This window comes from Ensifer sp. 1H6 (assembly GCF_001976035.1).
Lineage (GTDB): Bacteria > Pseudomonadota > Alphaproteobacteria > Rhizobiales > Rhizobiaceae > Ensifer > Ensifer canadensis.
Genome location: NZ_MOAI01000028.1, coordinates 1 through 57,671 on the forward strand (window position 1 = coordinate 1; position 57,671 = coordinate 57,671).

The window sequence follows — 57,671 nt, forward strand, 5'->3', positions numbered from 1 at the left end:
CCTGCCGCTTACCGTTGCCCCCGTCACCACAGCCGCGACTGTTGCCGGCATCGAGTCCGTCCTCCAGTCGCAATTGCAGATGCTGCAGACGATCGTTACGCAGCAGTTGCAGGTGCTCCAGGCGACAGGTTCCGTCGCAGCCCCTTCCGCACAGTCGACCATTGTTGCGGCGGCGATCGCCCCTCCGATCGCGACGATTGAGCCGCAGCTGGTATCGAAGATTGAGGTCGATCGCACCGCCGATGGCGAAATCGGAGCGGAGCGCATCAAGCTCTACCGTCCCGGCGCCAAGAGCCTTTCGACCGAGATGACCCCACAGAAGCAGGCGTTCGTCGCCGACTTGATCGCCGCCTACGAGGCACGGAACGGGAAATCGAAGAGCTTCACCGGCCAGAACCGGAAGTGGCTCGCCGATCCGCGCACCGCTGCCGGTTTCCGCCAGGACTGGAAGGAGATGGTCTTCCCCGTCGTTTCCGATCGTTCGAAGGGATCGCGCATCTGGGACGTCGACGGCAATGAATATATCGATCTGGTCAACGGCATGGGTCAGACGGCCTTCGGCCATGCGCCGGATTTCGTCGTCGAGGCGGTGAAGGCGCAGGCCGACGCCGGATTTGCCATCGGCCCGCAGACGCCGCTTGCCGGCGAAGTCGCGGAACTGATCGCAGAGATGACCGGGCACGAACGCGTGACCTTCTGCAACACCGGCTCGGAGGCCGTCATGGCGGCCATGCGGGTGGCGCGCACGGTGACCGGCCGGGATCGGATCGTGATTTTCGGCAACGACTATCACGGCAGTTCGACGAGGTGCTGGTCAAGGGCCGGAACCGGGCTGGTGCGCCGGTCGCGATACCGGTCGCCGCCGGCATCCCTGCCGCCTCCGTCGCCAACATGACGGTTCTTCGCTACGGCGATCCGGAAAGTCTTGACTGGATCAAGGCCAATGCCGGCGATATCGCCGCGGTGATCATCGAGCCGGTCCAGAGCCGTCATCCGGAATTACGGCCGGTCGAGTTTGTGCGCGAGCTGCGTGCTATTGCCACGAAATCCGAATTCGCGCTGGTTTTCGACGAGGTCGTCACCGGCTTCCGCGTCGATCCCGGTGGCATGCAGGCCGTCTGGGGCATCAAGGGCGACATGGCGACCTATGGCAAGGTCATCGGCGGCGGCATGCCGATCGGCGTGCTGGTGGGCGACAGCCGCTTCATGGATGCACTCGACGGCGGATGCTGGAATTATGGCGACGATAGCGTTCCGATGACCGCGCCGACCTTCTTTGCCGGGACCTTCGTGCGCCATCCGCTCGTGCTTGCGGCGGCGCGGGCCGTTCTTCAGCACATCAGGGGCGAGGGCGCCGCACTCTATGGCGCCGTCGCCGATCGCACGCAGGCTCTGGTCGCCGAGATCAATGCGGATCTCGCCCGGCGCGGTATCGCCAAGACCATCAACAGCTACAAGAGCTGGTTCTTTGCCGACTTCGGCAGCGACGATCCGCTGGGCTCGCTCCTCTATGCCAAGATGCGCATGCAGGGTATTCATATCCAGGACGGCTATCCCTGCTTCCTGACGACCGCCCACAGCGAGGCGGATTTCCAGGCGATCGCTGCCGCCTTCCGCACCAGTCTTGATGCGTTCCAATCGGTCGGCATCCTCGGCACGCAACGCCAGGCAGAGGATATCGCGCCGGAGCCTGCTGATGTGGCAACTGCCCGACCGTCAACGGCGCCGCTGACGGAAGCGCAAAAGGAAATCTGGTTGGCCGCCCAGGTCGGCGATGAAGCCTCCTGCTCCTTCAACGAGTCCTTCACGATGGTTCTGGACGGGCCGCTGGATCGCGAACGCTTGGGCCGGGCGCTTGATGCCGTAGTCGCACGCCATGATGCGCTGCAGATCCGGTTCGGCCGGGCGGGGGATCATTTCGAGTTCATTCCCGATTTCGTGCTCGATGTCGCCGATATCGACCTTGCCGGCGAGAACGATGCCGAGGCGCTGTTGCAGCAATTGATCGACGAAGATGCGCGCACTCCCTTCGATCTTGCCGATGGGCCACTCGTTCGGGCTTCCATCGTCAGGATGACTCCCGACAGTCACCGCCTGGTCTTCACCGCACACCACATCATCTGCGATGGCTGGTCGATCAATGTGCTGATCGAAGAGCTTGCCGCGACCTATTCCGCCTTGATGCGCAACGCCGAGGCCGGGCTCACGACGCCGCTCTCCTTTGCCACCTACGCGACCGATCTTGCTCCCAATGCGGATATATCGAACGCGACCGAACAATTCTGGCTCGACCAATACAAGGACGTCCCCGATCTGCCGGAAATGCCGCTGGACCGGCCGCGGTCGGATCGCCGCAGCTTTGCCGGCGGCACCGTCACCGGAAGCATCGAGGCGGAAACCTACAAAGCCCTGAAGAAGGCAGGTGCAAAGTCCGGCGCGACCTTGTTTTCGACGTTGCTGGCGGCGCTGCAAATCATGATCTCCCGCCTCTCCGGACAGGACGACATCGTCGTCGCCGTGCCTTCGGCCGGGCAGAGCCTGCTCGACGGCCAGACGCTCGTCGGCCATTGCGTCAACCTCCTGCCGCTTCGCCAGACGGTCTCGTCGGACAAGCGCTTCGACGAGCATCTCAAGGCGACGCAGCAGCTTGTGCTCGGTGCGTTCGAGCACCAGGATTACACCTACGGCACGCTCGTCCGTAAGCTCGGCGTCAAGCGTGACACGCACCGCTTGCCGCTGACCGAGATCCAGTTCAACCTCGAGCGGGTTCCTGACAATCTGGAGTTCGGCGGGCTGCAGACGAAGATCGCGTCGAACGCCAAGGCCTTCTCCAACTTCGATATGTTCTTCAACCTGACCGAAAGCCCCAACGGCGTTCGCATCGATGTCGACTACAATGCCGAGGTCTTCGAGCGCAGCACGATCGAGCGCTGGATCGGCCATTTCGCGACACTGGTTGCGGCGCTGGCAGCCGACATCACCCGGCCGATCCACGATCTGCCGCTCCTGTCTGCGGCCGAACAGGCCTGGCTTGCCGAGGGCCTCAACGACATGGCCGCCGACTACGATCGCGACGCATTCGTCTTCTCGCTGTTTGCCCAAAAGGCGGCCGAGCAGCCTTCCGCGATTGCCGTCGAACTCGACGGCAAGACGATGACCTATGGCGAGCTTGAAGGGCGATCCAACCAGTTGGCTTGCCAAATCCAGAAGACCGTCCCGGAGCCGGGCCAGCGCATCGCCCTTCTCGCCGAACGGTCGCTTGAAATGGTGATCGCCCTGCTGGCGATCATGAAATCGGGACATGCCTATGTGCCGCTCGACCCTGCCCATCCTGAGACCCGCCTGTCGCAAACCCTTGAGGTTGCGCGCGTTGCCGGCATGATCTGCGATAGCGACCGGGCAGAGGGACTGGCCGGCAAGGACGTCGCGATCATCCGCATCGATAGCGACGTCGACACAACCGGCGCGGCAACTGCACTGCCGAAGGTCCCCACGGACGCGGCGACGCCGGCCTACATCATCTTCACGTCGGGATCGACCGGCGCACCGAAGGGGGTCGAAGTCTCCCATCGCGCCCTGGTCAACTTCCTCACGTCGATGGCGCGGGAGCCGGGGCTTGACGATCGCGATACGATCGTCGCGGTGACGACGATCTCCTTCGACATAGCCGGCCTTGAACTCTACCTGCCGCTGATCACAGGTGCGAAGGTGGTGCTTGCCGGCCGGCACACGGTGCGCGACGGTTTTGCTCTGGTGCGGCTCGTCGAAAGCTGCGGTGCGACCGTGCTCCAGGCGACGCCGACACTCTGGCAGATGCTGGTCGAAGCCGGCCTCAGCCGCTCGAACCTCAAGATGCTGTGCGGCGGCGAGCCGCTTCCCAAGGCGCTCGCTTCTTCATTGCTCGGCCTCGGAAGCGAGCTGTGGAACATGTACGGCCCGACCGAGACGACGATCTGGTCGTCGGTGCAACGGATCGAGGATGGCGAAAAGCCGATCACCATCGGCCATCCCATCGCCAACACGCAGCTCCTCATCCTCGACAAGGCCAACCGCGTTGCCGCCATCGGCGTCACGGGTGAACTGCATATCGGCGGCGAGGGCCTTGCCAACGGCTACTTCGCCCGCCCTGATCTGACCGAGAAGGCCTTCGCCGATATCGACATCGGCACGGGAACGGTTCAGCGTCTTTACAAGACCGGCGACGTCGGTCGGCGGCTCGCGGATGGTTCGCTACAATTGCTCGGCCGGCGCGACCAGCAGATCAAGCTGCGCGGTTTCCGCATCGAGCTTGGCGATATCGAGGCTGCCATCTCCAGCGCCGCCGGCGTTCGCCAATGCGCCGTCGTCGCCGCCCCGAACAGCAATGGCGACAAGCAGCTGGTGTGCTATGTCATCCCGGAAGACCTGAGCAGCAAACCCTCGGCATCCGCGCTTGCCGCCCATGCGGAGGCCAACCTGCCGGCGCATATGGTCCCCGGTTTCTGGGTGCTTGAGGAGGCTCTCCCCCAGACGGCCAACGGCAAGCTCGACCGCAAGACGCTTGAACAGCGTGGTTTGCCGCAACGCGAGACCACGGCCATCAGGGTGCCGCCGCGCACCGCCATGGAAACGCAGCTTTGCGAGATCTGGCGCGAGGTTCTGAACGCGCAGGAGATCGGCGTCGAGGACAACCTCTACGCGCTCGGCGCGGATTCGCTGATCATCTTCCGCATCGCCGCCCGCATGCTCGACAGCGGTCTGCGCCTGGAGGCCAAACATCTGATGATGCATCCCTCCATCGCAGAACTCGCCACCTTTGCCGAGACACGCGACGACATCGATCCGAACGGCACCCAGCCGCAGGTCCCTTCGCTGAGAGATTTCCGCAATGGCGCGCGGCGCCGGTTTGAGCAGGTATCAAGAGTATGAAAGAGACAAGCAACACTGCACCTGTCGCCGAACCCACCGTGATTGCGGAGTTCCCCTGTTCCCAGACCCAGTTGCGCTGCTGGATCCTCGACCAGCTGAAGCCAGGCAATCCGGCGCTCAACGTCGCAGTCCGATGGGAGATCCGAGGCGCATTCCGATCCTCGACGTTGGAGGCCGCCTTTCGTACAGTCATCCAGCGTCATGAGGCCCTTCGCACCCGGTTCGTCGAAGTCGGCGGTAGGCCCTGCCAGCAGGTGGTCGACCAAGTCGACTTCAGGATGTCGGTCATCGACCTGCGAAACGTACCTGCCGATCAGCGCGATCAGCGTATCCTCTCGATCGGTGAGGAGACCGCGCGCGCGCCGTTCGACCTCAGCAGTCCCTACCTCTTCCGCGTTTCGCTGCTGATGGTAGAGAACGAGCGGGGCTTTCTACTGATCACCGCCCACCAGAGCTGCTTTGATGGCTGGTCGATCCGCGTGCTTGGCCGCGAGGTCGGCGAGATCGCGGCGGCGCTTGATGCCGGCCGGCAGCCGGCTGTTCCGGACCTGCCGTTGCAATACGGCGATTTCTCGCTGTGGCAGCAGGAGTATCTGAACAGCTACGGTTTCGAGACCGAGAAGTCATTCTGGCGCGAACAGCTGACCGGAGCGCCCTATTTCGAAGTTATTCCCGACACGCCGCGCGGACCGGTCAAGACCAGCCGCGGCAATATCCTGTCCGTCAACAACCCGAGCGAGTTCAGCGAGCGGATCGACGCCGCCGCCCGCGCGCATAGGGTCTCGCTCTACAGTTTCGGGGCTGCCGTCGTCAGCGCGTTGCTGCACCGCTATACCGGACATGACACCGTCATGTTCGGCTCACAGGTCGCCGGGCGCGACGAGACGGATCTGGAGAACCTTATCGGGGTCTTCATCAACAATGTTGTTCTGCGGTTCGACATGGCCGGTGACATTTCCTTTGCCGAGCATGTGCGTTTAGCAACCGCAACGGTGACGGCTGCCCTCAACCATCACAGAATGCCGTTCAACAAACTGGTCGAACTGGTCAATCCGGTGCGCGATCCCTCGCGCAACCCGCTGATCTCGGTCAACTTCAACCTGCAGAAGGCGTTCCTGGAAGACCATCAGTATGGAGGTTTCGAGCTGCTCAGCGCGCCGTCGCAATCGCCGGGTGTCATCTACGATCTGAGCTTCATCATGATCGGCAGGCCGAGCGGATGGCGCATGTCGATCGAATACAATGCCGACCTGTTTGAAAAGTCGACGATCGAATCTCTTCTGCGGCTTTGGCAGGAGGCCTATGAAGCGGCGCTGGAACGGCCCTCGGCGCCCCTTTCCTCACTGGTCATCCCTCCGAGGGAGATCAAGGCGCTGCGAGTGGAGACGGGGCCGGCAACGGCGATCGAACTGATGCTTGCGGCCCATCCATCCGTCGGTTCGGCCGTGGTGCTGGTCGAAGGCGATGGCAAGCGCGTGCATGCTTTCGTCACGCCGGCGCCGACGATCACCGAACCGCTCGATCGCCTGCCTGATGGCCTGATGGAGTATCTGAGCCGGCAGCTTTCGCAATCCGCGATGCCGGGTGGTGTCAGCGTGCTTCTCAATTTTCCGCGCGATGCCAGCGGCACCATCGATCGAACCGCGTTGCGGATACCGGCGCCGCCGACCATCCTCGCCAAGGCTGTGGCCGATCGCGTTGAGCCAACAGATGTCTCGGCACCAGTACCGGCGGCGCGAACCGACCAGACCAAGGCTCTTGCTGCGATATGGGCAGAGGTGCTCGGCGTTCCGACGGTCGCGCCCGGCGACAACTTCTTCGCGCTCGGCGGTCACTCGCTGCTGGCTTTGCGCATGCTCTCCGGCGCCAGATCGAAGCTTGGGGCAAAGGCCGACCTGGAGCTGCTCTTCAAGCAGCCGACATTCGGGGGCTTTTCCACTGCGCTGTTTGGCGAAGCGCAGCCGACCGGTACCGATCTGGAATCCGCAAGCGCCAATCCCTGGAGCGTGGGGGCCTGCGGGCGCACCGATGCGCCCTATACGCTCTACACGCTCAATCATCCGTTCCTCTACTACCGGCTTGCGACCGATCTTGGCGATACCGTCTCGGTCTATAACGCCAACATGTTCCATGCGGACCTCACCGGCGATCTCGCCTCCATGTCGCTTGAAGAGATCGCCGGGCATGCCGTCGACAGTATGGGCGCAGATATTCTGAAAGGCCCGGTCGGCGTGATGGGGCTCTGCGTCAATGGCGTGCTGGCGGTCGAAATTGCCCGCCAGCTGCGCGAGCGCGGCGCCGATCTTCGCTTCACGGCCGTCATCGATGCCTGGGCACCGGGCTATGTCAAGTCGCAGCCCCGGCTTCGGCGCCTTCGCTGGAACAGCGAGCGCCGGGTGAAGCGCGTCGGCTACTTCACGCGCAAGCTCTTTTCCGGCCGCATCAGCTTCGTCGACTATCTCAGGGAGTTCAACTTCACGCTTGCCCTGCTCAAACATCTGGGCCTGCGGGCGGGGACCTATTCCCAGGAAGAAGCAGTCAATGCCGACGTTACCGACCTGCTGGTCAATGCGGCCCGTCGCTATCGTCCGCCACCGACGAATGAAAAGTCGGTGCTTTTGTTCCGCAGTGAAGCCACCCATCGCCGTGCGCGCAAGCTGCTCTTCGGCTGGGGTGGTGCAATCACCCCGGACAGCGAGGTTTTCGACCTCGAGGGTTGGCACGAGGATAGCCTCAACAGCAACAGCATTCAGGCCCTGGCGACCATCGTCATCAACAGGTTCCGCTCCGACGAGCGCTGAACACGACGTGCGAAGGCAACATCCATGCGTGTCACAAGCCTACCATTGCGCATCGCCGTCCTGGTCGAACAGAACGAGCACTTCGAGAATTGGCAACTGATGGTCTTCGATCGGATCGTGGCCGATCCGCGATACGCGCTGACCGCCTTGCTCGTTCATCCGGCACCCTATGGGGTCGGCAGGAGCTCCATCTTCTTCAAGCTCGCCCATCGGCTCGAGCAGGCGGCGTTCGGCCGCCAGGCGGTATATAACCCCTGCAACTTCGATGCGCGCAAGCAGCGTATCGTGCCTTTGGCATCGGCGCAGCCTGGGGCCGTCCAGGCGCAGGTGGCAGAGCTCGGTCTCGATCTGGTGGTCCGCATGACGCCGAACGGTCTGCCCGACGACGCCGTGCGCGAGCTGCCCTATGGCGAATGGGCGCTCTCCTTTTCCGACCAGAAGTCGGGAGCGGGCGAATGGTTCAGCTATCTCGAAGTGGCCAGCGGTGCGCCGGCCGTGGACCTTTCGCTCTACGTTCGGCTCGGGGCTTCAGCCTCGTCCGTTGCCATCGCCTTGTCCTCCTTCAACATCAAGTTCAGCGCGGTCAGGAACATCAACTTCGTCAAGGAGCGCGCCGCCACCCTGCTGCTGCGCGAACTCTCGCGACTGGCCGATACCGGGGAGCTTATCACCACGCCTCTGCCGGCGCGCCGGCAAGCCGCGCCGCCGTCGATTGACGAGTTGGGCCGGTATCTCGGCATCCTCAGCGGCCAGCTCGTCGCGCGCGCGAAGAAGGCTTTGCAGCACAAGGCCGGCACGGGGTCGGCCGTCTGGACGCTCTTTACCGGCAGCGGCCGCATCGACGATTTCGAGCCCGGCGTTTCCGTCGAAATCCCGCCGACGTCAACGGACATCAAGGCGGATCCGTTTCTGCTTCAGCATGAAGGCGAGTGCTACCTGTTCTACGAGGCCTATGCCGATGGCGACCGCAAGGCGCATATCGCAGTCGGCCGCTTTGACGGCGATCGACTTGAGCCGGTGGGTGTCGCGCTGAACTGCGACTACCACCTGTCCTACCCGTTCGTCTTCCGCGACGGCGACGACATCTTCATGATGCCCGAGACGCATCAGTCCAGGCGCATCGAGATTTGGCGCTGCGTCGAGTTTCCGCTGAAGTGGGAGCTGCATGCGACCGCGCTCAATGGCATGTCTGCCGCAGACAGCGTGCTGACGCGCCATGACGGGCGGTGGTGGCTGTTTACGAACCTCTCCGAGTTTCACGCCTATGAGGATCACTGCAGCGAGCTTCATATCTTTGAAGTCGATGGGCCGGGGCTTGCGCGCATCACGCCGCACAAACGCAATCCGGTGGTGCTCGGCAGCACGTTTGCCCGCAATGCCGGCCGGATCTTTGCGCGCGAGGGCCGTGTCTTCCGCCCATCGCAGCACAATGCGCACGGCATCTACGGCTACGGGCTGAATATCATGGAAATCGAGCAATTGGACCTGGAGAACTACCGGGAGCGGTGCATCAGAACGATCAAGCCCGATTTCAAACCGGGATTGCTCGGCTGCCACCATTTTGACGCTGCCGGGGATCGGTATGTGCTGGATGCGCGACTGACGCTTTGAGCGCCAGGACATCGTGATCGCTATAGCGAAGATGGACGGCATTGCCGAGGGTGAGCGCTGCCAGGGTGCCAGCGAAACCAGGCGGGCTCGCGAGGTCGAAGAGGCTCCAGTTCAGCGGCGCATCTCTGTCACCATCAAGGGATTCGAGCCTTGGACGGGAGGCTGCGTCGACGGTGACGTCGAATGAGTCCAGCGGCAGCGATAGCCCGGCGCCATGAGCCTTCACGAAAGCCTCCTTGCGCGTCCAGCAGCGATAGAACGCGTTAAGATAGTCGTCGCCGGCAAAGGCCGCGAGAGCCGCGCACTCGCGCTTCGAAAAGAAATGTCCGGCAATATCCTCTTTCAGCGGCTTGATTGCTTCGACGTCGATGCCAACGGGGTAATGGTCGGAGACCGCCAGCATCGCCACATCGGCGCTGTGGCTGAGATTGAAATGCAGCAACTCCGATGCGCCGGCGATGCGCGGCTTGCCGAAGACGTTGTAGGTCAGCCCGATGCGGTGCGGCGGCAGGTGGAGGTAGTGGCCGAGCACGAGGCGCAAGCCGGCACGGCCGGCTATGAAGTGTTGGCGATGTTCCGGATAGACGAAACGGGAGGCTCGCGCCTTCTCCTCACCGCTCAGCATTGGGAACAAGCGGTCAATTTCACACGGGGCCGGATCAAGGCTCCAGCGCCAGATGTCGATGAAGTTGGGACCGATCCGATCCAAGCTAGGTCGCATAGACGAGGCTCCCCTTCGAAGCGGGTCGCTGGCGCACCATGCGTCGGGCGAAATAGGTCATGAGCGGCAAGGGATAGTTCTCGCCGAGCCCGATACGGCAGGTCCTCTTCAGGATATCGAGCGACCGCGGGCACATATCCGGCGAGTACTCGATCTTGCGGGACGCCCAGGCATAGGGGTTCATCTTCGGATTTGCCGTGCGTTGGTCCAGCACCGGCAACCAGTTGCTGTAGACGTGCCGGCTGGAATCGTAGGGCCGATACACGCCGCGCTTGTTTTCGGCAGCAAAGGCCCGCGCCTCCTCGGCGGTATCGAAGATCACGTGCAGGCCGGCAGCATGGTCCCGGTCGTTGTGCGGGCCGATGCGCATCGCATTGCTGGCCGACAGGATCTCGGCAATCGCATCGTAGCGGCGGCGCATGCGGCGGATCATCGGATCCAGCTTCTTCAACTGGACGTTCAGCATGGCACCCTGGATCTGGCTGGCCTTGAGATTGATGCCGAGCATGGGCGGCTCGTTGGCATTGTCGAGGTGGCCGCGAAACAGCGCGCCGATATCGTGATACATGCGCGCCCTGGCGAAGAGCCGGTCGTCGTCGGTGACGACGGCCCCGCCTTCGCCGATGTTCATGTTCTTGAACTGGTTGAAGCTGAAGGCCCCGGCATCACCGATCGTGCCCACCCGCACACCCTTGTAGGTCAGCCCGACCGCCTGGCAGGCATCCTCGATGACAACGAGCCCGTGCTGGCGGGCAATCTGCATGATGCTGTCCATGTCGCACACCATGTTGGCCATGTGCACGGGGACGATGGCGCGCGTGTGGGGCGTGATCTTTCGCAGGATATCTGCCGGGTCCATTGTCAATGTCTCGTCGATCTCGACGATAATGGGGACGGCGCCGACGGCCAGTGCGGCGCGGCCGTGGCAATCCAGGTATAGGCGGGCACCAGCACCTCGTCGCCCGGGCCGATGCCGGCAGCAGCCAGAGCGGCGATCAACGCGCCCGTGCCGCTGCTGACGGTCAGCACATGGCCTGTGCCGAACTTGGCCGAGAAATCCGCCTCGAAGCGCGTGAGCGGCCCGTTGCCGTCGCCGCCGAAGCGGGCAAGCTCCCCTGACGCAAAGACCGGAGCGAGAGCCAGCCATTCCCTGATACCTACACGCGCCATACCGCACCCTCCGATCCTCGCCGGCTCCGTGTGCGCCGACCATCGGCGTCCAGGGATGAAGACAAATCGCCTGCGGGGTACCGGCCCCAATGATCAAGCCTAGTCGTGTCGCGATATCGTTTCAAAATGGACTTCCGGCCAGAGCCTGAGCAAAGTGTGCAGGCTCCAACTAGCCGAAATCAGTAGTTACCCTACTCCCCTATGCATATTGGGAGATTTCGGCGCGATAGCGCTGGTGCTACGACCTGTATGTAGCACGTGGGAGTTCTTTTCATGCCGATCCGCGATCTCCGATCAGCGCCCTCAGGCACCGAGTTTCGTCCGGATGTGGCAATCATCGGCGGTGGTCCCGTCGGGCTGACGATCGCTCGGGAATTCGCCAACAGCCGCTGCCGGGTACTGATCATCGAAAGCGGTGGCGCCGACTTCGAGGCCGCCCAGCAGACGTTGAATGCCGTCGTCAATGTCGGCGAACCCGTCGTCCGAGACGGCGTCGAAAGTCCCGGCCGCGGCTATAACGGCAGCCTCGAATGGCTGAATGACATCCCCCCTTTCGAGCTGCGCAACCGGGTGCTCGGCGGCAGCACGCATACCTGGATCGGCAAATGCGCGAGCTTCGACGAAATCGACCTGGAGCGCCGGCCCTGGCTGCCGGTCTCCGGTTGGCCGATGACGCGCGAAAGCCTGGCGCCGGGGCTTGATCGCGCGGCGCGCCTGCTCAATCTCGGACCCAATCTCTATGACGAGAGGCTCTTTGGCCGGCTGCACTCGCCGCCGGACGAACTCGGTTTCGACCGCGATCTCCTTCGCCCGTTCTTCTGGCAGTTCAGCCATGAGCGTGATCGGCACGGCGAGCCCATGCGATTTGCCAATGTGGCTGCCGAGCTGGTGGCGGCGAACATCGAGATCCTGACGCATGCCACGGTCACGGCGATCCATCTTGACGAGAGTGGCCGTCGCGTCGCATCGCTCGATCTGCGGAGCCTTGACGGAGCTTCCGCAAGTGTACGGCCCGAGACCGTCGTTCTGTGTGCCGGCGGCATCGAGAACGCCCGCCTGCTTTTGGCTTCGACATCGGTGATGTCGAGCGGTGTCGGCAATGGCAGAGGTGTCGTCGGGCGCTACCTCGCCGACCACCCCCGCTCGACGCTTCTGCAGTTCGAACGGCGGGATATCAACGCCGTGGCCCGGCACTTCAATTTCTACGGCCTGTCCGATAAGGGGGCGACCCGGTTCTATCTCCACGGTCTGCGCCTCAGTCCCGCTGTGCAGAGACGCGAAGAGCTCGTCAACTGTGCGGCCTATCCCGTGCAGATTCATTCGGCTCGTGATCCCTGGGCGGCGCTGAAGCGACTGATGCGGGGCGACCGCACGCGACTTGCGAGTGATCTTGCTGTTGTCGCGCGGTCGCCTGCCTTCCTGGCAGCAGGTACCTTCCGCCGGAAGGTGCAGAAGCGGGGAATGATGCACCGGTCCGACGCGCTGCGCTTCGATGTCATGGTCGAGCAGAAACTCGACGCGGAGAGCCGCGTCACCCTGTCTGATCAACGGGACGAGTTCGGCGTGCCGATACCGCGCGTCGACTGGAAAATCGGCCCAACAGAGGTTGAGAGCGTCAAGCGGCTCGCGTGGTCACTGGCCTCCGAATTCGTGCGCAATGGCCTTCCACAGCCGCGTCTGGTCGACTGGATAGCCGAGGACGACGATGGGAAGGCGGCGTTCACCGACATGGCGCATCCGTCCTGCACGACGCGCATGGGGAGCGATCCGACCACCAGTGTCGTCGATGCGAATTCCATGGTGCATGGAGTGGACGGGCTCTTTGTCGCCGGCAGCTCGATCTTTCCGACGCCCGGCCACGCCAATCCGACCTTGATGACGCTTGGCCTGGCGATGCGTCTTGCCGATCATCTGAAGATGCGGCTGGAAAGACGCCCGGCAGCGACGGTGACGTCTCGTGCGGTTGCGGAGGAAACGGTCGCCGTACCGGGAATTTGATGCCTATCCCTTCGCCTACAGGCCCTTGGTCGTCATTGCAGGCGGAAATAGAAACCGGCGCTTTCGCTCGGCCCCAGCTCGGGATGTGTTTCGATCACATGTGAGAGCGACGGGATGGACCAGCGGTCGACGAGGCGGTAGCCGAGTCTCTCGATGTCGCTGCGGAACACCTCTTCGTTCCGCATCTGGTAAGGCACGATGGCCGTGCCGATGCGCTCCAGCGTTACAACGGCGCCGCCTTTTCTCAGGGCCACCTTGTTGAGCAGGAGGTGGCGGGGCAGGGCGGGCATCCGCCCTAGCAGATCAGACAACTGGATATCGAGATATTGCAGCAGGCCTGAGCCGAGGAACAACGGCACAGGGCCGGCATCGACGATGCGATCGACGAAATGCAGATTGTCGAGCTCGTCCTGTTCGGCCCTGCGTCGGCCGACCTGCACGATTGCCGGCAGGTCGTAGACCACCCATCGGAAGGATCTGTCGAGCGAGAGAAGGTCGCGGAACGCCCGGTATTTGGTGCCCATGTGGCCGCCGGCATCGACGAGACCATCGATCTCGTCCATGACCTGCCGCATCCAGAAAAGCACCGGATAGTCCCAGGGGGCGACCTTGCACATCTTCTCGAAGGCGACCTGGGCGATCTCCTCATGATCATAGCCGGCAAGCCCGTTGGAGCGGGCGGCGGCGATGGCGTCTTCGAACGACGCGTAGGCGCCGGTGAAACGCTGCGGAAAAGGCGAGAGATATCGCAGGCGTCCACCGGCCACCTTCAGCGGTGTCAGGGAGCGATTGAGGCTACGCATCGCGCTGCGCAGAAGCGGGTAAGCTGTGTTCCTGATATCGCTGGTCAGCACGATGCGTCTCCCCTGGTTGTCGCGCCTGCGTCGTTCCGTCGGTTTCTCATCCGTGGCGGCCGAAGGCGAAGATCGGCCGCAGGGCGTCGCTCCATCGCTGCAGCACGGCGAGTGCTGCGACATAGATCGCCGCGCCGGCAACCACCTGCAGCGCGATCGTCGACATCTGCTTCAGCGACGACGCTTCGGCTATCCGGCCGAACAGAAAGACGGCGGCCGCCATGGCGCAGACGGCGATCGCCACCAGGCCGCAGTCGCGAAGGACGCGGTTCCAGGCAAGTTCGCCCTCGCGTGATTGAAGCCGCATGGATATGTTGAACGAGAACACCGCGGCAACGCATTGTCCCAGCGCCGTCGCAACCGCGCCGAACGGGGTTAGGAGAATGATCAAGCCGACGGAGATCGCCCCATTCAACATGACGGCCCTCGGCATCCGATGAATTTTGCCGCTCAGTGAAAGCAGCGGTTCGGTCACATAGCCGGGGATCAGAAGCGTCTGTTTCGCGGCGAGGATTGCGACGAGGATCGCCGCCGGCGCCCATTTCTCACCCAAGACGACGTCGATCAATTCTGCCGAGATCAGTGCGAGACCGAGATAGATCGGCGTCGAGATGGCCATCAGTACGGTCATGAAGGTGGTGGCTGTCGCCCCGATCGCGGCCCGGTCGACATTGCCCTTGTCCTTGCCCGCCACGCGGCCGAAGAGGATCCAGGCAAGCATCCGGGCGGGCTCGCCCATGAGCTCGGAGAAGGCGGCGACGATCCTTTCCGCCGCGCGGTAGTAGCCCGCTTCGGCCAGGCCGAGGAAGCTGCCCACCACCAGCGTGCCGGCGTAGGAGCGAAAGAACACCACGAGCCGGTTGGCGACGATATGGCGTGAGAATTCCAACACCTGCACGGCGTATGAGCGACGCAGGCGCAGACGCGGCAGCCATCGCACCAGGATCATCGACGCGGCCAGGATCGTCAGTTGTTGCGCCAACCGTCCGCAGATGAGCGCAACGATGTTCCACTGCAAGGAAAGCCCGCCGATCGCCACGAGTAGCCCGATGATCTCGGCAGCGATCCTGATGATGGATTGGCCGCGCAATCGACCTTGAGAGATGAGAATGCCGTCGTAAACTGTCGACAGCGATGCCGGCAGATACCAGGAGCTGAAAAGGGCGACCAGCAGTGCATTCCAGCCGTGACCCAGCATGAACATGGTTGCAGCGGTACACAGGCCCAGGATCGTGGCGATAAGCCCGGACAGCATCGACAGGGTCGCAAGCTGATCGATATCCGTCTTATCGGCGCCGCCTTTCATGATGAACTCGCCCCATCCACCCTCGGCGACGACGAGAACGAAGATGGCGAAGGAGGATGCGAACGCAAAGAAGCCGAACTCGGCCGCCGCCAGAACATGTGCCGCAACGATGAAAATCGACAGCTGGGCAGCCTGCGAGATGACTTTGGCGCAAAGGGCGGCAAAGCCGTCGCCGATCAGGTCGGGCAGGCGCAAGGCGCGCGGGGAGCCTGGCAACAGGCGTCGTAGTGGGAGGATTGCCGTCTCGATCCAGCGGGGCATCATTGCACCACGACTGGGAAGAAATGGCGCTGGCGGAAGGGTGGTAACGGGTCGGGCTCAACCGCTTGTGGCGCGCGTTGCGTATCGACTTTTGCGAAATTTCCCCGTTTTGCTGAAAATTCGCAACTCCTAAGGTATGGTGTGCGGTGTCGCTCTGATTCGGGTATAGCCCGTTTTGAACGACAGAGTGGGCGATGGCGTGAACGGTGGCGCCCGCAGTTCGCCTGAATTCCGTGGCCTATTGCGGCTAGGGAGAGAGCGGCGACGCAAGCGGGAGAGGGGAGCTCGCAGCAGATGTTGAGACGGATGTCGTTGGACAAAGAGGGCGCCATGACCAATCGGCCTGCATGGAACACGAAGCTGGCCATTCGCTGGTCCGTGGTCGTGCTGTGCCTTGTCTTTTGGGCCGCCGTGTTCTTTTTCATCTGGTGAACGCCCCTCAGGTCTCGTTTGTTGCAAAGAGGACGACACCTACCGTCTTTACGATAATCACGATGTCGAGGTAGATCGATCGGGACTGATAGTACTCGATGTCGAATTGGACCCGCTCGTCGTAGGTTGTATCCGGCCGTCTTTTCACCTGCCACATGCCGGTGATACCGGGCTTCAGTCCCGTGTAGTAATGCAGGTTCTGCCCGTATTTCTCGGTTTCCTCAGGTGAAATCGGGCGAGGGCCGACAAGGCTCATATCCCCACGCAGCACGTTATAGAACTGCGGCAGTTCGTCGAGGCAGGTCATCCGCAAGATCTTGCCGAGCCAATGGACACGCGGGTCGCCGACGAGTTTGCGCTTCTCCATCCACTCCCTGTTTCGCTCGGGGTCGGAGGCCAGCAGTTCCGCAAGCCGTTCCGCGGCATCGAGGCGCATGGATCTGAACTTGAGACATTCGAACATCTCTCCCTGCGCGCCGACACGGGCCTGCCGGAAAAGGATGGGGCGCCCGTCGACGATCATGAGCGCAATTGCAATCAGCGCCAGGGCCGGCGCAAGGAAGATCAGCGCCAGGATGGAGACGGTCACGTCGATCAGACGCTTGGATCTGCTAGCGCGCCGTGTTGCGATGGTCCCGCGCGCGGTATGCCTCTGTCGTGCAACGCCATCAGAAACGGACAGCATATCTCTCACCCCTCCAAACACCGTTCGCCCTTAACAGGCTGCCAGCGGGCGCCTTAATTTACAATCGACCCTGATGGGCAGGACCTAGTCCAATGGAGGTACACGCCGGGCAGGAATACAGAAACGTTGCGTAAACCTCCTAATCGGGAGGTGGCAGAACGGCTCGGGGCTTCGCCAAGCGGTCGCAGCCTTTGCCGCAAGAGTACTCCGCCCACTGACCGAAACCGTTTCATAAGGCATCTCCACTGCGCAAATCATCGAGCGTCACTGTCTTTGTCAGTCGATGCTGCCGGAGATCGATCGTGGTCCGGTAGGCACGATGCAGCACGCGACCGTAGAGATCGACCAATGCGTCCGCCCAGGTTTCGGGCGTATGGGCGAGCGTGGCTGCCTGCCTGAAACAGTTCTCGCTCATTTGCCGGATCAGTGCGTCGTCGGTGGCAAGGGAGCGCATCGCAGCGGCAAGATCCTCGATGTCGGCGATGCGGAATTTGACGCCGCAGCCGAGGGCTGCGATCTCGTCGGCGAGCAACGCCGCATCGGTCAGGATGACCGGTATGCCGCTGGCGATGGCTTCGAGGGCCGCCAGCCCGAACGGTTCCGGCACACGCGACGAAACGACGACAGCACGAGCGCTGCGGATGATATCGCGCATTTCGTCCCTGGTTTTCCAACCGTGAACGGTCGCCTCTGGATAGGTTTTCTCGATGAGTGCGCGACCGGCACCATCACCGATGAAATGCAGCGGCACCTTGGCAAGGCTCGCCGCCCTGGCGGCGTCCTCGAAACCCTTTTCGGGTTCGAGCCGACCGACGAACACGAAGTTGCGGTTGGTCCATGGCTGAAGCCCGGGACCGACGAAGGGAAGGACGGGATTGCGGACCGTTTCCACTTGCGTGCCGTTCATGCCGGCACGGTCGAAATAGGCTCGCATCCTCTCATGCACGACGATGATGTTTGCGGCCGCTCGTTTGGTCGGGAAGAAGTGCTCGCGCAGCATATGTCGCGCCGAGCGCCAGGCCTTCTCATGCAGGCCGCGCTTGTCGCACTGCGTCGTCAGGCAGCGGCCGGACATCGGCTTCAGCTCACAGACACGATTGGTCCGGAAGTTGACGAAACCGCCATTGGGGCAGGCGAGGAAATAATCGTGAGCGTGAAGGACCACACGGTCGCGTACCGGCGCGAGCGCACGAAAGATCGCCGGCGACAGGATCTTCGACCAGCCATGAACGTGGTAGATCGTCGACGGGGTGTCGCGGCTGGCAATCAACCCGTTGAGGGCCTCGTAGACGATCGGATCGTAAAGACCGAGCCGCAGTGCATCGCTCCTTTGTCGCTCCAGCAAGGGAACTGCGTCCAGATTGATCGTATCGGCGGCCGGTCGGTCGACGGGCGCGCTGTCCCCGGCAAAGAAGGTCACCGGTATGTCGCGCCGTTGCAGCAACTCGGCCGAGAGTATGGCGAGGTTCGTGGCGCCGCCAACCCTGATGGAACGATCGTTGATGACGACGACGCGGTCGGGTGAGAGGGCCGTCATGGTCTTATTCGAGCCTTTCGACGTTTCGCGGCGCCAGCCGGCCGGTCAGCAGGTCCAGGAATGCGCGGGCATTGCCGCGCAGGCGACCTTTTCGATCGACCCAGGGCTCCGGGTTCCAGACCTTGACCAAATTCGCCACCAGATTGCGCAGGATCTGCACGCCGGCATGCCGAATGCTCATCGTGTCCTTGCGAATCAGGTAGATCGGATTGGCGATCTGCGAATAGCCGAACTTGATGCCTGGCGTGCGCGCCTTTTTGGTTCCGAGGTGAACGCCGACGAGATTGCCGGATTGCACCACGCGGCCAAGGTCGGCGGCCATCCGGCTGAAGTCGACGTCCTCAAGCCAACCGTAAAGCGGCAGGTTCTCGTCGAAGGCGAGGTCAGCTTCGCGAACAGGGCCGGTTCGAACCGCCATGTTGCAGCCATAGGCGTTGTAGATCGGCCTGAAGGCTTGCGTCGACTTTGGCAGACGTTCGTCCGCCTCGATCAACTCCAAGCCACCGTCGACCGAAATGCCCGGCCCGATGATGCCATCGGCAACCAGCGTGCCGGTGGCGACGACAATGTCGTCGTTCTCGGAAAACAGGCGCTCGACTTCCTCGACGTAGGATGGCGCCATCAGGAAATCGTCGTCCAGAAAGAGGATAACATCCGACTTGGCGGCGGCGAGGATGCGATTTCGCTGTCGACAGCTGCCGCGCTCGGAGATGATGACGATGACGCGGACCGCAAGCCCTTCGGTGCAGCAAGGGTCCATATCCTCGGGCGAGGTGAGGCAAACGTAAATCTCGTCCGGTTGGCGGGTCTGCCGGGCGATCAGGGGCAGGACGGCGGAGAGAATGTCCCTGCGCCCGCAGCTCGGTATGCCGATGGCAACCGTGACCGGACGATCTTCGGCGTAATCCTTTGTCGCCTGCATCATTTTCTGAACTTGCGCCATTGTTTTCGGTCCCAGCGGATGTTGGTACGGCGAGGGCCGTCGCTTCTGTTTGAAATGACGCCGAGCAACGCGACGCGTGATTTGCCGAATGTTGCCAAGGCCTCGCCCAACCGTTCGACGGTCATCTTGTCGGATTGTCCGAGAACCACGACGATGCCGTCGAGATAGGTACAGATCACGCGCGTATCGGCCGAATCCTCGAAGCCGGACATGTCGACGATGATCACCTTGTAGCGCGGTCTCAAAAGCTCGAGCTCGGATTTCAGCGCCGGCAGGTGGCCGTAGCGCTGATGCGCGACGGCTGCCTTGCGTGTCTGGTCGACGGTCAGAACCGGCACGCAGCGAACGGCCTTGCCGTCGAATTCCTCGACGTGCTGCGGCGCCTCCGATCTGCGCCTGGAGTATTGGCCGGCGATGCCCAGGATCCGCAGGCTCTCCATGCCGAAGCCCGCACCGTCCTCGGTGGTGACGCGGCTGAGCCGCGAGCCGACGAAATCCGCATCGACGAGCAGGACCGAGGTCCCTTCGTTCATGTAGAGCTGGGCGAGGTTGGCGGCGATCGTGGTCTTGCCCTCGCCGGGTCCGACCGAGGTCACGCCGATCACCGCCGTCGCATTGGCAGGAAAGGCGGAATCGACCGAGTTCTTGACGCCGCGCAGTGCCTCGGAGAAGCGCGAATAGGGCATGTCCAGGACCGATCTAAGCGGCAGCATGGTGGAGGCAATCGGGGGGCTGATGGGGACGTGGGCTGCTTCTGAACATCGGCACGTGGCCGAGCGACGTTATCCCGAGTTCGGCGCGAAGGCGCTCGCTGGAGCTGACGCGCCGGTCGAGGCCGTCACGCAGCACCGACAGCATCAACCCGGTTGCCAATCCGAACATCAGCGAAAACGGCATGATCGTCGAAGGTTTCGGCCAGGTCTTGCCCAGCGGCGCCGTTGCCGCCGTGACGATGCGTGCCTTGCCGAGGGGGAAGGATTGCTTTTGCAAAGCGCCGATGAGCTGCTGTAGAATGCCCTCGTACATGCTGCGGTAGGTGGTCGCGCGGCTTTCCATCTCGGAGAGTTCGACGCGGGCGACGTTTTTGCCGGCACCCGCCGCGGTAAGGCTGGCAAGCTCGCTTTCCAGCAGCTTTTCCCGGGTCTTGGCGATGTCCACATTCGACTTGTAGAACTGTTCGATGCGCAGGAATTCGTTGCGAAGAGAGGCATCCAGCCGCGCAATATCTGCCTCGGCGGCGACAATAGCGGGATTTCCGCTGTCGTATCGGGTCTTGAGATTGTCGAGCTTGGCGGATGCCAGGCGCATTTCTTCGTTGAGCTTCTGGATCTGCGGGTTGTCGAGACTGTCGTTGACGGTCGCGACCAGCGTATCTTTCGACATGAGCTGTTGCAGCGTCATCAGCTTGGCCGATTCCGCTGCGGTCGCGGCGCGCGCTGCCAGCATCTGGCTGCTGAGTTCGGAAAGCTGTTGCTGATCGAGCGTCGATGCGGTGCCGACCGTTGTGATGTCGTTCTTGGCGCGAAACTCTTCCACCGTCATGGCGGCTGCGCGCGCCTGCGCACCGACTTCGATAAGGCGACTTTCCAGCCACTTGGCGCCGCTTCTCGCGGCGTCCGATCTCTCGTTCATGCCCGTGCGGATATAGGCTCCAGCAATGGCGTTGGCGGTCTTGGCCGCCTTTCGCGGGTCCGTGGAAGAGTAGCCGATCTCAAGCACGTAGGATTGGCCGACGCGCCGCACGGTTACGCGCGAGAGAAAGGCGGCCATCGTGCGCCGCATCAGATACTCGTCATCGACCTTATCATCGTCGGAATTCTTGGCCCCCGACGAGAACAGCGAGCCGATCATACCGCGGATCGAGACGCCGCCGCCGACAATTTCCGGATCAGTGGTCAAGTCGAGTTGTTCGATCACGGCGCGGGCAATCGCCTCGGATTTGACGATTTCGACTTCGCTGGCGATTTCGGCTGCTTCGATGATGATCGTTCCGGTCGAGGCATCCTGTGAGGCGATGCGACCCTGCTCGGGATCGATCACCAGGCGGACGGTCGCGGTAAAGGTCGGTGCCGTGTTGAGTATGTAGAAGGCGCCGAGCGCCAGCCCGATCACACCACAGATCCCGATGCGAATGAGGTGCCGCCGCAGGAAGTCGGAAACATCGCGGAAGGATATGCTCTCCTGCCCGGCCGAACGCTTGGCCTCGAAGTTCTCATCCAGCACGATTTTTGAGATGTCATGCACGACCATTGGTGTTCCCCATGAAAATACGCTGCGCCACAGTCGATCTGTCGTTGCTATTGGGACTGCTCGATGCCCACCGATGTCAGAAGCTTGTTATCCAGCGCTGCCGTCAGCGCCGAGCGCACGTCGAGCACGTCGCCCGGAACCAGCAATGTTGCTTCCGTAACCCTCACGGCCGGGTCGGTGCCGCCGCCGTGTGTTATCCAGTACTCCAGCGGCTCCAGGTCCATTGCCTTCCTGTCGGCGAAACGGGAAAGCGAAGCGCCGTTGATCTGCAGCAGTTGCAGCGTCGTGCTGCGCTTGAGCTTCAGATCTTCGATCGCGGCTTCCGTCGTCTGCAGGTCGCGGCCGGCTTCGGTTCGGCGTTGACCCTGCAAGGTCACGGCATCGCGTTCGGTTTCGCTGAGTTTCTGCTTGGCGCGCATGGCGGCCACCTGGAGGTCGAGCTTGTCGCTTTGCAGCTCTGCGACGATCCGCTCGAGCGACGTCTGCCGCGACTTCGTCACCGTCTGGTCGTTCACCAGCTTCGATATGCCTTTGAGCTCGTCCTGGGCGATCTCGATCTGACGCTGCTGGACGGCCGTCTTTTCATCGAGCACATCGATTTCGTTCTTGAGCAGCGTGCCGAGCTCGGCAAGGGAATCGAGCTGGCGGCGCATGGCTTCGATCCGGGCATCGAAGAGCGTGCTCTCGTCTCGTACGATCTGCTGGATGGCGGCGCCATCGGCGGCCTTGAGCGCCTGGGGAAACTCGATCTTGGCGCTGTCGGTGAACTCGGCCCTCAGCCGCGCCCGACGGGCGGCGAGTTGCATCATCTCGAGTTCCATCCGGTTCAACTCGCCGGTGTAGCGGATCTGCTCCATGTCGGAGTAGCCGCCGGCAGGGTTCGTACGGCGTTCGCGCCCGCCCGCCATGGCCACCGCCTGCATCACAGTCATGCCCGGGCGGAATTCCAGCTCGCTCGGCCGGTCGACCAGACCCGTGACATAGATCATCGGGTAGCGGACAACTTCGACGGATGTCTCCGGCGCCTTGCTAAGGCCGGTGCGCTCCTTCAGGAGGTCGGCGATCGTGGCCGCCAGTTCTGCAGGTGTCCGATCCTTGGCCTTCACTTCGCCGACCAGCGGAACCGAGATCGTGCCGGCGGGGGAAACGACGTATTCTCCGTTGAGCGCGGTCCATTCCTTGTATTCCCCGGTCGCCGCGACCCATTCGACGATCGCGACCTTGACCCTTGTCTGGGGCTGCAAACGGAACACCGGCTCGGCATGGGCCTGATGGATGGGAGCAAGAGTGCTCAGGCCGATCGCCAGGTATAGGGTCGAGACACGGCCAAGCGACGACAGGCGATGTAGAATACGGTGATCGGCATGGGGCATGGGGCCTCGCTGATGTTCCAGCGCGCCACGGTACCGGACAGCTCGGCTTGGTGTGGCGCGTCGGATTGATTGTCGGCCCAAAACGTTCGAGGTAAATTCCCTGCGGTCTAATCGCGGGTAATCCCTTTAGGGGAATATCCCTAAACCGGCGGCACCATCGGATAGGATTGCCTCGGCCTATGGCTAAGCCCGGGTCGGCCGCCACCGGCAGCTAAACCTTTCGGGTAGGACGATCGTTCCTTCGGATGCACCCCCGGACCGATCTTGGCTCTGTGCACGCGCACCTTGTGTGTCCCATGCTGCGGCAGGATCGTTTCAGAGGGGAGCACTATGCGCGTCGCAATCGTTCATTATTGGCTGGTATCGATGCGCGGCGGGGAGAAGGTGATTGAATCGCTTTGCGACCTCTATCCCGAGGCCGACATCTTCACCCTGGTTTATGATCCGGGCCGCGTGTCCGACACGATCAAGAAGCACAAGGTCACCTCGTCATTCCTACAGCGCATTCCGGGAGCGATCGGGCACTATCAGTCGCTGCTGCCACTGATGCCTTTTGCGCTCGAGAGCCTCGATCTCAGCGGCTACGACCTGATCATTTCGAGTGAGTCAGGGCCAGCGAAGGGGATCATCCCGCCGCCACATGCAGCACACATCTGCTACTGCCATTCTCCCATGCGCTATCTCTGGGATCACTACCATGCCTATCGGTCGAGCGCGGGCCTGTTGTCACGGATGATGATGCCGGTGTTGGCGCCGATGCTGCGCAGCTGGGACGTCAATACCAGCATGCGGGTGGATCGGTTTGTTGCCAATTCCCATCATGTCGCGGCACGCATCGCCAAATACTACCGACGTCCGGCCACGGTCGTCTATCCGCCTGTGAGCACAGAGGACTTCGCACCCTCGACGCAGATCGAGGATTTCTATCTTTGTGCAGGGCAGATCGTTCCCTACAAGCGAATTGACCTCGCGGTCGAGGCGTTCACGAAGATGGGCAAGAACCTGGTCGTGATCGGCGACGGCAAGGAGCAGGATATCGCCAGGCTGAAGCGCATGGCCGGTCCTACCGTCACCTTCCTCGGGCGCGCGCCCTTTGCAGTGCTGAAGGAAAAGCTCTCGCGCTGCCGCGCTCTTGTCTTTCCCGGAGAGGAAGACTTCGGCATCGTGCCTGTCGAGGCCATGGCGAGCGGCCGTCCGGTCATCGCCTTTGGCGCCGGGGGGGCGCTTGAAACCGTCGTGCCCAATCTGACGGGCATGCTTTTCGAGCAGCAGAGTGTCGACGCGCTGATCAAGGCGATCTACGCTTTCGAGGCGCGCGAAGATACCTTCCGGCCCGACGTCATCAGGACACACACTGCCCAGTTCAGCGTCAGGAAATTCAAGTCCGGCATGCAGGCGGTGATCGATGACGAGCTTCGTCAGCGCCGCGCGCTGCCGTTCGGCGACGGAAAACTGGCGATCGGCGGTTTTCAATTGCGCGATGCGGAAAGCGCGACGCCGCTGCATTGAGGGCGGGCGAGGCTGCGTATCGACCGCCAGTCGCAGCAACGACTGGCCAGCGATGTTCAAACGGGAATTGCCGGCGCGCCACCTTGGCTTGCCGTCGGCCGGAAGAGGTGGACATGCGTTTTCTTGTTCGTCGGCTGGAGGCTTTCAATCGGGATGAGCTGCCCGCTTGGCGTGGTGCTCAATCGCTGCCGAGACAGGCGCTGCTATTCGTGCCGCGCCTCCTCGAATTCCTCGTAATGTATGCCGTCGGTCTGCTTGCCCTTGCGGCAATCCTCGTTCTGATGACGGTTGGGTGGCTGGCGGGGCTCGACCGCAAGGCAAGTTGACCGATGGGCGGTTGAAGCGACGCTCCCGGTGGCGGCACCTTCTGCGGTCTGTCTCACGATGCGGCTTTTGAGCCACACTGGTCCGACGCTCTCGCCATCCTATGTCCATATTGGCGCAACTGCCCTTCGGCAGGTGTCCGCAGGCGATTGGTGTTCTCCATCAGCAACAGTCCGCCGCAAACTTGCATCCGGGTGCTCGCGCCCGGAGCGGTGCCTTCGAAATGTCCGATCGGCGTTCAACGGTGACGTCTCTGTTGCTCGATTCGTTTTCCAAAAGACCGAGTGCTGTTGATCAATAACGATCCGAAAAGGAGCGAACTATGAAAAAGAGTCTTGCGATGGCGCTTACTGCTGCAACCCTGGCGTCTGCCGGTGCGTGGGCCGTCAATGCCGCCGACCTGCCGACCTACAAGGACACCTACCGGGAGCCGGACGCGCGCGGTGGCGTCAAGATCGGTTACCTCGACTGCAACATTGCCGGCGGTGCCGGCTATGTCCTGGGTTCGGCCAAGGAAGTCCAATGCGTCTTCCGTTCGACCGTCGGCGCGGAGGCTTCCGACCACTATGCCGGTGCGATCCGCAAGCTCGGCGTCGATGTCGGCTTCACCACCCGCAGCCGGCTGATCTGGGCGGTGTTCGCGCGACCGCCGGCTATCACAAGGGCGCGTTGAGCGGCATCTACCAGGGTGCGACCGCCGAAGCGACGCTCGGTGCAGGCGTCGGCGCCAACATCCTCATCGGCGGTACGGCCGGTGCCATCCACCTGCAGACGGTCAGTGTGACGGGTCAACTCGGCCTCAACGTTGCCGCGACCGGCACGTCGATGACGCTCACTTCGGTGAACTGATCTGCGAGCGGCGCGCGGCTCTGCTGCGCGCCGGTGCTTCCCCATCCTTTTTCGCCGCCTCCACATCTCAGGATCGCCGCGCTGCCTCAGCCGAAGCTGGCGTCGAGCAATCGTGTCGCCGGACCACGCATCGGCGTTGTTTCCGCAAGGCTGACTGCAGCCCATCTCCTGCACTTCCGGTCGAACGGCTGGCTTCCAGCGCCGACCACATGTGGCGCACCCTGTCTTCAGCGAGATTCCAGGCTGCAAACTTTGGGCGGGTTTTTCTCTCATCCCGCCCCGAAATAGAAATGCATTTCTTATAATGCATATTGTCTATGTGTTTTATGGAGTAATGGCGACCAGTACGGACGCTATGACAATCTGGAACACTCGGCATGTCCTATCTTCTCAGTCTTCTCGACAAGAGCCCGATCGATCCGGGAACCACCGCAACTGACGCGTTGCAGGCAACCGCCAGGCTGGCGGCGAAAGCGGAAGAGTGGGGCTATCACCGCTTCTGGCTGGCCGAGCATCACAACATGACAGGGCTGGCAAGCTCGGCGCCCGAAACGCTGATTGCCTATCTCCTGGCGCGCACATCCAAGATCCGCATCGGCTCCGGCGGCGTCATGCTGCAGCATTACAGCGCCTACAAGGTCGCCGAAACGTTCAACCTCCTGGCATCACTTGCGCCCGGACGGGTTGATCTCGGTGTCGGCAAGGCGCCGGGTGGCTTTCCTCTCTCGACAAGGGCACTACAGATCGGCATCGATCCCGAGCGCAAGCCGGGTTTTGCCGAACAGCTGAGCGATCTCAACCACTATCTTGCGCCCGGAAAATCCGACGACGGAGCGTTGCTGGCAACGCCCTTGCCCGTCCATGCGCCTGAAAGGTTCCTGCTTGGGGCCAGTGTCGAGAGTGCGGAGCTTGCCGCTGCAAAAGGCTGGCAACTGGTGTTTGCCGCGCATCTCAATGGTGATCCGGACAACATCGAGCGAACTGTTGCGGCTTACGAGCGCGCAACGGGCGGTGGTCGGCCGATTTTGGCAGTCGCGGCGCTGGCAGCGGAAAGCGAGGAGCGCGCCCGCGAGCGCGTCGCCGGCCTTCGTATCTTCAAGGTTTTCCTCGGCAACGGCCAAAGCGTCAATGTCGGCAGTGAGGAACAGGCGGCCGAATTCGCGCGCCAGGCGGGCGTCAGCGACTACCGGGTCGAGGAAAAGAGCCCGAGCGTGCTGCACGGAACGCCGCGGCAGGTCCGCCAGGAGCTTGATGCGCTTCACCGCCGCTACGGCGTCAAGGAATTCGTGATCGACACGCCAGCCCTTCCTGCGGCCGAACGCTTCGCATCGATCGAACTCATCGCCAGAGAGCGGCTTTCGCTCGTCGCCTGAACATCCGCACAAGGATCTCGTCCATGCCCCAGAAAAATGTCACCTTCGGTATCATGCTGCAGGGCCCCGGCGGCCACATGAATGCCTGGAAGCATCCGAGCGGTCCCGCCGACGCTAGCGTCAACTTCGGATTCTTCGTCGACACGGCGCGCAAGGCGGAAGCCGCCGGTATCGCTTTCGCCTTCGTCGCCGACGGCCTCTATATCAACGAACAGTCGATCCCGCATTTTCTCAACCGCTTCGAGCCGCTGACCATTCTGTCTGCGCTTGCCGCATCGACCTCGAAGATCGGGCTCGTCGGTACCGTTTCGACCTCCTACAGCGACCCCTTCACCATCGCCCGCCAGTTCGCTTCGCTCGACCTGATCAGCGGCGGGCGGGCCGGATGGAACGCGGTGACCTCGCCGTTGGAGGGCTCCGGCCGCAACTATGGGCGCGAGCATCCGGAACATGAGCTGCGCTACGAGATCGCCGACGAGTATCTGGATGCGACCAAGGGCCTCTGGGACTCCTGGGACGACGATGCCTTTGTCCGTGACCGTCAGGCTGGCGTCTATGTCGACAAGGCCAAGATGCGCCGTCTGAACCACAAAGGCCGTTTCTTCCGCATCGAAGGGCCGCTCAACATCAGCCGGTCGCGCCAGGGACAGCCGGTGATCTTCCAGGCAGGGGCTTCCGATTCAGGTATCCGTCTTGCCGGCAAACATGCCGATGCCGTCTTCACCAATGGCGGCCCGATCGACGATGCTCAAGCCTTCTACAAGCAGATCAAGCAGAGTGCGATTGCTCAAGGCCGAAGGGCGGCCGATATCGGCCTCTTCCCCGGCATCGCGCCGATCGTCGGCTCGACGGCCGCGGAGGCGGAGACCAAGTATCAGGCAATCCGCGCGCTGGTCACGGTCGAGGAGGCGCTGCTCTATCTCGGCCGGTTCTTCGATCACCATGATTTCAGTGCCTATCCCCTGGACGAACCGTTCCCCGACATCGGCGATATCGGCAAGAACAGCTTTCGCGCGACGACCGACCGCATCAAGAAGACGGCGCGCGAGACCGGCCAGACTCTTCGCGAGATCGCGCTTGATGTTGCGACGCCGCGGACCGCCTTCATCGGCACCGCAGACCACATCGCCGACGAGATCATCCGTTGGGTCGATGGTGAGGCGGCAGATGGCTTCATCCTCGGCTTCCCGGTCATTGCCGAAGGCCTGCAGGATTTCGCCGCCCACGTGCTGCCGATTCTTGAAGAGCGCGGCTATTTCGACCCGCATCTGAAGGGCGAGACGCTGCGTGATCATCTGGGGCTGCCCTACAGGGAGAGCCGCTATGCGGCGGCGGCGGAAGAGATCGAGCAGGGAAGGGCCGTCGGCGCTTGAGGCGTCGACGGAGCCGCCGATGAACATGATCGTCAAGGACACACAGGCGGGGGACGCGGTCGAGCGAGGCATCGGCGCCTATCTCGATGAGATCGTCGCGCTACGCCACGATCTCCACCGCCATCCGGAACTTGCGTTTCACGAACACCGCACCAGCGAAATCGTCGTCAGTCGGCTCTCTTCCTGGGGCTACGAGGTGGCAACGGGAATTGGCGGAACCGGTGTCGTCGCCACCTTGAGCCGGGGTGAAGGCCAACGCAGCATCGGCATCCGTGCCGACATGGACGCCTTGCCGATCGAGGAGGCAACGGGTCTTGCCCATGCCAGCGTCCATCGCGGCGTCATGCATGCCTGCGGGCACGATGGCCACACGGCAATCCTGCTTGCCGCCGGACGCTATCTGGCGGAAGCAGGCCGCTTCGACGGCACCGTGCGGCTGATCTTCCAGCCGGCCGAAGAGATCGGCGCCGGCGCGCGCAAGATGCTGTCCGAAGGGCTGTTCGAACGGTTTCCCGTCGACGCCGTCTTCGGCCTGCACAACTGGCCGGGCGTTCCAACAGGGCAATTCGGCTTCGTTGCCGGTGCCGCCATGGCTTCGGTCGACCAGTGCAACATCACGATCGTCGGCAAGGGTGGCCATGGGGCGGAACCGCAGCTGACCGTCGATCCGGTGCTAGCGACCGCGTCGCTGATCACCGCCCTGCAGAGCGTGGTTTCGCGCAATGTCGACCCGCAGGAGATGGCGGTGGTTACCGTCGGCTCGATCCATGGCGGTTCGGCATCCAACGTCATTCCTGAAAGCGTGGCGCTGAAGCTGACCATGCGGGCCTTCAACGAGGCGACCCGCGCACTGCTCGGCGAGCGGGTACCTGCACTGGCGTGCGCTCAGGCCGAAAGCTTCGGCGCACCGCGGAGGTGGATTATCGCCGCGGCTTCCCGGCTCTGATCAATCACCGCGCCGAGACGGAGCTTGCCCGCAGTGTCGCACTAGAAGCCTTCGGCCCCGGCCAGATCGTGAGCAACTTCAAGCCGCGCACGGCAAGCGAAGACTTCGCCTTCATGCTGGAGGAGAAGGCCGGCAGCTATCTCTTCGTCGGCAATGGCGACAGCGCGTCGCTCCATAGCGCCAACTACGACTTCAACGACGCAATCATCGCGCCTGCCGCCCGCTATTGGGTGCGGCTGGTCGAAACCTTCCTCGCATGATGACGACAACGGGATTGGCGAAACCATGAGCGATACGTTTCTCTACACCACCCCCCTCGACCCGCGTGCCAAGCCGCTGATCGACGAACTGATCATCGAATATGACAGCCGTTACGGCAACTACTTCAGCGACGAGGGTGCTGCGGCAGAACTCAACCGCTATCCACCTGATGCCTTCGCGCCGCCGCATGGCAATTTCGTGCTGCTGATCCGCAACGGCGAGACGATCGGCGGCGGTGCGTTCAAGCACTACGACGACCGCACCGCGGAGTTCAAACGCATCTGGACGCGCTCCGACCTGCGCCGCCAGGGATTGGCGCGCAGGGTTCTGCTCGAACTCGAAGCGCAAGCAGCAAGGCAAGGCTATTCCCGCATTTATCTGACCACCGGCTTCCGGCAGCCGGAGGCAGTGGGTCTCTATCTCGTCAATGGCTACACGGCGCTGTTCGACGTCGCTGCCGATCCGGAGGTCTACAAGACGCTGCCGTTCGAGAAGGACATCACCCATCTCGTCGCGTCGCTCGCGCTTCTCGGAGAGCCGCGCCCATCGCATCCGCAGGCAGTGAGCCACCCGTAACGCCGGCGTCCAACGGGCGCCAACCATCCAGAGAGGATGCATCATGGCCATTTTGACCGATTATGCCGGCGTTGCCGGAACCGGGCGAGCAAGCGAACCCAATCCGGGCTACGCGCATTATCGCATCGTGCCGGCCCGCCATCCTGGCAGGGCGCTCGGCACCCTGTTTGCTGCGCTCGTCATAACCGGCGTGCTTTATTCGGTGCTGACCAATCCTCGCTGGGGCTGGCCGGTCTTTGCCGAATGGTTCTTTGCAGAACCGGTGCTTGCGGGCCTTGGGCGGACGCTGCTCCTGACGGCACTTGCGACCGTTTCAGGCTCGCTACTTGGAACGGCTCTGGCGCTCGCCCGGGTGTCGAAGTCGCCGCTGCTCGGTGGCCTGTCCTTCGGTTACATCTGGCTGCTGCGCTCCATTCCGCTGATCGTGCTGCTGCTCGTGCTCAACAATCTCGGCTATCTCTACGAGACGATCTCGGTTGGGATTCCTTTCACCGACACGACGCTCTTCAACTACCCGACGACCCAGCTGCTGACGCCGTTTGCAGCAGCCTTTCTCGGTCTGACGCTCAATCAGTCGGCCTTCTTTGCCGAGATCGTGCGTGGCGGCATTCTCTCCGTCGATCACGGGCAACACGAGGCCGCGGCTGCACTCGGTCTTCCCCGTCATCGCCAGGCATTCCGTATCGTGCTGCCACAGGCGATGCGCTCGATCCTGCCGACCGGCTTCAACGAGATCATCGGGCTCGCAAAGAGCACATCAATGGTCTACGTGCTGGCGCTGCCGGAGCTCTTCTACACCGTTCAGGTCATCTATCGCCGCAATCTCGAAGTCATTCCGCTCCTGATGGTGGCCACCGTCTGGTACCTGGTGATCATGACCGGGCTGTCGATCGCCCAGCACTATATCGAACGCCATTTCTCCAAGGGGGCCGTTCGCAATCCGGTGCCGCTGCCGTTCCAGGCCTTCTTCTCGCGGTTTCGGCGTCCGCTGGCCGAGGTTGCGAGCAGTGGTGCCATCGCCCGCAAGACCGGTTTTCATGACGCGACTGCATTCCGCGCCGGCGGTGCCGTCCGCATCCATGGCATCTCGAAGAGTTTCGGTCCGCTGAAAGTGCTAGATGACGTCGAGCTGAGCTTGCCTGCCGGCAGCGTCACGGCGATCCTCGGGCCATCGGGTTCGGGTAAGTCGACTTTGCTGCGCGCCATCAATCATCTGGAGCGGGTCGATGACGGCTTCATCTCGATCGACGGCGATCTCGTCGGCTACAGCCAGAAGGGCAACACGCTCTATGAACTGAAGGAGAAGGATATTTTGAAGCGCCGCGCCGACATCGGCATGGTGTTCCAGAATTTCAATCTCTTCCCGCATCTGACGGTGCTGGAAAACCTCATCGAGGCACCGTTGCAGGTGCGCGGCCTCAAGCGCGACGACGCTGTTCGGTTGGCGCAGGAACTGCTGGCGCGGGTCGGCCTCAGCGACAAGATCAACGCCTATCCCCGGCAGCTCTCGGGCGGCCAGCAGCAGCGCGTGGCGATCGCACGGGCTCTGGCCCTTAAGCCGAAGGTCCTGCTCTTCGACGAACCGACCTCGGCACTCGATCCGGAACTGGTCGGCGAAGTGCTTGATGTCATCAAGGAACTGGCCCGCACCGGCACGACGCTTGTGATCGTCACGCACGAGATCGGGTTTGCCCGCGAGGTTGCCGACACCGTCGTCTTCATCGAGGCGGGCCGCATCCTGGAGGCCGGGCCGCCGTCCCGCATCTTCACCACCGCGGAACATCCGCGCACCCGCGAATTCCTCGCCAAGGTTCTCTGAAAATTCCAGGCGTGCATGGGCACGCTGGATCGTGCCGACACAATCTGCAACCCAAAGATGAAATGGAGTTTAAGTACATGGCATTTTTCGATAGAGCAAAACTGCTTTTGGCAGGAGCGGTCGCCGCAGCGACGCTCGGTACGGCCTCGGTTCAGGCGCAGGAGAAGTTCGATCTCAGCCCGGATACGTCCAACCGCGTGCGGGCCGAGCGGAACGAAGCGGCCATCAAGGCGATCGCGCCCGACTTCAAGTTCGTAAACCCAGGAAAATTCACCGTTGCCGTCAACCCCTGGGATCCGCCGATTGCCACCTACGCATCGGACTCCAAAACGGTCGTCGGCGCCGATCCCGATCTCGCCTCGCTGGTGGCCGATTCCCTCGGCCTCGAACTGGATCTCGTCGCGGTCGCCTGGGCCGATTGGCCGCTCGGCGTCGCCTCCGGCAAATATGATGCGGTGATCAGCAACGTGACCGTGACCGAGGAGCGCAAGGAGAAATTCGACTTCTCCACCTATAGGCGCGACGTGCTCGGCTTCTTCGTCAAGTCCGACAGCCCGATCACATCGATCAAGGAACCGAAGGACGTGGCGGGCCTGAAGGTGATCACCGGGGCCGGCACCAATCAGGAAAAGATCATTCTGGAATGGGACAGGCAGAACGTCGCCGCCGGGCTGAAGCCGATCGAGGTGCAATATTATGACGACCGCGCGGCTGGTGACCTGGCGCTGCAGTCCGGCCGGGCCGACGTCGAATTCAACCCCAATGCGACGCGCGCCTATGCCGCCTCGATCCGCAACGACACCAAGGTCGTCGGCATCGCCAGCGGCGGCTGGCCGCTGACCGCCGAGATCGCGGTGACGACCCGCAAGGGTGGTGGCCTTGCCGACGCGATCACCCTTGCCATCAACGACCTGATCAAGAACGGCAAATACGGCGAGGTGCTGAAGCGCTGGAGCCTGACCGACGAGGCGGTCGACGCGTCGCAGACCAACCCACCGGGCCTGCCGAAGAGCGGCTCCTGATCATTGCCTGTTGCGGGTCGGCGCCTGCTTTTGCCGCCGGCCCGTTCGTTCAACATCCCTTCCGGAGACGACAGAAATGCTTGGTCTAGCTGCATTGCGCCCCTCGTTCATCGCCGCATTTGCGACGGCACTTTTCCACCTTGCCCCGGCGCTGGCCGCCGACGGCTTCGATTTCAGCCCTGAACAACCGGGGCGCATCCGTGCCGAACGAAACGAGGCGGCGATTGCGGCGATACCGCCAAGCTTCAAATTCGTCACCCCCGGCAAATTCACCGTTGCCGTCAGCCCCGGCGGCCCGCCGCTTGCGACCTATGCGAACGATGCAAAGACCGTCATCGGCGCGGATCCGGAATATGCTTTGGCCGTCGCCGATAGTCTGGGGTTGACGCTGGAGCTCGTGCCAATCGCCTGGATCGATTGGCCGCTCGGCCTGACCTCGGGCAAATACGATGCGGTGATCTCCAATGTCGGCGTGACGGAACAGCGCAAGGAGAAGTTCGACTTTTCGAGCTACCGTCAGGGATTGCATGGCTTCTTCGTCAAGGCCGACAGCGCAGTTACATCGATCAAGGAGCCGAAGGATGCCGCCGGCCTGAGGATCATCGTTGGCGCTGGGACAAACCAGGAGCGCATTCTTCTCAAATGGAACGACGAGAATGTCGCTGCCGGGCTAAAGGCGCTCGAGCTGCAATACTATGACGACGAGGCCACGAGCCTTGTCGCATTGGCTGCAGGCCGCGCCGACGTGATCGTCCAGCCGCATGCGCAACTCGTCTTCATTGCCGCCCGCGACCGGAACATCAAACGCGTCGGCACCTTGAGCGCCGGTTGGCCGGAGCGATCCGACGTGGCGATCACCACGCGCAAGAACAGTGGCCTAGCCGACGCCCTGACCGCCGCCACCAACGGCCTCATTGACAATGGCACTTACGCCAAAATTCTCGAGCGCTGGCACCTGGCGGAAGAGGCGCTGCCGAAGTCGGAAACCAATCCACCCGGCCTGCCGAAATCCTGAGGTGAGCAACGATGACAGAGCATAAGATCTCGATCGATCATATCGGCTTTCTCACTCCCGGAAACTACGCGAGCGACGATCCCTTGGCGGGGCTGGAGCAGACTCTGCGCCTGCTCGAATATGGCGAGAGGCTCGGCTTCGCCAGCGCCTGGGTGCGGCAGCGCCACCTGGAGCCCGGCATCTCGTCGGCGCCGCCTTTCTGGCGGCGGCGACCCAGAGAACCGATCGCATTCAGCTCGGCACGGCGGTGATCCCGATTGGCTATGAGAACCCCTACCGGTTGGCCGAGGACCTTTCGACCGTTGACGTGTTGTCGCGCGGCCGCCTGAATATCGGCCTGAGCGCGGGCCGCCCGCCACATGTGGACCTCATCGGTCCGCTCGCCTTTGACGGAGACTGGTCTGCCAGCGATTTCTCCCATCAGCGGGTTCTGCGTTTTGCAGATAATCTGCGCGGGGCATTTCTCGGCGACGAGCGTACCGTCATCAAGACACCGTTCGGCCCGCAGCGCCCACGGTTGCAACCCCATGCCAAGGGGCTTGTCGACAGGCTGTGGTACGGTGGCGGCTCCTTGCGCTCCGCCCGCTGGGCCGGCGAGAACGGCTTCAATCTCCTGATCGGCAACGTCACGACAGGCGAGCAGACCAACGACTTTTTCGAGGCGCAGGCACGCCAGCTCGAAACCTATCGGCAGGCTGGCGGCGCAGAGAAACGCGTCGCGCTCGGGCGCGTCATCGTTCCGCTCGATGGCGCCAACGCCAGCACCCGGCGCCGCTATCTCGACTACGCCGCCAGCCGGCATGAGCGCACGCTGACACCACAGGGCGAGCGGCGCACGCTGTTTGCCAGCGATCTCGTCGGTACGTCCGAGCAGATCCTCGAACGGCTGTTGGCCGATCCGATCCTGCCGCATGTGCGCGAACTCAGGCTCGAACTGCCCTACGAATTCGAACACGACGAGTATCGCCAGATCCTCGATGATGTCTTTACGCGCATCGCACCGGAGCTTGGCTGGTCGCCGACGAAGGGCGAGGCCGCTCGAACGCTGTCAGCGAACCCGGCGGCGGCTTAGGCCGCTGCCTACAATCCCAGATCCAAAACCCATGAGGCAGATCTGACAGTGACAAAAAGCATCGACTACTTCTTCTCGATCGGCTCGCCCTGGTCGTTCATCGGGCTTGAAGCCTTTGCGGCTCTCGCACGCCGGCACGAAGCGGCAATCACGCCCTACATGGCCACGGTGGTCGAGGAAAACGGCGGCATCTTCTCGCGCAATCGGCCGCAGGCGCGACGAGCGTACGGCACGCGCGACCTGAAGCGCTGGAGCCGTGTGCGGGGCAGGGAACTTCTGCTCGACGGCCGTCCGCCGCTCGCCGATCCCACGCCTGCGTCACGGATGGTGATTGCCACGTATCTCGACGGCAAGGACTGGTTCGCCTTGACGGAGATTTTGCAGGAAGCCTTCTGGGTCCGAGCCGAGGACATCGGCCGGTCAGAGGTGCGCGAGGCAGTAGCAACGCGCGCAGGCTTCGATGGCAGTGCCTTGCTTGCGCGGGAAAGTGCCGCAGACGTTGTCGAGAAATGGGCGTCCGATCGGGAGCATACTCTCAAGAGCGGCGTCTTCGGGTTCCCGACGTTCGGCTATGACGGCGAGATTTATTGGGGCCAGGACAATCTGCCGTTTCTGGAGCAACACCTGCAAGGCGAGCGGCCTTAGGCATCGGCGGGCGCGGAGATCGAGCGCTCGCGGCACGCCGTCGGATCACTTTTCCAAGCCTGGTACGATCTTTGGGTCGAGGTTCCTTTAATCCACTGTTTAACTCGATAATTTTCAGGATGCTTGAAGCCGAGCAGTCGAATGAAACCTTTTCCGTTGTTTGCGCATTTCCTAGACAACGATGGCTTTTGATGAGGTGTGCCATGAGTGTCCTGCGGCAATATGAACGCCTGAGCGCGATCCGAGATGTCCTGCAAGGCAAGCTTGAGCTTTACGAAGCGCGGGATTGTTTCGGGATCGATGATTTCGAAGACGGAACAACGAACGAACTTCGAGACCGCATCGCAGAGCTTTCGGACGAGATTTCCAATCTCAACCGTCGGCGCGAACGGTACGAAACCTGGTGATTTCGATTGTGGCTGAAGGCTGAAACCAACGCCACGACAAGGCTGAAACCAACGCCACGACACAGGAAAGCCATGACCATCGAAATCAATTCGCGTATCGCCGGCCACCCGATCAACCCGCTCTTTCTCGAGCGTTGGTCGCCGCGCGCCTATGCCGGAGCGGAGATCTCCGAAGCCGAGCTGTTCGGCATCCTGGAGGCGGCGCGCTGGGCGCCGTCGGCCTATAACGCCCAGCCCTGGCATTTCATCTATGCCCGCAGAGGCACCGAGCATTGGGACAAACTGTTCGGCATTCTCAACGCATTCAATCAAAGCTGGGCCAAGGAGGCTTCCGCACTGATCTTCGTGCTGTCGAAAACGTCGCTGCTGCCTCCTGGCGCCAGCGAGGAAGTGCCTTCCTATACGCACTCGTTTGACACGGGGGCCGCATGGGGTGCGCTCGCGCTGCAGGCCGCCTATTCCGGTTGGCAGGCGCACGGTATGGCCGGCCTCGACTACGACAGGGCGCGGACCGAGCTTGGCGTGCCGTCCGATTACCGCGTTGAAGCCGCCGTGGCGATCGGCAGGATCGGCGACAAGGCGCAATTGCCCGAGGGGTTGCGGGAGCGCGAAGTGCCGAGCCCGCGGAAACCCCTGACGGAGATCGTGTCCGAGGGTCGTTTCGAGCGGTCTTGAACGCATTGCTCCGATGACTTTGCCGAGGGCGGGTCTCGCCCTCGGCCGCAATTCGGCTGACAGGTCACAATTGCCGTCTTACCTCAAAGTGGCTCTTCAATGGGTGTGTCATGGCCGGACGCGCCGTGCAGGGTCGCACCTGAAAACAGCTCGGAACCATAGGCCTGCTGCGCAACGATCGACGGAAAGCTCACGTCCCGGACGTCGAAGGACGGCATCAGGCTCATCATCGGAAGGATGCGCTCGAACACAGCACCGCCGAGCGGGGCGGCATTCCAGCCGGAGGTGCGGAAGCCATAGGTTTCCGGCAACCCTTTGGGCTCGTCCAGAATGGTCAGGAGCAGATAGCGCGGATCGTCGGCCGGAACGACACCCATGAAGGACGTGAGATTGAGATCCTTGGCATAGCGTCCAGCGACGACCTTTTCGGCCGTGCCGGTCTTGCCGCCGATGAAATAACCTTTGACTTCGGCCTTTCGCGCCGATCCGGTTCTGGCATTGAGGCGGAGCAGAAAACGCATGGCCTCGCCGGTTTCCGGCTTGATGAGGTCGGCGGCCAGCACCCGCTCTTCGACATCAGAGCCTTTGATCAATGTCGGCCTGATCAGGCGCCCGCCGTTGACGAGGGCCGCAACCGCAATGCTCGCCTGCAGCGGCGTCACGGCAATGCCGTGGCCGTAGGATGCGGTTGCCGTATCGATCTCGCGCCAGGAGCGCGGCAGTTGCGGATGCGCGCTCTCCGGCAACTCGGTCGTCAGTCGCGACATCTGTCCGAAACGAGAGAGAAAGGCGCGGAAGTTCTCAGGGCCGAGCGCGATCGCCATCTTGGCCATCGCGATGTTGGAGGAATAGATGAAGGCTTCCGGCAGGCTGAGCGGCCGGTATTTCCCGCGATAATCGCGGATGCGGAACCGGCCGAAGGCCAGCGGCCTGCTGGCATCGATGACGGAGCGGATGTTGAACTGCCCGGAATCGAGCGCCATGGCCGTCGTCAGGGCCTTGAAGGTGGAGCCCATCTCGAAGGTGGCGGCGGCAATGCGGTTGATACGATCAGGCTTCAGCGCATCGGCGGGGGTGTTGGGGTCGAAATCCGGCGCGGAGGCAAGCGCCAGCACTTCACCATTGGTGATATCGAGCACCAATCCGGCACCGGCCTTTGCCCCGAATTTCTCGATCGCCTTGGCAAGCTCGATCTGCAGCGCGTGCTGGATTCGGATGTCGAGCGTCAGCGTGACGGGCTGCAGGTTCTGATGGGAGAGGTCCATGCCGGTCTGGCGCAACACGTCCAGGCCCTGGCTCTCGATCCATTTTTCGATGCCGGCAATGCCGATATTGTCGATATCGACAGTGCCGAGCACGTGGGCGGCAAGCGAACCATTGGGGTAGACACGCCGCTTTTCCCGCTGGAAGCCGACGGCCGGAATGCCCGCGTCCCAGAGCGCCTGCTCCTCAGCCGGTGTCACCTGACGCTTGATCCACGCGAAGGGCGCCTTGCTTTTCAGCCGCTGGTGCAGTTCGCGAGCATCGAGATCGGGGAAGATGGCCGTCAGCTTTTCCACCGCCTCGTCGACGTCGACGATGAAGCGGGGCTCGGCATAGACACCGGAGCTTGGCACATCGATCGCCAGCAGATTGCCGTTGCGATCCAGGATCGAAGGGCGACCGACCGAGGGGCGCTTCGGCACATAGCCGGTGGTCTCGATTTCGGCCGTGCCGAGCTGGATCAGTCGCCCGAACATCGTCAGGAACACGACGATAAACACGGCTATCAGAAAGAGGATGCGCTTGCGGCGATCCGCGCGCGATTGAAGCCGTTGCACCATATCAGTAGAGCCCGCCGGTATTGCTGAGCAGCTTCTGCCGCAATTCAGGTGTTAGGCCCTGGTCGGCGCCGTTGGCCGGCAACTCGGCCATCTCCTTGTCGTCGATGACGGCGCAACCGCCGTCGCAGGGGCCGGTTCCCGGCTTGAAGGCTTCGAGGATGGCGCCTTGCGCGCCGTCCTGCGCGGGCCGCCCCGTCTTTCTGTCGACTGTCTGGAAGGACATGCCGGGCGGCGGATGAAAATCGGCCGCCGGTTTTCCCTGAAGTGCCACCTTCATGAAGTCGATGAAGATCGGTGCGGCGAGACCGCCACCGGTTTCGCCGTAACCCATCGGCTTCGGCGTGTCGTAGCCGAGGAAGACGCCGGTGACGATATTGGGGGTGAAACCCACGAACCAGACGTCCTTCTCGTCGTTGGTCGTTCCGGTCTTGCCGGCGATCGGGACACCCAGCGTGGCGACATTTCTGGCGGTGCCTCTTTCCACCACGCCACGCATCATCGAAGTGATCTGATAGGCCGTCATCGGGTCGAGCACATAGTCCCTGATGTCGACGAGATCAGGCTCTTCCTGGTTTTCCCAGGCAAGCGCATTGCAGTCCGCGCACTGGCGGCTGTCTTGCCGGTAGATCGTCCGGCCATATCGATCCTGAATACGGTCGATCATCGACGGGGTTATGGCCTTGCCGCCATTGGCGATGACGGCATAGGCGGAAACGAGCCGCAGCAACGTCGTTTCGCCGGCGCCCAGCGCCATCGGTAGGTAGGTGCGAAGCTCGTCGTAAATGCCGAAGCGCTTGCCGTAGTCGGCGACAAGGTCCATGCCAAGATGGCGAGCAAGGCGCACGGTCATCAGGTTGCGGCTGTTTTCCAGCCCCGTTCGCAGGGTCGAAGGACCGCTGAAGCGCCCATCATAGTTTTTCGGCCGCCATGTCTTGCCGGTGCCATCAGGGATGGCGATCGGCGCGTCCATGACGAGCGTGGTCGGCGCATAGCCGGTATCGAGTGCCGCGGCGTAGACGAACGGCTTGAACGACGAGCCGGGCTGGCGGTAAGCCTGGGTCGCGCGATTGAATTCGGATTGCGCGTAGGAAAAGCCGCCGGCGACCGCGAGCACCCGACCAGTGTTCGGGTCCATCGAGACCAGCGCTCCCTGCACCTGCGGCGGCTGGCGCAGGACATAGCCAGTCTCCTGCTTTTCGACATAGACGACGTCGCCCGGCTGCAACACGCCGTTGAGGGATGAGGCACAACGACGCTTGCCTTCGGCGAGCCGGCACAGAGCCCAGGCTGTGTCATCGCGGTCGATCATGGCCGTGTCTGCGGCCGCCGTCGCCGTTTCTGGTCCTGACGGTCTGAGGCCGAGTTCGGCCTTGTCGTTGCTTGCGGAGAGGACGACTGCGAGCTGCCATTCCGGAACGTCCGAGAGCGGCTGACGTTTGGCGAGCGCCTGCTGCCACCCTTCAAGCGAAGGCAGGCGGGTGATCGGCCCCCGGTACCCCTTTGCCTGGTCGTAGCCAACCAGTCCCTTTCGCAACGCCCGCATGGCCGCTTGCTGCAGCCGCGGATCGAGTGTCGTGCGAACCGAGAGCCCGGCAGTGTAAAGCGCTGCCTCGCCATAGCGGGTGCCTAACTGGCGGCGCACCTCCTCGGTGAAGTAGTCCGCCTTGTCGGTGGATGTCTCCTGTCGTTTCGGCCTGATGCTGAGGGGCGAGGCGGTGGCTGCGGCTGCAACCTCTCTGTCGATGACGCCGTTGCGGCGCATCTGCTCGATGACCCAGTCGCGCCGGGTGACGGCTCGGTCCGGATGGCGATACGGGTCATAATTGTTCGGCGCTTTTGGTAGGGCGGCGAGATAGGCCGCTTCGGCCACCGTCAGTTGATCGACCGGCTTGTCGAAATAGGTAAGCGCTGCCTGCGCGATGCCATAGGCGCCGAGACCGAGATAGATGTCGTTGAGATAAAGTTCCAGGATCCGGTCCTTGGAATAGGTCTGGTCGATGCGGATCGAAAGGATCGCTTCGCGCAGCTTGCGCTCGACCGTTCGATCGGAGGACAGGAGAAAATTCTTGGCGATCTGCTGCGTGATCGTCGATCCGCCAATCATGCGCCGGCCCGAGCCGTAGTTGGCGACATTCGACCAGAGCGCGGTGGCAAGACTCGTCAGGTCAATGCCCGGATGAAGGTAGAAGTTCTTGTCTTCGGCCGAAAGGAAAGCCTGCTTGACCCGGGCGGGAATGGCGCCGATCGGCAGGAACAGACGGCGTTCCCGGGCATATTGCGCAATCATGGCGCCGTCGCCGGCGTAAAGCCGGGTCGTGACCGCCGGCTCCCAGTTCGCCAGCGCCCGATGATCCGGCAGGTCTCGCGTCAGGGCCGCGGCGCAGAATGCCAGCCCGACGCCGAGAAGCGTTGCCAGATTGATCAGGGTTGCGAGCAGGTTTGCAATGAACTTCATGGCGGATGTCGGGGCTTTCGAATTTCGAAGGACATGGCTTCGCCATCCGATCCAAGGGAGCGGCTGACGCGCATCAGTTTGTGGCGTGAAGGCGGTGCGGGGCGGCGGATCGGGCCTAGAAGCCCGATGTTTCGCCTATCCCGTCGCGGCCGGTTCGTCGCCTCAGTCTCACCACCAAGGGCTGTGACATGCCGCCTGGGTCCGCTGCTGCGGCCGGAGCGGATGTGACGGTGCGAAACGTGTTGGGCGCGTGCCTATGGGGCGTTCAGTTGAGACGACACATGGTTGGGTCCTCCACGGGGAAGTATGTCTGAGGGGCCGGATCCTCGATATGTTGGCAGTCTCGTCCTGGCGAAACAGGGTGCCGACGTGAGTTCACCGTAAAGAGGTTGCACCGCAGCGGCAAACCACGTTTATTTGCAGGACCCATTAGCTGAATTAGGGCATCCATGGTCAGGCCATATCTCCCCCTCAATGCGCTGCGGGCCTTTGAGGCGTCCGCGCGACATCTGAGTTTTACCCGCGCGGCGATCGAACTGTGCGTGACGCAGGCGGCGGTCAGCCACCAGGTGAAGCTGCTGGAAAGCCGTCTCAACGTGACGCTGTTCAAGCGGCTGCCGCGCGGTCTGATGATCACCGCCGAGGGCGAGGCGTTGCTGCCGGTACTCCAGGATTCCTTCGATCGCATGGCCGATATGCTCGAACGGTTCGAGGGCGGCCATCTGCGGGAGGTGCTGATGATCGGCGCAGTCGGCACCTTTGCCGTCGGCTGGCTGCTGCCACGCCTTGCGGATTTTCAGGAAAAATATCCCTTCATCGATGTCCGGTTGTCGACGAACAACAATCGTGTCGACATGGCCGCCGAGGGGCTCGACTACGCCATTCGCTTCGGCAGCGGTTCCTGGCACAACATCGAGGCGACGCGGCTGTTCGAGGCGCCGCTTTCGGTGCTGTGCGTACCTGAGATTGCCGATACGCTGCGCCGTCCCGCCGATCTTCTGGGCCAGACGCTGCTCAGGTCCTATCGGGCGGACGAATGGGTGAACTGGTTTGCCGCTGCCGGCATCACCTATCCGGCGCCGCTGCTCAAGGGCGTCGTCTTCGATTCGTCGCTCGCCATGATGGAGGCAGCCGCCCAGGGCATCGGTGTGGCGCTTGCGCCGCCTTTGATGTTTTCCCGACTGCTGTCGAACGGCACAGTGCGGCAGCCCTTCGACGTCTATACCTCGATGGGGAGCTACTGGCTGACGCGGCTGCGGTCGCGCGCGCCGACACTGGCGATGTCCGCCTTCCACGATTGGCTGATGGCGGCGAAGGAGGATAGCGCCGCCCGATTGCATGAGCCGGAGGCGAGCAACTCGGCATAGGCTGCAATGCGTTGGCGGGGGAGTGCCGTCAGCGAAAGGGGATCTGCTGGGAGCAACTCGATACTGAAGGTCAACCTGCGACCGGTGTGCCGAGCTATTCGCCGTAGCTGACGATCCATTCCGGCGGCTCTCGTTCCAGGCTGCCGTCAACGCGCACGTTTCTGTCCTTCGCCCAGCGGTAACCCCACATCGGACCGAATTTCGTCGCGTAGGACAGCGGTCGCCGATAGGCGGCGTCGGCCTGCGCCTTTTCGAGCGTTGTGAAACTGTAGCCGCTCTCTTCGAACAGCGACAGGATCCCCTTCATCGCGTCGGCATTCAGCCGGTTGACATGCAAGAGCATGATTGCCGGCGGCTCGTAGCCAAGGACCTGCTCGTTGAGACCGGCGTAATAGGCGATCTGCTGTTGGGTGTGCATCAGATAGGCCGTCCTGATGCGGTGGGCGGCTTCCGTGTCGTTTTCGGCAAGCGCGCGCTCATAGGCGCGGTCGAAGACGTAATCGGAGGTATCGATGGTCGAGGCGGCGATCGTGTAGTCAAGCTTCGCCGCAAGCGCCGCGATCGCCTTCTGCTTTTCCGTTGTGTCGCCGGTGTGATTGTAGGGAAACCGTAGGAAACGCAGCTGCTTGCCCGCCGCCTTTAGCGTTCGCCTCGTCGTCTTCTCGCCATCGACGATCTCGCGCTCGATGCCGGCGATGTCGAGCGTGTTGGTGTCCGCGTGCGAGAAGGTATGGTTGCCGAGCGTCAGCCGCGGGCCGGTCCAATCCTTCAGGATATCTTTCGCAAACGGACCGATCGCGCGAACCTTGCTTTCCACGACAAAGCCGATAGCCGGCGCCTTGTGATCCCTGAGGGCGGCAAGAATGCGGGCATTCGCATCCTGGATGCTTTGAGGCGAAGGTTGATCTGTTCCGTCGGTGCCGGCATTGGCGTGGGGAAGATCATCGAATGTGATGGCGACGGATTTCTCCCGGGCGGTGCCGCTGGTTTCGGCATGGGCGTCGACCAGGAAGAAAACAAGCGCGAGCCAAGGCGTGAAGGCAAGCAGCATGAGGCGCCCGATCGCGCGGGCCCTTCGAACGCCTAGCCCTAACACTGCGTGCCGCAGGCGCCATGAAGCCTGGTTTCCATCATCATCGTCCCTCTTCTGCTAATCGAAATGAGATCGACCCTCGTACGCAAGGGTTGCATGAGCATTGCGTGGTCGGGATTTCCGGGCCAAGTGCCTGTGGCTGCTGGCCCCGACTGTCCAGGTTCATCGAAATGCAAATTATTCTAATGGCTGCCGCAAATTATCGTCGTTTGCCGACCCCGCCACGGCTCCTTAGGCAGGACGCGTCCGAGGTTCATGGAAACCAAATTCGAGATGCGGAGGCTTGTATGAGAAAGATGATGCGACGCGCGCTGGCGACGGTGGTCGCCACGGTATGCCTGGCGAGTGCGGCAATGGCTGATAACGCCGAATGGTCGCAGCCGACAAAGCCATTCCGCGTCGTCGGCAACATCTATTACGTCGGGACCAAGGGGCTGGCGGCCTACCTCATCACCTCAGGCAAGCAGGCCATTCTGCTCGACGGCACGTTGAAGAGCACCGCATCCCTTGTCGAGGACAATATCGCAGCACTCGGTTTCAAACGCTCCGACATCAAGATCATCGTCACGAGCCATGCGCATTACGATCATGTCGCTGGCGTTGCACAAATCAAGCGTGACAGCGGCGCCAAGCTCTATGCGATCGCGGCGGATCGCTGGGCACTGGAAAACGGCCTGCATGATGGTGAGACCACCTATAAGCGTGGAACCTTTCCGGCGGTGAAGGTCGATCATGTGCTTGACGACGGCGAAGTCGTGACGCTCGGAGACGTCAGCATGAAGGCGACGCTGACGCCCGGCCACACGCCGGGCTGCACCACCTGGTCAACGTCGGTGAGCGAGGCCGGGCGTGCGCTCAAGGTGGTCTTTCCCTGCAGCGTCACCGTCGCCGGCAACAAGCTCTTCGGCAACAAGCGCTATCCCGGGATCGTTGCCGACTTCGAGACCAGCTTCGACCGGCTGGGAGGCATGACGGCGGATGTGGTCCTGCCCGCTCATCCCGATATCGCCGACATTCTCGGCCGCGCCGCGCGGCGGGATGCGGGCGAGGAGGATGCCTTCGTCGATCCGGCCTTGCTGGGCCAAATCGTCGAAAAGTCCCGTGCCGCCTTCAAGAAAGAGCTTGCACGGCAGAAGGCGAAAAAATGAGAGAAGGGGCCGCGCTTGGCGTGGCCCTTTACCTACTCAGCCATGAGACCGTCGAACACTTCGAGCATGGCGTCGCTGATGGCCTTGCCGAGTGCTGTTGCAGCAGCGGTCAGTGCCGTATCGTCCACGTCGCGTGCCGCCATGGCGAAAGACGCGCCTTCGGTCACGACGATTTCCTGTGCGCGCTGGATTGCCCATAGGGCAAATTCGCTGCGGTCTGCGATTTCGACGGTGTCCATCGTAAGCTCCTGATCTGTTTGAGTGCAGCCTTATAGCCCTATCGGCCCTGCTGGGGATTGTCCGTGTGATCCTTTGGTGTGGAATCTCGAAAAAAAAATCATGCCACGCCGCAGTCTTTCACCCTCAGATCCGCTTGGTGCTCCAAAAGCAATCGCCGGGGACTTCCGTTGCGGCTTAAAGATGAGTATTGGAGGAAGGAATAAAGTAGCCAAGTCAGACCTTCCCGAAGACGGGCAACGCGATAATGACGTTTCAGCCGCGGATGCAGAACAAGATTGCCGGTTTCAAGATCCAGGGCGAGTTGCATCGCCGGGAATGGAACGGGATCATTGCCGATGTGTGGGATGTGGAATGCGACCCGCATGCCGGCGGCTACTACGTCTCGGATGATCCGCGGATGTTCATCGTTCTCGATGCGCGGGGTGGGAGCAGCTCCAACGTCAAGCTTTCCTCGCAGGCAAGCGGCGCCGTCCAGGGCTATCGGCAACAGGCGATCTCCTACATCCCCGCCGGCATCGAGATCTGGGCGGATGTGGTTGATGTCAAATACATCCGCCATCTCGATCTGCACTTCAACATCGACATCCTCAGCCGGCGACTGATGGAGGATCTCGACGCCCGGCAGTGCGAGGTGCCGCGGTTGATGTTCCAGGACGAGCGGTTTCTTCAGCTCGCCCGGCTGATCGCGGCCGAATGCCTTAATCCGCAACCCCTTCACGACCTCTACGGCGACGGACTGACGCTGGCGCTGTTCATCGACCTGATGAAGCTCAATCGCAGCAGCGCGCGCAAGCGCAGCCAGCTCGCGTCATGGCAGTTGCGTCGGGTGGTGGAGTACATCGAGGAAAACAGCGTTCGCAACATCCGGCTCGAGGAACTGGCTGGTCTCGCCGGGCTTTCGCAGTCCCATTTCAGCCATGCCTTCAAGGCATCGACGGGCGTGGCGCCGCACCAGTGGCAGACAAACGCCCGGATCGAGCGGGCCAAGCATCTGCTTTTAAAGAATGAAGCGTCGCTGACCGCGATCGCTGCCGAAACCGGTTTTTCGGATCAGGCACATTTCACCCGCGTCTTCCGCAAGGCAGTCGGAACGACGCCGGCTCTTTGGAAAAGAAGCCGTCTCGCCTGAGCAAATGCCTTCAGCCTTGAACAGTTGCCCGCACACATTTGCCCAAGGGCGTTCAACTTTCAGGGTTCGAAACAAGCCCCGTCCTAATAGTTGAGATAAACGGTCATCTTATCAGCAGTCAGAAAGTCGGGCCGCACGTCGTGGGGATGGCGGGTCCGGCATCAAAGGGCGACGATACGATGCAGCGTGATGGTGAAAGTGTGCGTTTGAGAAAATTCCTTGCGAGTGGCGTTGCCGGTATCGCCTTGCTCGTGTCGACGGCGGCGGTCGCCCAGGACGGTATCGCCACGAAACTCGAAAAGATCGAGGTGCAGGCACAGGGCTTACGCGACGAGGCCACCGGCCCCGTTGACGGTTACGTCGCCAAGGCGACGACGACGGGCTCGAAGTCGGCCACGCCGATCAGCGAAATTCCCCAATCCGTCTCCGTCATCGGTCGCGATGAGCTCGACGACCGCGGCGTGGTCAACAAAGTCGATGAGGCTTTGCGTTACACGCCGGGTGTGACGACGGAGCCTTTCGGTACCGATGCAGATACGGATTGGTACTACATCCGCGGCTTCGACGCGACGCAGACCGGCGTGTTCCTCGATGGTCTGACGCTTTTCAGCTTTGGTTTCGGCGGCTTCCAGGTCGACCCCTTCATGCTTGAGCGGGTCGAAGTGCTGAAGGGGCCCGCCTCGGCGCTCTACGGCGGCGCCAACGCAGGCGGTATCATCAGCCTGATCAGCAAGCGGCCATTCGATGAACCGCTCTATTATACCGAGATCGGCATCAACAACTTTGGCAATGCCTTCACCGGCTTCGATGTCAACGACAAGCTGACGGACGATGGCACCATCCGGTATCGCGTCACCGGCAAGATGTCGGGCGGCGATACCTACACCGATTTCTCCAACGATCTGCGCGGCTTCGTCCTGCCGCAGATCACCTACGCGCCTGATGATGCGACAAGCCTGACGGTCTACGGTGTTCTACAGGGCCTCGACCAGGTGCACGTCGGCAACGGCTTCCTGCCTTATGTCGGCACGGTCGTCGATGCACCCTTCGGTAAGATCGACCGCGATGCATTTTATGGTGAGCCGGATCTGGATACGGGCACCTATGTCCAGCAGATGATCGGCTATGAATTCACGCACGAGTTTGAAGGCGGTTGGCAGTTTAGCCAGAACCTGCGGTACGGCCATCTCTACAAGCATGAGAACGGCCCATATACCTTCGGTTACTACGATCCGAGCCTGCCCTTCCCGTCGTCGACAGTGCCGGCCACCCCCGACAATCTCCTTTATCGTCTGGGGTTTGAGGCGACATCGAAGGTCGATACCTTCGCCGTCGACAACCGTGTCGAAGGAGAATTCGAAACCGGGGCACTGGATCATACGCTGCTCGTTGGCCTGGACTACAAGTACTACCGGCTGGACCATGTGCAGGCTTCGTCGGCCGCTACACCCATCAGCGCAACGGATCCGATCTATGGTGCGCCGCAGCCCGCAAACGCCACCTATATCAATCAGGTGGTGGCGCAGCAGCAGCTGGGCGTTTATGCGCAGGATCAGATCAGGTTCGGTCAGGGCTGGCTCGTCACGCTCAATGGTCGCTACGATTACGTGGACACCAACACCAAAAACGGCCCGACCTTCTGGGCTCCGACGCAAAATAACGCCTTCAGCTACAACGAAGGCGCTTTCAGCGGCCGCGCTGGCCTTGCCTATGAGTTCGACAATGGCCTGACCCCATATGTCAGCGTCGCGACCTTCTTCAACCCGATCGTCGCGGTGACAGCAACAGGCAATACCAAGCCGCAGGAAGGTGAACAGTTCGAAGTCGGGGTCAAATACGAGCCGACGTTATTCGACGGCGTGTTGACGGCATCACTCTATCAGTTGACCAAGCGCAATGCTCTCGTGACCGACCCGTTGACGAGCATTTCCACCCAGACGGGTGAGGTGCGTTCCCGCGGCATCGAGTTTGAGGGCAAGGCCAATATCAACGAAGATTGGAAGCTGATCGCCGGTCTTGATTTCATGGATCTCGAGGTGACCGAAGACGCGAACACGGCGTTGGTGGGAAAGACGCCGTACCTTGTTCCCAACGCTCAGGCGTCGCTGTGGCTCGACTATACCGTGCCTTCAGGAGCGCTCGAGGGGGTCAGCCTTGGCGCCGGCGTCAGATACCAGGGGGAATCCTGGGCGGATGCGGAGAACACGCGCAAAGTGCCCTCGGCCGCATTGGTCGATGCGGCAATTCGCTACGAGAAGGACGATTGGGCGGCATCGCTCAACGTCTCCAATCTCTTCGACAAGGAATATGTGAAGGGGTGCCAGGGGCTTTCGGTGTGCGGCTACGGCGAAAGCCGCACGCTGACCCTGAAGCTCAGCAAGAAATGGTAACGACGGCATCACCGCTTTAGTTTGTATGTAAACGACGTCGGCCGGCGGCAGCCGGTCCCGACGTCGTTTACATTCTGGCAAATGCGTCGCTCGCTGCGCTTTCCAATGTCGGCTATTCCGTCGCCATCGGCTATAGATCATCCCATGAGAATCAATGCGATTACAAACTGGGCCTACGGGGTCACGGTCCTTTTGACCGGACTTTCCGGTGTAGCGTTCATCCTGTCGACGAACAGCGCGATCGAGGAGCGGCAGGCGGCCGAGCAGCATCTTGTGCTCGACACGCTTGGCGAAGATCTTGCGCTCGGCGCTGAGGAACGGAGCGATGCTGCCCGTCTGTACGTGATGCGCGGCGACCTGCGCCATCTCGAACGCTTCCATGGCAGGGAAGAGGAAGAGCGCGCTCACGAGGCGGCGATCAAGAACGTGCGGGAGGTTGGGGCGTCACCGGCCGAGTTGGCGGCACTTCAGGAGGTCGAGCGCGAGGTAGAGGCCCTCGACAAGATCGAGGTTTCGGCGATCGCCGCCTACCAGGAGGGCGACCAGGCAAAAGCGCAACAAATGCTCTTCGGTCCGGAGCACGACCGTCTGCAGACGGCGTTGCTTGAAACGGTGGTCCGCTTCCGCGAACTGACCAAGGCCAGAACCGGCGCGGCACTGGAGCAGGCAAAGGAGCGAAGCGACTGGTTCGCCATCGCCGCCAAGACGATGCTCGCCATGACTGCGGCGCTCTTCCTCGGTGTCCTTTATTTCGTGCTCAAGCGGCGCGTGGCCATGCCGCTGGTGCGCATGACGGGCATCGTGACGCGGCTTGCCAAGCAGGATTACGACGTGGAAGTTCCGCTCGACCGCCGCCGCGACGAGATCGGCGAGATGAACGAGGCGATCCATATCTTTCGCACCAACGGGCTGGAGCGGGACCGGCTCGATGCAGAGCGCCGACTGGATCAGCAGACCAAGGACCTCATCCTGCAAATGATGCATCGGCTGCAGGCGTGCCAGATCCAGGAAGAACTGGCCGAGGTCGTAGCCCGGTTCGCACCGCAGATCTTCCCCAACCTTGCCGGTCATCTCTATGTGCTGAACGATAACCGCACGTCGCTGACGCGTGTCGGCACCTGGCTCGACCCGCAACATTCGGCCGATACTTTCCCTTCCAGTGCCTGCTGGGGGCTTCGCCGCGGCCGGCCGCATGTCAGCAATGGCGGGCAGGGCGATATTGCCTGCCAGCATCGGGACGGGAGCGATGTCGCTGGACTGTGCGTGCCGCTGACCGCTCAGGGCGATACGATCGGTCTGCTCTATTTCGAGGAACGCTCGCCCGAGCAGCCGGCCGTCGAGACGTCGCGGCTTTATCTCGAGCTGATCGCGGAAAATATCGGCCTGGCTGTGGCCAACCTACAGCTGCGAGAAAAACTGACCAACCTGGCGGTCCGCGACGCATTGACGGGGCTGCTCAACCGGCGCTGCCTCGACGAAGCCCTGAACAAGCAATTGCGGGAGCGGGCCGGACGGCCGCTCGTTTGCCTCATGATCGACATTGATCACTTCAAACGCTTCAACGACGAGTTCGGCCACGACGCCGGCGATGTGGTGATGCAGTATGTTGCCCAGATCATGCTCGACGCGGCCGGCGAGCTGGGCGCGACCTATCGTTTCGGTGGCGAGGAGTTCACGATGCTGCTGCCCGAAATGAGCGAGGCGGCGGGCTTTGAATTCGCCGAGCGCCTGCGCGACATGATCGGCACGACGCCGCTTTCTCACCGCGGACGCATCCTCGGCTCCGTGTCCGTGTCGATCGGTATTGCCTCGTCGCCACGCGAAGGCACGGTCGCGACGCTTCTGACGCGGGCCGATGCCGCCTTGCTCGACGCCAAGGCGCGGGGGCGGAACATGACGGTTTGCTCGTCAGGGCTGGTCGTCATCTAGCACTCTTCTGGAATAGCGCGTTTCCGGTTTGGACGGCTGCGGCATGATAGCGCGCGCAGCCGGGCCCGCTCGAGCCAACGTCGGACCGTCGCCGTTCAGATCCAGACGGTTCGGCCCTCGCCTTCGCAGCCGAGTGCGCGCAGAATGCTGAGCGGAATGCCGATCATGGTTTCATGGCCGGTCGAAAGCAGGAACGAGGCCGTTTGCGGTTCGCGGTAGGCGAGGATCTCCTCGCGGGACGCCTTGGTATAGATGCCGCGCAGGGCGCGCACGCAGCCGCTATGGGTCACCACCACGTGTGTATTCTCGTGGTCGAGGGTGGCGAGCCAGGCGAGCAGGCGGCCGTCGAGCGTGGTGCGGCTTTCGCCGCCGGGCATGGCGTAATCCCACGGTTCGGCGCTATGCGCCTCATATTCGTGCGCGAGATCCCTCTCGATCTCATCGTGCGCGCGCCCTTCCCAGGAGCCGTAGGCCCTTTCCACCAGTGCCTCGTCATGGGTGAATTGCTCGAAGGGAACAGACCATGTGTCGGCAAGGATCGACGCCGTCTGGCGCGCGCGCCCAAGCGGGCTAACCCAGAATTTGAGTTTCGTCTCGCCGGCAATTCTTTCCGCCAGCCGCAGCCCGACGGCGAGCGCCTGCCGGACACCGTTTGCCGTCAACGGCGTGTCCTTTCGGCCTTGCAGCCGACCGGCGACATTCCATTGGGTTTCGCCGTGGCGGATGAGGATGATGTTTGGCAAATGGGAGGTCATGACATGCTCGAAGTTCGACGGCGCGGCGCACCGACATGAAAAAAAGAAAGAAGGACACCCGCCGACCGACGGCCGGCGGGTGCCTGGTTGCTTACTCGGCAAGCCAAAGCGCCGAGGACGGCTTGAGGCCGAGTGTCGTCGTGGCTCCGGTCTCTAGCAGAGAGCCGCCGGAATGGAACGGTGCGTCGATCAGCACCGTGGCCGTTCCGACCTGCACGCCGTAGCGGACGGTGGCGCCCAGGAATTCGCGATGCGCGATCGTGCCGGTCAAGGCGACGGCACCCGGCTCCAGCGTGCCGAGCGTCGCATATTGCGGCCGGAAGACGAGCTTGGCGCCCGCCGGTACCGACGCCCCTGCCGGGATCGGGATCGAGCCGGCGCCTGCAACCTCGAACGTGCGCTGCGTGCCGGAACCCGAGACGGTGCCGTCAAGGATGTTGGCGGTGCCGAGGAAGTTGGCGACGAACAGGTTGGCGGGCTTCTCATAGAGGCCCATCGGCGTTCCCACCTGCTGGATGCGCCCTTCATTGAAGACGGCGATACGGTCGCAGACGGTGTTGGCCTCCTCCTGATCGTGGGTGACGAAGATCGTCGTCAACTTCAGCCGCTGCTGCAGGTCGCGCAGCTCCCGCCGGACTTCGACGCGCATCTTGGCGTCGAGGTTGGAGAGCGGCTCGTCGAGCAGAAGCACCTTCGGTTCGATTGCGATGGTGCGGGCAAGTGCGACGCGCTGCTGCTGTCCGCCGGAGAGCTGCGACGGGCGGCGATCGGCGAGATGTTTCAGCCCGACGAGTTCGAGTGCCGCCTGGACCCGGCGTTCGACCTCCGCGCGCGGCAGGCGACGCTCTTCCAGGCCGAAGGCAACATTGGCGGCCACCGTCATATGCGGCCAGAGCGCGTAGGACTGGAAGACCATGCCGATGTCCCGCTTCCACGGCGGCATGTCGAGCACGTCCTGGCCGCCGATGACGACCTTGCCCTGCCGGGCATTGTTGAAGCCGGCGATCAGCCTGAGAAGCGTGGTCTTGCCGCAGCCGGACGGGCCGAGAAAGGCGAAGAACTCGCCCGGTTGGATCTCCAGGTTGATATCCTTCAGCACGTGGAGCGCGCCGTAGTAGAGATTGACGTCGCTGATGCTGATCGCCTTGGCGGGGCTAACCGCGAGCGCTGCGCTGTTGATGTTGACAGTCATAGTGTTCCTCCCGAGTTTCTATTTCGTCATGCCGAGCGCCTTCTGGCGCCGCTCGATGACGTAGTGCGAGAGCAGGGTGCAGAGTGCGACCATGATGACGGCGATGACGCCGAGGGCTGCACCCGGGCCACGACCCGCCGGCGATTGCATGAAGACGTAGAGCCCGTAGGCGATCGGTGCGTCCGAGTTGCTCTGGATCAGCATCAGGGTTGCCGACAGTTCGACGGCGGCCGTCGAAAAGCTGGTGACGAAGCCGGCGAGCAGACCACCCGTCATCAAAGGCAGGACAATGCGCCGGATCGTTCGCTGCTTGGTGGCGCCGAGGTTTTCGGCGGCCTCCTCCAGCGATTCCGACACCTGCTGCAATGCGGCGTAGCAGGCTCTGAGCGCGTAGGGCAGACGACGGATGGCGAGTGCCAGCACCACCATGACCCAGAGCGTCGCAAGCGGCGTACCATCCGGCAGCGTGATGCCGTAGAAGGTGCGGAGGTAGCCGATGCCGAGCACGACGCCGGGGATGGCGAGTGCGGCGGTTGCCGCCCAGTCGAGCCAGCGACGGCCGACGACCTTGGTTCGCAGCACGAGATAGGCGATGGCGCCACCGATGACCACGTCGATCAGGCCGGCGAGGCTGGCGTAGATCAGCGTGTTCTTGATGTAGAGCGAGCTTTCGCCGAAGACGCGGCCGTAGTGCGCGACCGTATAGGCGTCCGGCAACGCGCTGAACGACCACACGGTTGCAAGCGACAGCAGAAGCAAGCCGATATGCGGCGACAGCACGAGCAGCAGGATCAGGCCGACGACGCCATAGGCTATGACGCTCTCACCGCGGCTCAGCTTGCGACGGGAAAGACCACCGCCGCCGCGCTGCGTCGTCGAATAGTCCTTGCCGCGCATAGCGATCGCTGACAGCCACATGGCGAAGATCGAGACGGTGATGAGGATGACCGAGATGACATAGCCCATCGGATCGGTGAGGCCGACCGAAGTGACGCGGAGGTAAGCCTGGGGCGCCAGCATGTCCTTGACGTTGAGAAGCAGCGGCGTTGCCAGGTCGTCGAAGACCTTGACGAAGACCAGCGAAGCGCCGGCGAGATAGCCGGGCATTGCCAGCGGGAAGACGACGCGGCGGAACAGCCGGAAGCCGGACGAGCCGAGGTTCTGGGCTGCTTCTTCCATCGAGCGGTCGATGTTGCGCAGGCTGGTCGACAGATTGATGAGGATGAAGGGGAAATAGTGCAGCGACTGCACGAAGATGACGCCGTTCAGGCCTTCCATGAAGGGAATGCGGATGCCGAACCAGTCATTCAGGATGAGGTTGACGGTGCCGTTGCGGCCGAACAGCAGCTGCATGGCGACCGCACCGACGAATGGCGGCATGATCAGCGGCACGAAGCCGAGCGTCTGGATGATCAGCGAGCCGCGGAAGTCGAAGCGCGTGGTCAAAACCGCGAGCGGCAGCGCGATGGCGCTTGCCCAGACCACCGACATGCCGGAGACGTAGACGGAGTTGAAGAACGACCGCCGGAACAGATCGGTGTTGAAGAAGTCGACAAAGTTGACGATCGTCAACGCGCCGGTGCCCTTTTCGGTGAAGGCGGTGTAGATCACCGTACCGGCCGGGATGACCAGGAAGATGGCGAGGAAAAGCGCGATCAGCGAGATGGCAAAGATCTGTCCGGGCTTGGCCGAAACGCGTCTTATGGGAATGGATTGAACGAGCGCCATGGGGCAGACTCCGGATTTTGGTCGACAAGCCTGACGCGCTTGCGGCGCCCCTGCGCCTCTGGATCGCTGGGGTCGCAGCAACGCTGTCGGCTGCTGCGCGGTTGCTTCAGGATCGGTTCGGATCACTGAGAGCCGACCGGCAGGCGCGTCAGGCTTGGCGAAGGCATGGTTTTCGGGGATGGCCGCCCGCCGGGGCAGGCGGCTTTTTAAGCCGGCGTCAGTCGACGAGAGCCAGCGCTTCCTCGGCCTTGGCCTTGGCGGCGGCGTACTTCTCGGTCGCAAAGGCGGCCCATTTCTGCTCGAGTTCCGCCTGGCGGGCGGTCTTTTCCTCGCCGCCGGTGAAGGCGTCGCGAATCTGCTGGCTGGCAGCTTCGTCGGCAGTGATCGGCATGGCCGCGATCAGCGCGTGGGCTTCCGTCAGCAAAGCGCGTGCGGGAGCCTGTTCGTTGGCGGCAACTGCGTTTTCGGCTTCGTGGATCGCCTTGGTGGCGCCCTTGATGTTGTCGAGCTGGAACGAGATCAGCTGATCGTAGAGCGTGTCGACGACGTCGGTGCGCTTCTTCGAAACGTCGGAATCGAACGTGATCATCGACTGGAAGCGCGGATCCTTGTAGGGATTCGGGAAGCCTTCCGGTGCCTTTTCGTAGAGGGCCGGGTTGATCGGCAGACGACGGATCGCCGGTTCGAGCAGAACGGCCTGGCCCTTTTCCGAAAGCAGGTAGTTGACGAAGGCTTCAGCACCGGCCTGGTTCGGCGCATTGGCAACGATGCCGATATTGGCCGGAACGACCGTCGTGACCGACGGGTAGGCGAAGCTGACAGGGAAGCCGCTTGCCTGTGCCGAGAAGGCGAAGAAGTCGATGACGATGCCGATGCCGGTCTGGCCGGAGTTGACCGCGTCAGGAACGCCGAACGAACGCTCGGTGACCTGCTGCAGGTTGCCGCCGATACCCTTCAGCGTCGCCCAGCCCTTGTCCCAGCCTTCGCCCTGCAGGATCGTCTCGATCGTCAGGTGGGTCGTGCCCGAACGCGAGGGCGCAGCAATCGCGATGTGATCGTGGTATTCGGGCTTGGTCAGGTCGCTCCACTCGACCGGCTTCGGCAGATCGTTGGCTTCGAGATAGCGATCGTTCGACATAATGCCGTAACCGGAGGCGGCAAAGCCGAAGTAATAGCCGTCCTTGTCGTTGACGGGGTAGGAGCCGACCTTTTCAGGAAGGCCGGTGACCGAAGGCGTGAACTTGGCGAGCAGCTCGCGGCTCTTGAGGCTGTCGAATGCGTCCGGGGCCGATGCCCAGAACAGGTCGACCTGGTTGTTCACCTTGGTTTCATCGATGTATTTGACGCCCGAGCTCGTGCTCTTGTTCTGGACGTCGAGGGTGAAGCCGGGGTTGGCCGCTTCGAAGCCCGCCTTGAACGGATCGGTCACATCCTTGGAAAACGACGTGACGATCGTGACTTTCCCGCCGTCCTGGGCGTAAACCGTCACGACGAAGGCAGCCGACATCAGCATCGCCGCAGCAATGGTCTTCAACATATAGGTATCTCCTCCCAATAGGGACACCGCTTGTTTGGTGTCCGATCTATTGAGAGCAAGCACCGTGCCAGATTGAAAACCGCCGGAAATCAGCAGTTCTTTGTCGGCTGATGGGTAAAAAAGGTAACAACCTCGCAAAAGGACGGGGTCAAACCGGTAACATCAGCCGGCTTCGCCATCGCCCTGGGCGGCAATATCGAATTTGCGCATCTTGAGGTAGAGCGTCTTGCGGGAGATGCCGAGCGCATCGGCCGTCGCGCCGACGCGGCCGTCGTGCCTGGCGAGGCTGTCGAGAAGGATGGCGCGCTCGAGGCGGTCCATCTGCACCTCCAACGTCTCGCCGCCTGCCGCTGCCCGGTCGATATCGGAGCGGTCTTCAAGCCCGAGCACGAAGCGCTCCGCGACGTTGCGCAGTTCGCGAACGTTGCCCGGCCATGACCTGCCATTGAGTTCGGCCAGAAGTTCGGCGCTCACCCGCGGCGGGGTGCGGCCCTGTCGTTTGGCGGCGAGGCCGAGGAAATGCTGGAACAAGAGGCCGACGTCGCCCTTGCGTTGCGCCAGTGACGGCAGCTCCACACGGGCGATGTCGAGGCGGTAGGCAAGGTCTTCACGGAAATCGCCCTTTTTGGCCGCCGCATGCAGATCCGCCTTGGTCGCCGCCACGACGCGCATGTCAACCGGCAGCTCGACGTTGGAGCCGAGCCGTTCGATGACGCGCTCCTGCAGTACGCGCAGCAGCCGCACCTGGGCGGCAAGCGGCATCGATTCGATCTCGTCGAGAAACAGCGTACCACCGTCGGCATACTCGATCTTGCCGATGCGCTTCTCGCGCGCACCGGTAAAGGCCCCGGCCTCATGGCCGAAGAGTTCGGATTCCAGCATGGTTTCGGGAATGGCGCCGCAATTGACGGCGACGAAACGCCCCTTGCGCCCGCTGAAATCGTGCAGCGCGCGCGCCGTCACTTCCTTGCCTGTGCCGGTATCGCCGATGATGAGCGCGTCGGTTGTCGCGGCCGCGATGCGCTTGAGTTTCTCCCGCAGCGCAACCATCGGTCCGGAATGTCCGATCAGGCGCGTTTCCCAACCGTCGTCGTCCACCGACAGCCGCAGCCGCCGGTTTTCGAGAAGCAGGCGGCGATGGTCGCGGGCGCGGCGTACGGTTTCGATGAGATGCATCGGATCGGCGGGCTTCTCCAGAAAATCCCAGGCGCCGTCGCGCATGGCGCGAAGCGCCATCGGGATATCGCCGTGCCCGGACATCAGGATGATCGGGATCTCCTGGTCGATCTTGCGCACGGCGGCGACCAGATCGAAGCCATCGTGATCCGGCATGCGCACGTCGGAAACGATAACGGCGCGGCTGTCGGCGCGAAGGCCGGCGAGCGCCGATGTCACCGAGCCGTGCGGCGATACGCTGAGGTCTTCCAGTTCGAGCACCTGACAGCAGGCTTCAAGCACGCTGGCATCGTCGTCGATCAGGATGATATCCGGGTCCAACGTCATTCCGGGCCTTTCAAGGATACGAGGAATTGCGTGCCGTCCGCACTGGTTTCAAGGATCGATATCTCGCCACCGAAATCCTTGACGATGTTGTAGGAAATGGAGAGGCCAAGTCCGAGGCCGGAACCGACCGGCTTGGTGGTGAAGAAGGGATCGAAAACCGCGCCGACATCGGCAGCAGCAATACCGGTTCCGCTATCGCCGACGACAAGGCGGGCATCGGTACCGACCCTTTCGATCATTGCGTTTACCTGGCGAACGGGCCTGTCTTTAACGGCATCCAAGGCGTTGCCGATGAGATTGACCGCCACCTGTTCGAGCCGCACCGGTTCGGCCATGACAAGGACTGCGGCGCCTTCCGGCAGGCGCAGTTGTATTTCGACAGCCTCTTCCTCGAACCGATGTTCGAGCAGGCTGAGCGCGTCGCGGACCGCCGCGGTGAGATCGACGGGCCGCAGCTGCGCGTCGGGCCGGCGGGCAAAGCGACGGATATGGCTGATCTGGTCGGCCATGCGCCCCGTCAGTCCCTTCATCTTGTCGAGATTGAGCAATGCTTGATCGCCCTTGTCTCGCCCGATCAGAGTGGTGGCGCTATGGATATGCGCCCGAAGGGCTGCCAGCGGCTGGTTGAGCTCGTGGCCGATGCCGGCCGCCATCTGCCCGAGAGCC

General features: G+C 62.4%; 40 protein-coding genes and 4 pseudogenes (1 of these 44 running past the window's edge). 23 read left to right on the forward strand and 21 right to left on the reverse strand.

All coding sequences use genetic code 11. The annotated features are described in order from the left end of the window. From BKP54_RS37185 to BKP54_RS26510, 4 genes are all read left to right on the forward strand, one after another. A partial coding sequence (locus BKP54_RS37185; RefSeq protein ID WP_280951688.1) for an aminotransferase class III-fold pyridoxal phosphate-dependent enzyme occupies positions 1-895 on the forward strand: 895 nt, incomplete at its 5' end. Continuing rightward, positions 808-4,908, forward strand: coding sequence for an amino acid adenylation domain-containing protein (locus BKP54_RS26500; RefSeq protein WP_280951689.1), 4,101 nt, complete (start codon positions 808-810; stop codon positions 4,906-4,908). The genes BKP54_RS37185 and BKP54_RS26500, both read left to right, overlap by 88 nt. Beyond that, a complete protein-coding gene (locus BKP54_RS26505) occupies positions 4,905-7,709 on the forward strand; it encodes a condensation domain-containing protein (RefSeq protein WP_084815185.1) in 2,805 nt (934 codons plus the stop codon). Before BKP54_RS26500 ends, BKP54_RS26505 begins: the two co-directional genes overlap by 4 nt. A gap of 24 nt (positions 7,710-7,733) precedes the next feature. After that, a complete protein-coding gene (locus BKP54_RS26510) occupies positions 7,734-9,320 on the forward strand; it encodes a hypothetical protein (protein WP_057207539.1) in 1,587 nt (528 codons plus the stop codon). Here BKP54_RS26510 and BKP54_RS26515 read toward each other — a convergent pair. Beyond that, complete coding sequence (locus tag BKP54_RS26515) at positions 9,241-10,041, reverse strand: 4'-phosphopantetheinyl transferase superfamily protein (protein ID WP_025428349.1); 801 nt, start codon at positions 10,039-10,041, stop codon at positions 9,241-9,243. The genes BKP54_RS26510 and BKP54_RS26515 overlap by 80 nt on opposite strands. Beyond that, positions 10,031-11,211 (reverse strand): annotated as a pseudogene (locus tag BKP54_RS26520) (DegT/DnrJ/EryC1/StrS family aminotransferase). Before BKP54_RS26520 ends, BKP54_RS26515 begins: the two are co-directional and overlap by 11 nt. A gap of 273 nt (positions 11,212-11,484) precedes the next feature. On the opposite strand from BKP54_RS26520, the gene BKP54_RS26525 reads away from it, so the two are divergent. Continuing rightward, positions 11,485-13,209, forward strand: a complete 1,725-nt coding sequence (locus BKP54_RS26525) for a GMC family oxidoreductase (protein WP_084815186.1) — start codon at positions 11,485-11,487, stop codon at positions 13,207-13,209. Positions 13,210-13,241: 32 nt separating this feature from the next. On the opposite strand, the gene BKP54_RS26530 is transcribed toward BKP54_RS26525, so the two are convergent. The 8 genes from BKP54_RS26530 to BKP54_RS26565 all read right to left on the reverse strand — a co-directional run bounded on the left by BKP54_RS26530 (position 13,242) and on the right by BKP54_RS26565 (position 22,850). Beyond that, the gene (locus tag BKP54_RS26530; RefSeq protein WP_244496064.1) at positions 13,242-14,063 is read right to left on the reverse strand and encodes a methyltransferase, TIGR04325 family; all 822 of its coding nucleotides are present in this window, start codon (positions 14,061-14,063) and stop codon (positions 13,242-13,244) included. Between the two features lie 46 nt (positions 14,064-14,109). Further along, entirely contained in the window at positions 14,110-15,630 is a 1,521-nt protein-coding gene (locus BKP54_RS26535; protein ID WP_057207541.1) for an oligosaccharide flippase family protein, read from the reverse strand. Positions 15,631-16,069: 439 nt separating this feature from the next. Next, a complete protein-coding gene (locus BKP54_RS26540) occupies positions 16,070-16,747 on the reverse strand; it encodes a sugar transferase (protein WP_025428354.1) in 678 nt (225 codons plus the stop codon). Positions 16,748-16,976: 229 nt separating this feature from the next. After that, entirely contained in the window at positions 16,977-18,284 is a 1,308-nt protein-coding gene (locus BKP54_RS26545; protein ID WP_025428355.1) for a glycosyltransferase family 4 protein, read from the reverse strand. Positions 18,285-18,288: 4 nt separating this feature from the next. Beyond that, on the reverse strand, positions 18,289-19,227 hold the full coding sequence (locus BKP54_RS26550) for a glycosyltransferase family 2 protein (protein WP_225906406.1): 939 nt from the start codon (positions 19,225-19,227) through the stop codon (positions 18,289-18,291). After that, positions 19,206-19,940 (reverse strand): P-loop NTPase, encoded by a 735-nt coding sequence (locus tag BKP54_RS26555; RefSeq protein WP_084815187.1) that lies wholly within the window; start codon positions 19,938-19,940, stop codon positions 19,206-19,208. The genes BKP54_RS26550 and BKP54_RS26555 overlap by 22 nt, the downstream gene beginning before the upstream one ends. Beyond that, a complete protein-coding gene (locus tag BKP54_RS26560) occupies positions 19,927-21,477 on the reverse strand; it encodes a GumC family protein (protein ID WP_084815188.1) in 1,551 nt (516 codons plus the stop codon). Before BKP54_RS26560 ends, BKP54_RS26555 begins: the two co-directional genes overlap by 14 nt. A 47-nt stretch (positions 21,478-21,524) precedes the next feature. Further along, positions 21,525-22,850 carry a polysaccharide biosynthesis/export family protein gene (locus tag BKP54_RS26565; RefSeq protein WP_025428358.1) on the reverse strand — a complete coding sequence of 442 codons (1,326 nt, stop codon included), beginning with the start codon at positions 22,848-22,850 and terminating at the stop codon, positions 21,525-21,527. A 330-nt stretch (positions 22,851-23,180) separates the two neighbouring features. On the opposite strand from BKP54_RS26565, the gene BKP54_RS26570 reads away from it, so the two are divergent. The 12 genes and pseudogenes from BKP54_RS26570 to BKP54_RS26625 all read left to right on the forward strand — a co-directional run bounded on the left by BKP54_RS26570 (position 23,181) and on the right by BKP54_RS26625 (position 35,634). Further along, positions 23,181-24,359, forward strand: coding sequence for a glycosyltransferase (locus tag BKP54_RS26570; RefSeq protein ID WP_025428359.1), 1,179 nt, complete (start codon positions 23,181-23,183; stop codon positions 24,357-24,359). A gap of 113 nt (positions 24,360-24,472) precedes the next feature. Then, positions 24,473-24,685: a hypothetical protein gene (locus BKP54_RS26575; protein ID WP_025428360.1), complete on the forward strand. Its 213-nt coding sequence runs from the start codon at positions 24,473-24,475 to the stop codon at positions 24,683-24,685. A 320-nt stretch (positions 24,686-25,005) separates the two neighbouring features. After that, a pseudogene (locus BKP54_RS26580) lies at positions 25,006-25,532 on the forward strand (DUF992 domain-containing protein). Between the two features lie 377 nt (positions 25,533-25,909). Continuing rightward, entirely contained in the window at positions 25,910-26,905 is a 996-nt protein-coding gene (locus BKP54_RS26585; protein ID WP_025428362.1) for an LLM class flavin-dependent oxidoreductase, read from the forward strand. A 23-nt stretch (positions 26,906-26,928) separates the two neighbouring features. Then, positions 26,929-28,278, forward strand: a complete 1,350-nt coding sequence (locus BKP54_RS26590) for an LLM class flavin-dependent oxidoreductase (protein WP_025428363.1) — start codon at positions 26,929-26,931, stop codon at positions 28,276-28,278. A gap of 19 nt (positions 28,279-28,297) precedes the next feature. Beyond that, positions 28,298-29,484: pseudogene (locus tag BKP54_RS26595) on the forward strand (M20 aminoacylase family protein). Between the two features lie 25 nt (positions 29,485-29,509). Continuing rightward, positions 29,510-30,061 carry a GNAT family N-acetyltransferase gene (locus tag BKP54_RS26600; RefSeq protein WP_057207543.1) on the forward strand — a complete coding sequence of 184 codons (552 nt, stop codon included), beginning with the start codon at positions 29,510-29,512 and terminating at the stop codon, positions 30,059-30,061. 43 nt (positions 30,062-30,104) lie between these two features. After that, entirely contained in the window at positions 30,105-31,880 is a 1,776-nt protein-coding gene (locus BKP54_RS37190) for an amino acid ABC transporter permease/ATP-binding protein (RefSeq protein WP_081788921.1), read from the forward strand. A 77-nt stretch (positions 31,881-31,957) separates the two neighbouring features. After that, entirely contained in the window at positions 31,958-32,902 is a 945-nt protein-coding gene (locus tag BKP54_RS26610) for an ABC transporter substrate-binding protein (RefSeq protein WP_025428364.1), read from the forward strand. A gap of 76 nt (positions 32,903-32,978) precedes the next feature. Beyond that, positions 32,979-33,917, forward strand: coding sequence for an ABC transporter substrate-binding protein (locus tag BKP54_RS26615; RefSeq protein WP_057224031.1), 939 nt, complete (start codon positions 32,979-32,981; stop codon positions 33,915-33,917). A gap of 11 nt (positions 33,918-33,928) precedes the next feature. Further along, positions 33,929-34,989 (forward strand): annotated as a pseudogene (locus BKP54_RS26620) (LLM class flavin-dependent oxidoreductase). A 48-nt stretch (positions 34,990-35,037) separates the two neighbouring features. Further along, the gene (locus BKP54_RS26625; RefSeq protein WP_025428367.1) at positions 35,038-35,634 is read left to right on the forward strand and encodes a DsbA family protein; all 597 of its coding nucleotides are present in this window, start codon (positions 35,038-35,040) and stop codon (positions 35,632-35,634) included. Here the strand turns inward: BKP54_RS26625 and BKP54_RS37370 are convergent. After that, positions 35,631-36,149 carry a hypothetical protein gene (locus BKP54_RS37370; RefSeq protein WP_158071726.1) on the reverse strand — a complete coding sequence of 173 codons (519 nt, stop codon included), beginning with the start codon at positions 36,147-36,149 and terminating at the stop codon, positions 35,631-35,633. The two genes, BKP54_RS26625 and BKP54_RS37370, sit on opposite strands and share 4 nt — an antisense overlap. Between BKP54_RS37370 and BKP54_RS26635 the strand changes: the two genes are divergently transcribed. Continuing rightward, positions 36,114-36,716: a nitroreductase family protein gene (locus BKP54_RS26635; RefSeq protein WP_025428369.1), complete on the forward strand. Its 603-nt coding sequence runs from the start codon at positions 36,114-36,116 to the stop codon at positions 36,714-36,716. The two genes, BKP54_RS37370 and BKP54_RS26635, sit on opposite strands and share 36 nt — an antisense overlap. A gap of 83 nt (positions 36,717-36,799) precedes the next feature. Here the strand turns inward: BKP54_RS26635 and BKP54_RS26640 are convergent, their stop codons facing one another. Both BKP54_RS26640 and BKP54_RS26645 read right to left on the reverse strand, forming a co-directional pair. Next, positions 36,800-38,539: a penicillin-binding protein 2 gene (locus BKP54_RS26640; protein WP_025428370.1), complete on the reverse strand. Its 1,740-nt coding sequence runs from the start codon at positions 38,537-38,539 to the stop codon at positions 36,800-36,802. A 1-nt stretch (position 38,540) separates the two neighbouring features. Next, entirely contained in the window at positions 38,541-40,994 is a 2,454-nt protein-coding gene (locus BKP54_RS26645) for a penicillin-binding protein 1A (protein WP_057224035.1), read from the reverse strand. 449 nt (positions 40,995-41,443) lie between these two features. Between BKP54_RS26645 and BKP54_RS26650 the strand changes: the two genes are divergently transcribed. Further along, on the forward strand, positions 41,444-42,361 hold the full coding sequence (locus BKP54_RS26650) for a LysR family transcriptional regulator (RefSeq protein WP_057224036.1): 918 nt from the start codon (positions 41,444-41,446) through the stop codon (positions 42,359-42,361). 94 nt (positions 42,362-42,455) lie between these two features. On the opposite strand, the gene BKP54_RS26655 is transcribed toward BKP54_RS26650, so the two are convergent. Beyond that, on the reverse strand, positions 42,456-43,412 hold the full coding sequence (locus tag BKP54_RS26655; protein ID WP_057213053.1) for a polysaccharide deacetylase family protein: 957 nt from the start codon (positions 43,410-43,412) through the stop codon (positions 42,456-42,458). Positions 43,413-43,741: 329 nt separating this feature from the next. On the opposite strand from BKP54_RS26655, the gene bla reads away from it, so the two are divergent. Next, positions 43,742-44,602 (forward strand): subclass B3 metallo-beta-lactamase, encoded by an 861-nt coding sequence (gene bla / locus BKP54_RS26660; RefSeq protein WP_192434424.1) that lies wholly within the window; start codon positions 43,742-43,744, stop codon positions 44,600-44,602. A gap of 32 nt (positions 44,603-44,634) precedes the next feature. Here the strand turns inward: bla and BKP54_RS26665 are convergent, their stop codons facing one another. Then, on the reverse strand, positions 44,635-44,841 hold the full coding sequence (locus tag BKP54_RS26665) for a hypothetical protein (RefSeq protein WP_025428375.1): 207 nt from the start codon (positions 44,839-44,841) through the stop codon (positions 44,635-44,637). A 245-nt stretch (positions 44,842-45,086) separates the two neighbouring features. On the opposite strand from BKP54_RS26665, the gene BKP54_RS26670 reads away from it, so the two are divergent. The 3 genes from BKP54_RS26670 to BKP54_RS26680 all read left to right on the forward strand — a co-directional run bounded on the left by BKP54_RS26670 (position 45,087) and on the right by BKP54_RS26680 (position 50,290). After that, on the forward strand, positions 45,087-45,971 hold the full coding sequence (locus tag BKP54_RS26670) for an AraC family transcriptional regulator (protein ID WP_025428376.1): 885 nt from the start codon (positions 45,087-45,089) through the stop codon (positions 45,969-45,971). A gap of 179 nt (positions 45,972-46,150) precedes the next feature. Beyond that, positions 46,151-48,361: a TonB-dependent siderophore receptor gene (locus tag BKP54_RS26675; protein ID WP_025428377.1), complete on the forward strand. Its 2,211-nt coding sequence runs from the start codon at positions 46,151-46,153 to the stop codon at positions 48,359-48,361. A gap of 144 nt (positions 48,362-48,505) precedes the next feature. Further along, on the forward strand, positions 48,506-50,290 hold the full coding sequence (locus tag BKP54_RS26680; RefSeq protein WP_084815190.1) for a diguanylate cyclase: 1,785 nt from the start codon (positions 48,506-48,508) through the stop codon (positions 50,288-50,290). Between the two features lie 95 nt (positions 50,291-50,385). On the opposite strand, the gene BKP54_RS26685 is transcribed toward BKP54_RS26680, so the two are convergent. The 6 genes from BKP54_RS26685 to BKP54_RS26710 form a co-directional block, all read right to left on the reverse strand. Then, complete coding sequence (locus BKP54_RS26685) at positions 50,386-51,045, reverse strand: histidine phosphatase family protein (protein WP_025428379.1); 660 nt, start codon at positions 51,043-51,045, stop codon at positions 50,386-50,388. A gap of 91 nt (positions 51,046-51,136) precedes the next feature. Further along, a complete protein-coding gene (locus tag BKP54_RS26690; protein ID WP_084815191.1) occupies positions 51,137-52,237 on the reverse strand; it encodes an ABC transporter ATP-binding protein in 1,101 nt (366 codons plus the stop codon). 18 nt (positions 52,238-52,255) lie between these two features. Then, positions 52,256-53,965 (reverse strand): iron ABC transporter permease, encoded by a 1,710-nt coding sequence (locus BKP54_RS26695; protein ID WP_025428381.1) that lies wholly within the window; start codon positions 53,963-53,965, stop codon positions 52,256-52,258. Between the two features lie 217 nt (positions 53,966-54,182). Beyond that, entirely contained in the window at positions 54,183-55,502 is a 1,320-nt protein-coding gene (locus BKP54_RS26700) for an extracellular solute-binding protein (RefSeq protein WP_025428382.1), read from the reverse strand. Positions 55,503-55,664: 162 nt separating this feature from the next. Next, complete coding sequence (locus tag BKP54_RS26705; protein WP_025428383.1) at positions 55,665-57,005, reverse strand: sigma-54 dependent transcriptional regulator; 1,341 nt, start codon at positions 57,003-57,005, stop codon at positions 55,665-55,667. After that, positions 57,002-57,671 carry the end of an ATP-binding protein gene (locus BKP54_RS26710; RefSeq protein ID WP_225906408.1) on the reverse strand. Its footprint extends 1,235 nt past the window's final position, so the window shows 670 of its 1,905 coding nt (coding positions 1,236-1,905); its start codon lies off the right edge, out of view; the stop codon is at positions 57,002-57,004. Before BKP54_RS26710 ends, BKP54_RS26705 begins: the two co-directional genes overlap by 4 nt.

Excerpts from the sequence above, each read along its gene's own strand:
- BKP54_RS26695 (WP_025428381.1), bottom strand. The coding sequence starts at position 53,965 with ATGGCGCTCGTTCAATCCATTCCCATAAGACGCGTTTCGGCCAAGCCC.
- BKP54_RS26680 (WP_084815190.1), top strand. The coding sequence starts at position 48,506 with ATGAGAATCAATGCGATTACAAACTGGGCCTACGGGGTCACGGTCCTT.
- BKP54_RS26705 (WP_025428383.1), bottom strand. The coding sequence starts at position 57,005 with ATGACGTTGGACCCGGATATCATCCTGATCGACGACGATGCCAGCGTG.
- BKP54_RS26690 (WP_084815191.1), bottom strand. The coding sequence starts at position 52,237 with ATGACTGTCAACATCAACAGCGCAGCGCTCGCGGTTAGCCCCGCCAAG.
- BKP54_RS26650 (WP_057224036.1), top strand. The coding sequence starts at position 41,444 with ATGGTCAGGCCATATCTCCCCCTCAATGCGCTGCGGGCCTTTGAGGCG.
- BKP54_RS26655 (WP_057213053.1), bottom strand. The coding sequence starts at position 43,412 with ATGCTGCTTGCCTTCACGCCTTGGCTCGCGCTTGTTTTCTTCCTGGTC.
- BKP54_RS26540 (WP_025428354.1), bottom strand. The coding sequence starts at position 16,747 with ATGCTGTCCGTTTCTGATGGCGTTGCACGACAGAGGCATACCGCGCGC.
- BKP54_RS26545 (WP_025428355.1), bottom strand. The coding sequence starts at position 18,284 with ATGACGGCCCTCTCACCCGACCGCGTCGTCGTCATCAACGATCGTTCC.
- BKP54_RS26565 (WP_025428358.1), bottom strand. The coding sequence starts at position 22,850 with ATGCCCCATGCCGATCACCGTATTCTACATCGCCTGTCGTCGCTTGGC.
- BKP54_RS26635 (WP_025428369.1), top strand. The coding sequence starts at position 36,114 with ATGACCATCGAAATCAATTCGCGTATCGCCGGCCACCCGATCAACCCG.
- BKP54_RS26700 (WP_025428382.1), bottom strand. The coding sequence starts at position 55,502 with ATGTTGAAGACCATTGCTGCGGCGATGCTGATGTCGGCTGCCTTCGTC.
- BKP54_RS26585 (WP_025428362.1), top strand. The coding sequence starts at position 25,910 with ATGTCCTATCTTCTCAGTCTTCTCGACAAGAGCCCGATCGATCCGGGA.
- BKP54_RS26560 (WP_084815188.1), bottom strand. The coding sequence starts at position 21,477 with ATGGTCGTGCATGACATCTCAAAAATCGTGCTGGATGAGAACTTCGAG.
- BKP54_RS26555 (WP_084815187.1), bottom strand. The coding sequence starts at position 19,940 with ATGCTGCCGCTTAGATCGGTCCTGGACATGCCCTATTCGCGCTTCTCC.
- BKP54_RS26640 (WP_025428370.1), bottom strand. The coding sequence starts at position 38,539 with ATGGTGCAACGGCTTCAATCGCGCGCGGATCGCCGCAAGCGCATCCTC.
- BKP54_RS26575 (WP_025428360.1), top strand. The coding sequence starts at position 24,473 with ATGCGTTTTCTTGTTCGTCGGCTGGAGGCTTTCAATCGGGATGAGCTG.
- BKP54_RS26525 (WP_084815186.1), top strand. The coding sequence starts at position 11,485 with ATGCCGATCCGCGATCTCCGATCAGCGCCCTCAGGCACCGAGTTTCGT.
- BKP54_RS26535 (WP_057207541.1), bottom strand. The coding sequence starts at position 15,630 with ATGCCCCGCTGGATCGAGACGGCAATCCTCCCACTACGACGCCTGTTG.
- BKP54_RS26570 (WP_025428359.1), top strand. The coding sequence starts at position 23,181 with ATGCGCGTCGCAATCGTTCATTATTGGCTGGTATCGATGCGCGGCGGG.
- BKP54_RS26615 (WP_057224031.1), top strand. The coding sequence starts at position 32,979 with ATGCTTGGTCTAGCTGCATTGCGCCCCTCGTTCATCGCCGCATTTGCG.
- BKP54_RS37190 (WP_081788921.1), top strand. The coding sequence starts at position 30,105 with ATGGCCATTTTGACCGATTATGCCGGCGTTGCCGGAACCGGGCGAGCA.
- bla (WP_192434424.1), top strand. The coding sequence starts at position 43,742 with ATGAGAAAGATGATGCGACGCGCGCTGGCGACGGTGGTCGCCACGGTA.
- BKP54_RS26600 (WP_057207543.1), top strand. The coding sequence starts at position 29,510 with ATGAGCGATACGTTTCTCTACACCACCCCCCTCGACCCGCGTGCCAAG.
- BKP54_RS26685 (WP_025428379.1), bottom strand. The coding sequence starts at position 51,045 with ATGACCTCCCATTTGCCAAACATCATCCTCATCCGCCACGGCGAAACC.
- BKP54_RS26675 (WP_025428377.1), top strand. The coding sequence starts at position 46,151 with ATGCAGCGTGATGGTGAAAGTGTGCGTTTGAGAAAATTCCTTGCGAGT.
- BKP54_RS26515 (WP_025428349.1), bottom strand. The coding sequence starts at position 10,041 with ATGCGACCTAGCTTGGATCGGATCGGTCCCAACTTCATCGACATCTGG.
- BKP54_RS26550 (WP_225906406.1), bottom strand. The coding sequence starts at position 19,227 with ATGGCGCAAGTTCAGAAAATGATGCAGGCGACAAAGGATTACGCCGAA.
- BKP54_RS26510 (WP_057207539.1), top strand. The coding sequence starts at position 7,734 with ATGCGTGTCACAAGCCTACCATTGCGCATCGCCGTCCTGGTCGAACAG.
- BKP54_RS26645 (WP_057224035.1), bottom strand. The coding sequence starts at position 40,994 with ATGAAGTTCATTGCAAACCTGCTCGCAACCCTGATCAATCTGGCAACG.
- BKP54_RS26590 (WP_025428363.1), top strand. The coding sequence starts at position 26,929 with ATGCCCCAGAAAAATGTCACCTTCGGTATCATGCTGCAGGGCCCCGGC.
- BKP54_RS26610 (WP_025428364.1), top strand. The coding sequence starts at position 31,958 with ATGGCATTTTTCGATAGAGCAAAACTGCTTTTGGCAGGAGCGGTCGCC.
- BKP54_RS26670 (WP_025428376.1), top strand. The coding sequence starts at position 45,087 with ATGACGTTTCAGCCGCGGATGCAGAACAAGATTGCCGGTTTCAAGATC.
- BKP54_RS26505 (WP_084815185.1), top strand. The coding sequence starts at position 4,905 with ATGAAAGAGACAAGCAACACTGCACCTGTCGCCGAACCCACCGTGATT.
- BKP54_RS26665 (WP_025428375.1), bottom strand. The coding sequence starts at position 44,841 with ATGGACACCGTCGAAATCGCAGACCGCAGCGAATTTGCCCTATGGGCA.